Origin of the sequence: Parabacteroides sp. AF19-14, assembly GCF_003635485.1 — a bacterium.
GTDB lineage: Bacteria > Bacteroidota > Bacteroidia > Bacteroidales > Tannerellaceae > Parabacteroides > Parabacteroides distasonis.
In genome coordinates, this window is sequence record NZ_QTMJ01000020.1 from 37,607 (window position 1) to 95,277 (window position 57,671).

Genomic DNA, 57,671 nt, shown 5'->3' on the forward strand with positions numbered 1-57,671 from the left:
CATCCCACTTTCGACACATAATTATAGACACAACCAAAGCAAGTGCTATTCACCTCTGTCATTTTTTCTAAAGAGAAACTTCTCAGATAAATCTGGGTGGTCTTGATAGACTTATGCCCCAATAATTCACTGATCATTTCTATAGGGACATTTTGCTCTTTCAATGCCATGGCAAAGGAATGGCGGATCGTATAAGAAGTAACATCCGATGCTATTCCAGCGGCCTTTTTCAACGCCTTCAAATTTCGATTGAATCGGGATAGGGCCGCATTGTATTCGAGATATGCCTCATAGCCCGTCTTCGTTCCACTCAAAAAAGGGAATAAATAGCCTGAGGCCGGCTTCTTGTCACCCATTAATTCCTTGCGCATCAATTCTGCCGTATCCAAGATTTCCAGTCTCATCGGTGTGCCTGTCTTCTGCCGATTATAGTCCAATATCCCGTTTTTGATATTCCTTTCTTTTAGGTGGGCGAAGTCCACGAACGACATTCCTGCATACTGAAACAACAAACAAACGACCAGTTGTGTCTCCCTTAGCACCTCACTCTCTACCTTCACCGTCATCAACTTATGTTGGTTCTCTAAGGATAGGGATTTCTTGCGCTTACTCTCCACTCCCGTAAAAACTCCTTGGAACAAACCGGGGATATATTCCGCATCACCATCTTCGATCGCCTTGTTATAGACGCAACGGATACGACGCATATAAGTGGAAACCGTGTTGCACATGCAGCCTTTCTCCAACAAATAAGCCTCATATCGGTGAAGATTGGCCTTATTGATATCCGAATAGGAAATGTTCTCTGTTCCACTATACTTTATAAAGGAGTTCAACGCATCCTGATAACTTTTGGCGGAGGAATAACGCTTTTCCTCTCGTAACTGGGACATATACCTTCTCACCCCTTCCACGAATCCTTTCTCATCCATATCTCTCTGTTTTTAAATAATATTTGAAATGAATTGACAAATGTAACTCATACTATCTGAATGCAAAAAGAATTACCGAAACACTATCATAATGTTTACTTTCTAAACATATTTTAAACACATACTTTTTCAAAACAGTTACGTTTAAACCAATATTATGGAACTTTAGTACCCAAAATAGCACATTTTTTAGGATATATCCTGAACTTGTATGTATCTAGTCGGCTTATAATTTCTATTTCCCGGCAGATAACCGACATCTACCCGGCATCTAGTTCGGATTATCCGGCACTTGCTCTAATTTAGCTGGGGTCTACTCCTAATCTCAATCTTTTGTACACTGAAAAACGAGACTATATAGAGCCTTTGCGCTCTAGAACGGCAAAAAAGTCGACTGATTTTCAAATATCATTCAGGAGGCATTTATTAGTTTTCTGAAACAAGAGATATAATAATTCGGCGGATATTGATAAAAAGAAGGCAAACTGCAAGTATTTTCCTTCATACACATTCTATTCGTCAGGGCTTAACTACCAGAGAATCGCATATAATACACACACACCCTATCCTATCTCAAATACAAGAAGCAGAAGGAGAGAGAAATGACAAATTGACATAATTAAGCCGTATTAATGACTTCTATCGATTGAATACACAATATTAAATTAGCAGAGACTTGCTTGCAGGTGTCGTTTTTTTTCACGAATATTGCAAATCAAACAACCAAATAAACATATTTAGTTTACTAAAGTTAATCTTAAAGAAAGGAGAGCCTATGAAACAGGAACCATCATGAACCATATCTAACAGGGAAACTGGCTGGAAGATATGGCAACATAACCCAGCCAAACAAGTTTCTAAGCGCCTTTAAATCAAATAATACTAACACTAAAACATTACAAATGTATGAATGAAAATTATAAGGGGAATCCTAAACCCCGATTAAACACAAAAACTAAATTGGGCAGAGTCATGAAATTAACCTCAATCCCGCTATTTATTTTTACCACAGGGGTATACGCTTCCGTACACTCCCCAAACATGCGCATTAAAAGCGACATCAAGATTATAGAGAAACCATCAATCGTATCCACCCCGCAACAAAACACCCGTCAGATCACCGGAACCGTGATTGATGCTACCGGTATGCCGATAATTGGCGCCAATGTGATGGTAAAAGGGACAACAAACGGGACAATAACGGATATAGATGGAAAATTCACGTTGGAAGTAGCCAAAGACGCTATTTTGCAAGTGTCCTATATCGGTTATATGAACCAGGAGATTTCGGTAGGCAATAAATCGGTTTTAAGCATCTCCTTGCAAGAGGACACACAAAAGTTGGATGAGGTGGTAGTGATTGGTTACGGTACGATGAAGAAAAGTGATATCACGGGGGCTATCTCGTCCGTGAGCGAGGAGAAAATCGCTCGCCAAGCAGTGGCCAATGTTTCTACCGCATTGCAAGGCTTGGCTACCGGTGTATCCGTCACTTCCAGTTCCGGATCTCCGGGTTCCGCCGCCACGATCCGTATCAGAGGTGTCGGTACGGTAAACGACGCGGAGCCATTGTTCGTCGTGGATGGGATGCCCGTGACGGATATAAACTACCTGAACACATCGGATATACAGTCTATGGAGGTGCTTAAAGACGCTTCCGCTTCCGCTATCTACGGTTCCCGTGGCGCGAACGGCGTAATCCTTATCACTACGAAAAAAGGCGCCGCTGGAAAAACCACCGTTACGCTCGACGCATATTGGGGTATGAACAAAATATTGAATAATCTCGATTTGATGTCAGGTCCGGAATGGTACGACTATCAAGAACAGTTGAACACAGTGAGGAGCGTTCCCATCAACTTGGCCCTTGTCAATCGTAATGTTTCCACCAATTGGATGGACGAGATTACGCATACGGCCTTTATGCATAACTACAGTGTCGGCATAAGCGGTGGTAAAGAGAACGACTATAAATTCAATCTGGGCTTGAACTATATCAACCAAGATGGAACGATCAAGAAATCCAACTACGAACGGTTCAGTGTCCGTCAAAGCACGGAAAAAACGGTGCTCAAAGATCATTTGGTAGTGGGTACCAACGCGTCGATCGCAAGATCTACCGACGCAAGTATTAGCGAGCGCAACAGTAGTAATGTGTACGACTCCGACTATGGTGTCGTAAGTAACGCAATCCGTTTGGATCCGGTAACTCCCGCCCAAAACGCAGACGGTTCATATGGTTACTCTCCTTATATTGACTACTATAACCCATTGGCAAGTATCATGTATCGGGATAATCAACGGGAGAAACTTGCTTTCATCGGCAATATGTATGGGGAATGGCAGATTATAAAAGGATTGAAGTTCAAGAGTAGCTTCGGAGCGGAAATCAGAAGGGTAGACAATAAAACCTTCTCGCCTGTCTATGAGGTATCCTCAAGCCAAAGAAATTTAGAGAGTAGTTTATCGAAGTCGCAGACCAAAGGGCATTACTATACGTTCGAGAATACCCTTTCGTATGAGAAAACGTTTGCCGAGAAGCACTCCATATCCGCTCTCGTAGGTTATACCAATGAATGGGGTAAGCAGGAAACCTTGAGCGTAAATGCGAGAGATCTTATCGGAGAGTCGGATAACCTGCATTATATAGACGCTACGCTGGACAAGAACAAGACCACGGCCAGCAATAGCGCTACGGAATATGGTTTGATGTCTTATCTGGGCCGCCTACACTACGATTACAATAACAAATACCTTATTACAGCCACTTTCCGGCGAGACGGCTCCTCTAAATTCTCTTCCAAGAATCGCTGGGGTAACTTCCCCTCGTTCGCTCTAGGTTGGAGAATCGACAACGAACCGTTCTTCCAGAAATTGAACGCCGAATGGGTTTCCTCCTTGAAACTCCGCGGGGGTTGGGGACAGATCGGAAATCAGAATATCACCAATTATGTGGATCGTAGTTTGCTGTCATTGAGTACGCAATACGGTGCTTTATTCGGAGCGAGAGAGAATGAGACCTTGTATCAAGGTATTGCCGTGAGCAGATTGGGCAATCCGGATATTAAATGGGAGACCACGGAATCTCTGAATATCGGTCTTGACGCAAGCTTCTTTAACACCCGCATGGTCTTCAGCTTCGAGTATTATTACAAGACAACGAAGGACATGCTGCTGGCCGCTCCTATGCCTATCTATATGGGATATGCCAGCAACACCTACACCAATATCGGCGAGGCGAACAACCGCGGTATCGAGATGAATCTCGAGTGGAGAGACAAGACCGAAAGCGGTTTCGAATACAACGTGGGAGTAAATATGTCGACCATCCGTAACCGCATGACGAAATTGAATGGTGGCACACCAATCTCCGATGGACCATTCCGAAACGGAAGCATGTACCTCACCTATACGAATGAAGGTATGCCTATCGGCGCGTTCTGGGGCTATAAGACAGACGGGCTTATCCAAACACAGGAACAGTTGAATGCCGTTAAGCGGGCGGATTTCCAACCTAATGCCGAATTGGGCGATGTATTGTTCGTAGATACGAATGGCGATGGCAAGTTAGACTCAAGTGATAGATGCATGATCGGTAATCCTATTCCGGATATCATATACGGTATCAACATGGGTATGGCGTGGAAAGGCTTCGACCTCAATTTGCAGTTTGGTGGAACAATCGGTAATCAGATATTCAACGCGATGCGTTATTACACCTACTTCCCGAACGATATAACGAACAAGGATAGAGCGTTAATGAACTATTGGACGCCAAATAATACAAATACGGACATCCCTCGCCTGACGGCTACGGACGTAAACGACAATGACCGCTTCTCGGACATGTACGTAGAAAACGGGACTTATTTCCGCTTGAGAAACGCCCAGCTAGGTTATACCCTGCCCGCTTCTCTCACGCAGAGGATAAAACTACAAAAAGTACGTTTTTATGTAAGCGGCCAGAACTTGTTTACGATATCCAGTTACTCGGGTATGGATCCGGAAGTGGGTCAGTCCAGCTCTTTGTCTAGAGGCATAGATTACGGTATCTATCCTCAGAACATTTCATTCACCGGAGGTATTAATGTTACTTTTTAAAATTTATAATGTCATGTTTAAAAACAAATATATCATAGGAATCGTACTAGCGATTTTAACAGGATTCAGCAGTTGTGCAGATTTGGATTTAGCTCCGTTAGGAAGTCCGGAGGCTGGAGAGATATCAGAGGAAAGACAAGCTTTCTTGCGTCTGACCGCTGTCTATTCCGTCATGAAGGACTTCCGTTACACATGGTCAATGCAATGTTTCGGCGACGTGTTGTCGAATGACGCGACCTACAGCGGTTCTTCGAACGACGCACAAACCTTCACGTTGCTGGAGAATTATCAGTATCAAGCGGATCATACCGAGATCTTGAACAAATATCGGTATTCTTACCAATGTATTAATAAGGCCAATTTGTTTATACGGGATATGGAAATGGCAGACGATGCCCTATTCTCGAAATATAACAGGGAACAGATGATCGGTGAGGCCAAGTTTATTCGCGCCTATACTTATTTCGAGCTTGTGAAAACCTTTGGTGGTGTTCCTTGCTATACGGGAGTCTTGGATCTCGATCATGAGAGACTCGGACGTGCGTCTGTCGAAGAGATATACTCGGTTATCGAGCAAGACCTAAACGATGCGGTTAGCGTATTACCTAAGAAAAGTGAGGTGGCTAACTACGAGTCAAGCTATGCGGGAAGGATTACCAAAGGCGCGGCCATCGCCATGCAAACACGTATTTATCTGTATGAGAAAAAATACGATGAGGTAAAAAAGGCATTCGAGAAATTCCAGAATGAGTGCGGGGGTGAGTATAGCTTGGTCGCTCCGGAGGATTACGCTTGGCAATTCTCACTGGACGGCGAGCACTGCTCTTCTTCAATCCTTGAAGTAAATATGTATACCTCCACAACCCAAAGCGGGTATGGCGTTAATAACGGCAACCGTCACGTGCTGATGTCTATGCCCCGAAACATGACGATCGGCTTCGGTTGCGCACAACCTACACAGGCCTTGGCAGACGCTTATGATGCCGAGGGGGATATCATACGAAAGAAGACCACTCTCCTCTCCACGGAAGAGGCCATAGAGATCGAGACCGCGGCCAAAGGCGATGTGGCACCCGTTACGGACGACCGAACCGGTTGGTACAATCGCAAACTATATCTCGCGCCCGGGCAAAGAGAGGAGAATCGGGGAAATAATCAACCCACGAACCTCAGGCTTATCCGCCTCGCGGAGGTATATTTGAACTATGCCGAGGCTTGCTATTTCAGCGGCGATATCGCTAATGCGCAAAAGTATCTGAATGAGGTAAGAAGCCATGTCAACTTGGCTCCTAAAAACCATACAGGAAGCCAATTGTTTGAAGACATCATGAACGAGCGTCATCTGGAGTTTGGAATGGAAGGTTTCCGGTTCTTTGACGTGGTACGTGTAGGATGGGGCGAGAAAGTATTTAACGGAACCAAGAAGGCGGAATTTGGAGCTAAGACTCCTTTCAGCGCCGGTGCGGAAGTATTGCCTATACCTCAAACCGAGATTGATATTAGTGACGGTTTAATAACTAATTAATAAGGAAATAACAATTCGCAAAAATCATAATAGTATGAATAGGAATTTAGTATTGCTCGGAATCTGTCTCTTGGCCGTATCGTTCGTTGGAGAGGTCTTTGGACAGAAGAAAAAACCTCGTATCGGTATTGCCGGTATACAGATAGAAAACAGCGTGTTCGTCCCGAATAGGCAGCCGCTCGTAGGACACCCCGTAAGAATGCCGGACTATCTCAGCCCAGACTCCGCAATGGGACAGGCGGCCACTTGGCTTCCCACGCAGATTGGCTATGGCGGTGGAAGAGGCCCCGTGACAAAAGAATCGTACGACGCATTTGTGGAAAAAACATTGGAGATGATCAAGGCCAATATGCCCTATGACGCTTTCTGGTTTTATAACCACGGAGCTTGTAGCGTGGAAGGCGTAGCCGATCCCGAGGGCGAATTCATGGAGAAGGTGCGTAGCTTGATCGGAAACGATGTCTTGACTACCACCACGATGGACCTTCACGGAAATACGTCTTGGTTGGTAGCTCTCAACTCCGATTTGATTACGACTTATCGTCAAGCACCGCATGCGGATTCTCGCGAATCACATCGGCGAGGGGTCGTCAATTTGTTGGAACGTCTTGAGTCGGGGAAAGGACGTCCGGCATACAAGGCATGGGTTGCTGTTCCTGTCCTAGTTTCCGGCGAATGGTCGAGTACCCGTGTCGAGCCTGCGAAATCGCTGTACGCATTGGTTCCCGAGGTTGAAGCCATGCCCGGAGTGATAGACGCAGGGATCTGGATCGGTTATGTTTGGGGAGACAACCCACGGAACCAAGGAACCGTGATGGTTTACGGTGACGATGAGGAACAGGTAAAAGCCGGGGCGAAGAAACTCGCCCAGAAATTCTGGGATGTCCGTAAGCAGTTCTCGCTGGAAGCTCCGGGATATTCGCTCGAGAAATGTATCGATTTGGCAATAGCAAGCAAAAAGAAGCCTTTCTTTATCAGTGATATGGGAGATAATCCCGGCGGAGGCGGCTCAGGCGAGGTCACTTGGACTTTGGCGAGACTCTTGAAGCGTCCGGAATTCCAGACTGATAAGGGAAAGAGCGTTCTTTATTGCTCCATCCCGGGAGAAGAAGTGGTTAAGCAGGCACGTAAGGTCGGCGTAGGCGGACACGTAGAAGGCATGGTAGGTGCCATGGTCGATAATTCCTACGAAGGTCCCGTGAAATTGTCGGGTACCGTGGTTTATGTCAGTCCGGAAGAAGACAAGAACGCGGAATCATGGAGACGGAAAAGAGATATCGCTATCGTAAAGACCGGAAGCGTTTATGTGGTAGTAGGCACATCGTCTCCCACTCCAAACCTAGAGGGTTCAGGAATTGACCCGAAGGAAATGGATATCGTAATGGTTAAACAGGGTTACCTTGTAACCCAATGGTACAATATACAAGCGGATTGGGTGATGGCTTTTACAAGGGGAGGCGTGGATCAGGACTTCAAGAAGCTTCCCTATAAGAATATCGTGAGACCGATGTTCCCGATCGATCCAGACATGGCTGATCCGGAATTGAACGTTATCATGGTTCCTTCCGCCAAGCATTACTATGGCAGATAGATCGTATTGATCGATTTTTTACTGCAATGCCTATGCAGTGTTACTGCAATAGGTGTTGCAGTATTACTGCACAGGCATTGCAGCATCACTGCAACCCGGGTTGCAGTGATGCTACTAAATTATCCTATATTCCTACTCAATAACTTTCGGACTTGCTCCTCCGTTAAATTCCGGCGGCTCGCATAATCTCTCATCTGCTCCTCATCGATAGAACCGATCATGAAATATTGAGAAGAGGGATGGGCAATATAAATCCCACTAACCGAAGCCGTAGGATACATGGCACCATTCTCGGTTAACGAAACACCAATTCGCGACATATCGAGCAATCCATCCAATGTGAAATTCAATAATTGATCCGGTAGAGAAGGGTAACCGATAGCCGGACGGATTCCTTGGTATTTCACCTTGTAAAGATCCGGGATAGACAAGGATTCGTCTTTAGCATATCCCCAATATTCTTTACGTACTTTCTCATGAAGATATTCGGCTGTAGCTTCCGCTAGGCGATCGGTCAAGGTTTGCAGCAACATTGAATTATAGGTATCGCCTTCTTCCTCAAATTTATCCTTCAAACAATCAGCGCCAGCTCCAGCGGTAACGACAAACGCCCCTACATAATCAGTTCGCTCCTCGGAAACCGGTATTACATAATCGGAAAGACATTTATAAATATTTTCCTCTTTTTTTACTTGCTGACGTAATAAAGGCAGCGCTATATCACCCATTCGGATCGTATCCCCTTCACTATTCGCTGAGAAAAATCCGTAAATCGCTTTACAATATTCAACCTTCATATTGACCAGCCGATCCAATAACCTAACAGCATCCTTGTATAATTGCATCGCCTCGGTAGCCTTCGCACGATCTTTTTCCGGGAATCCGGCCAACCAAGAGGCACGACAAGAATCGCAACCATGTATCTGGGAGATTTCCGAGAAACGGCCATTCAATTTCCATGCGCTAAAAAAGAAGGTCCAGTGGATATAAGGAATCACTTCTTCCAAGGGGATATAAGGGATAACATGTACCCCCATCCGGGCCGGAACAACCGGTGTATACCCGGTCCAATCTATTTCTATCGGATGCTTACGAGCCTCTGAAAGAGAAGCCAAGGTCTCTTTCTTCTGCCCTAAAGAGGCACGCAAGGCTTCTTGTTCTTGTTCCAACTCCCTGATATAAGCGTCACGGGTATCTGGATTCAATAGTTTGGCGGCGATCAACGGATTCTGTGAGGCATCCAGCACATGAATCACCGGATAATCATAATGCGGAGCGATCTTCACTGCCGTATGCAATTTGGAGGTCGTAGCGCCACCCACCATCATAGGAATCGTAAGTCCCGCTTTCTGCATCTCGTCCGCGACATGCGCCATCTCTTCTAAAGAAGGGGTTATCAGGCCGGATAAGCAAACCAGATCCGGTTTCTCCTCGATCGCTTTCTTTATGATCACATCTGCGGGAACCATTACCCCTAAATCAATCACCTCGTAGTTATTACAAGACAATACGATAGAGACGATATTCTTACCTATATCATGTACATCCCCTTTTACCGTAGCGAAAATCACTTTACCGGCCTTTGCGGAGCCGGAAGCTTTCTTTTCAGACTCAATGGCCGGTTGTAAAATAGCCACGGCCTTTTTCATCGTACGTGCGGTCTTCACGACTTGAGGGAGAAACATCTTTCCGGCACCGAATAACTCGCCGACCTTATTCATTCCGCTCATTAACGGACCGTCAATTATATCCACGGCATGCGGATAAATCCGCAAGGCTTCTTGTAAATCGTCCTCCAAATAGTCTCCGATCCCTTTGATTAAGGCATGTTCCAAACGCTCCTTCAATGAAAGCTCACGCCAAGCCTCATGCTTCTCCGGAGTTTCTCCGGAAGCTTGAACATGTAAATTTTGAGCATAAGTAATTAATTCCTCGGCAGCTTCCGGACGGCGTGCCAAGATCACGTCTTCCAACAAGGTACGGAACTCCGGCTCTATATCCTCATAAAGTACGGAGGTAGACGGATTCACGATACCCATATCCATCCCCTTCCCGATCGCATGATATAGAAATACGGAATGCATAGCCTCGCGTACATGATTGTTCCCCCGGAAAGAGAAAGATAAATTACTTACACCACCACTCACCTTCGCGCCCGGCAAGTTCTTCTTGATCCATTCAACGGCACGGATAAACGCCAGACCATAGCCATTATGTTCCTCCATACCGGTAGCGATCGCCAATACATTCGGGTCAAAAATAATATCTTGGGGATTGAAATCGATCTTTTCAGTCAATAGGCGATAGGCCCGTTCACAAATCTCAATCTTTCTTTCATAGGTATCCGCCTGCCCCTTCTCATCGAAAGCCATCACGACCGCAGCCGCACCCAGTTGCTTAATACGGGCGGCATGTTTAAGGAAGACCTCCTCTCCTTCTTTCAAGGAGATGGAATTCACGATGCTCTTTCCTTGCACGCACATCAAGCCTTCCTCGATCACTTCCCATTTAGAAGAATCGATCATGACGGGTACACGGGCAATATCCGGTTCGGAGGCGATCAAGTTTAAGAATGTCTTCATTTCTTTCACGGCATCCAACATACCATCGTCCATATTGATATCGATCACTTGGGCGCCATCCTCCACTTGCTTACGAGCGATCGTCAACGCTTCCTCATAACTGCCTTCTTTTATCAAGCGTAAGAATTTCCGAGAACCGGCCACATTACAACGCTCTCCCACGTTCACGAAATTATTCTCCGGTTTCACCTCCAGCAGTTCCAAGCCCGACAGCCACAGGCAATCCGGTTTCAAAGCCGGGATATGCGGTTTAGCTCCTTTCACCAACTCCGGATACCGGAAGATATGCGCCGGAGTCGTTCCGCAACAGCCTCCGATAATGTTCACTAATCCCTCTTCCACAAAAGGCTTCACATGTTGGGCCATTTTATCCGGCGTCTCGTCATAGGTACCAAAACTATTCGGCAATCCAGCGTTCGGATAAGCGCTGATATAATAGGGGGCATACTTCGCCAACTCTTGTAAATAGGGCTTCATATCCGCCGCTCCGAAAGAGCAGTTTAAGCCAACCGAAACAATATGTGTATGCTGTATGGAAGCCAAGAAGGCCAATAAAGTCTGTCCGGAAAATGTTCGTCCACCTTGCGCAGACAAAGTCAAAGACAACATAATAGGCAGGTCTTTTTCTTTCTCTTTCAACACGACCTCAGCCGCTTCCAATCCCGCTTTTACGTTCAACGTATCGAAAGTAGTCTCGAAAAGGATGATATCCACCCCGCCGTCAACAAGTCCCTCGACTTGCTCCTTGTAGGCATTATACAAATCTTTATAAGTGACGGCACGATAAGCGGGATCGCTTACATCTGGACTCATGGAAGCTGTCTTATTGGTAGGACCGATCGATCCGGCCACGAAGATCGTACGATCCGGATGCTCTGCCATATAGGTATCCGCCACTTCCCTCGACAATCGGCCGGCGGCCAGATTTATCTCACGTACATAGGCCTCCATCGCATAATCTGCCATGGAAATAGCATTCGCGTTAAACGTATTCGTAGCGAAGATATCCGCTCCCGCATCCAAATACTGACGATGAATAGACTGGATTACATCCGGGCGGGTGATACACAATAAATCATTGTTCCCCTTCAATTGTCCCGGAAAATCGGCGAAACGTTCGCCTCGGTAATCTTGTTCGTTTAGTTTGAAACTTTGGATCATGGTACCCATACCACCATCCAAGATCAAAATGCGCTCATTCAAGAGTCGCAGAAATCGTTCCTTATTCATAAATATGTTTTACCTTTCTTGCGTACATATAACTATATCCCCGGAGGATCCATACCACAACGATGGCGAAAAACAGACGGGTAGGCACCACCCAAAGAACGGGTACCCCTATCGCGGCAAAGATGATCGTATCTTCCAACAGGGAATGGCACACGGCCAAATGATGGTTCAGCAAGTTGCCGTCACCGTAAGACAACTTCCTCTGCTCCATTTGCTCTACCATAATAGCCCCGCCATAAGCCAGTCCAACCACATTACCTACCAACCACAAAAAAGCGGCATCTTGAGGCAAGCCAAATAATCGCATCAGTGGAGAAAAGACCGAGGACAATCCTTTCATTAGATTAAACTCTTCCAATATATAATGAAGGATCATTAAAGCCGTAACAATTATCAAAATAGAAATCACCACCTTCATCGAGCTGGTAAACCAAAGTACGAATACTTCCAACCAATTATCGCATACAGCCGCGCTTTGAGCGATCCCGACCTGTCCCCATCCTTCATGGGGCATTACCCAATTCAAAGAAAAGGCGATCACGAAACTCATGATCAAACGGAGCAGCGTCATCTCCCAGAAAGAAGACCCAGTCTTTGCCTGTACGGAGGATTCTACCATTAGATTATGGGAAGTAAGGCACATCAATGCTAATATCGTAGCTTCACGGACTCCTAAAGACATCGAGGTGATCAAAGCGATCGGAGCATATAATGGGGAGAATATACTGGTTATAAAAACAATGGCTGTCTCCCCCGGCAGACCCACCAACGAGAACACGGGCACTAACCAATCCGAGATCTGACCTAATATTCCGGAATATTGCAATATACGGACCAATAAAGAAATAGGCAAAATAATCTTTAGCAGCCATAAACACGTCTTGCCTGCTTTAGGCAGAGCTTTCAGGATACATCCCCAAACCCTACCGATCACGCCTTGCCCTGTTTCCATCTCGACTTATCGTTTGAAAGCCCGATCCATCTCCCGTCGGTCGTCACGTTCCCGGATGGAGTCTCGCTTATCATATTCCTTTTTACCTCGTGCGATCGCGACGACTACTTTCGCCAATCCTTTCTCATTGATAAACAAACGAGTGGGAACGATCGTAAAACCACTAGCACGAACCGCACCCTCGATCTTTCGTAATTCCTTTTTGGTAAGAAGTAATTTCCGGTCCCGCCGTGCGTTGTGATTATTGTACGTACCGTAAAAATATTCGGCGATGTACATATTCTTCACCCACAGTTCCCCTTTTTCCACGATACAAAACGTATCTACCAAACTCGCCTTCCCTAAACGGATCGATTTAATCTCCGTTCCGGTCAGTACGATCCCGGCCGTAAAAGTGTCGAGCAACTCGTAGTCGAACGTCGCCCGCTTATTCTTTATCTGTATGTTATTACTAATCTTCTCCTTCATCTTGTGTTATTCTGTCAAAAACTCAAACCGGGCATCAGCATCGATAACAAAATCTCGATAACTGCCGGAGTCAGTAATATAATGGCGGTTGTAAATCCTACGAACTTCAAGCGGATCTTCTCCTCGACTCCCATATACGGACCAGCGCCTTCCCAAACAATATAGAATGTATAAAGGATAAATATCCGCAAGAAGAAAAACTCGGGAAGCAACATCAATACGATATTCAAAGCGAACATCAACGACGAGGAATACCCGACGAAGCGCAACCACAGTTTCAAATCCTTCTCCCGTTTAAATATACCTTGCCATATCTCGTTCATCAGATAAGCCCCGAGGTAAAAACCACCGAACGAGGACACCAATGTCCGGATAGACGACTTCAAGGCCAGCTCTAAATCAAACTCCTTCCGCGTAAACAATACGCCCAGAAAAGCCGCAACAGTAACGAAGCCGATCAAAGGATACACGAATCGGGATAAGAACTCCTCCTGCTTCTCTCCTTTTTTCGCTAACAAGACCCACGCCTTCGCTGGCTGTGAGATGATAGCGATTACCCACCTAAATATCTCCTTATACATCTCTGTTTACTTTTAAATAGCAAAAGTATATATTTAATTCGTAAAACGCAACGTAAATACGTCGGTAGCCCCCCAAACACATGCGGTTGTATCCGCATTATAGCGTTCGGCATAATTTATTTTAAAATTTATCACATTTTGCCCCTCACTACTCTCTATCGCTTTGGCTTGGTCCAAAAACTTATCGATTGTAAAAGCGGTCGTATTGATCCATTTAGTGGAATCGCCGGTACCCCCCTCTTGGGTTACCCGGAGATATAGGTTATAGATCCGTTGTCCGTCATCATCTTTTTCCACCTCCTGATCAGGGTTATAGGATAAATTGAAAATATCCTTTTGGTCTACCTGATGATTTATATGTTGGGTTTGCAAGAAGAAACGTCCTTCCAAATAAATACTTTTCTTAAAGTCCAGCGTAACCAGACGCTCCTTGTCCAATACGACCGTAGTATCAGTCAATGTCTCATGCAAAGGCCATACAGCGACCGAATCATACTTATAAATCTCAGCGTTGTAAACACCATTGCCCAATTCCTCGCTAAAATTCGTCTTGAAATCAACCACACAACAATCGCCATCTTTCAAATCCGTCCGATTCTCAAACTCAGAGGAAGAGACGATAAAGATCTCCCCTTGATCATCCGCCGTGTAGATACATCGCATAGGATTCTCACGTATCACTCCTACTCGATGATAATTGATGGAATTACTTCCATCCCCCATACAAGAGGTCATTAAGAAAAACAAGGATAAAAATAAGCCGTATAAAATTCGCTTTCTCATCTTTTTTAGTTTATAAGTAAAGGATCTGTTACTCCCCATGTAAACTGGGTACTATCTTTCGGATTAATTTGATCGATATAATGAATCCGAACATACATATCCGCATCACGTCCACCTTGTTCTCGCATATCTTTGATAAAGTTCCCCAGATTAAAGGCATTGATAACCGCGATAGCCTCTTCTGCCTTGTCCTCCGGCTTTCCGGTCGTAGCGGCAGCCCGTAAATATAAGGAATAAATTGATTTCCGATTTTCAACAACTGGTTGTTGAGTCGGATCATAAGTCAGTTGCCAATTTAAAGCCCGGTCTTTTGTTGTCCAACAGGCGGAAGGCAAAAACAAATAATCTTCCAATTTGACGTACAGAACAGAGTCGTTCGGATTAACCGCAAGTATCGGTTGCTCATTTGTCAATAGTTTATGCGTATCCGTAAGAGGACTCTCAGCGTTTTGCTGGTTAACGGCGGTTTCCCCTTGTATCGTCACCGTATAATACCCTTTTTGTTCCGCACCCGTATTTTCCGGCAAGCTAGGATCATAATCAAAACTCACCAACAAGCATTTACCCTCTGAGTATGAGCTCAGCTTCGTCGAATAGATCCAACCGAACCGGGTATTAGCCATCATCAACGCGCTATCTCCATGTTGACGAACCACAGCGGCGGTCGTTCCCGGATTATAGACGTTATTTATGTCTTTTAGGCAAGAAGTAAACAGACCCATGATAACCGCCACCCAGACAAAACCTATTAAATTCTTGTATCTCATTTCACAATACTCCTCTTAAAGTACGCAAAGATACGATCTTTACCCATATACATAAAAAAAACGGCAAAAAAATAGGGCGTATCGATAATCTTCTTATCGGTACGCCCTCAACTTCTATACTAATTTCTTTATGAGTTTTTCACGACTTGGAATAGAACGGTATAAGAAGCCCATTTCAAATCCGTACTATCTTTTTCATTAATCGTATTTAGATAATTGACCTTAAGATTAAAAGACTTTGAATCTTTATTAGCCTCAGCGCTATTCACAGACTCCAATACAGACTTAACATTAAACGCACGGACTTCTCCTATGGATGATGCAGCAGAACCTGTTCCGTCCGCTACTTTAGCGACACGCAAGAACAAGTCATATGTCGGGACATTATCCACCATAGTAGGCTCCTTTGAACGATCCCAATATAAAGTATAAGAATTTTTCTGATCCTTAAACATATCCATTGTTATAAAGAAGAATAAATAACCGTCTACATACACCCCATAGTCGCCATTGCTAAATAGGTTTTTTACAGGTATCTCATTCTGAAGTAAGCTGGCCGAATCTGGCACATTATAAAAGACTGGCTGTCCTTTTGTTATCTCATCTGCCACAGAGATTGTCGCTGTTAAATAACCATTTGTCGCCGCATTCGCATTCTCCGGAGAATTTAGGTCTAATTCATAGTTGATCAAGTAACAAGCTCCGTCAACTACTTGTGCCGATAAAGACGGAGAGTATAATGCTCCCATATTTGTATTCAGTACCGTTTTATATGTCTTTTCAGAAAGACCTGCGACACCAAAGCCGGCACGAGTCACCGTATTATTCGATTCTCCAAGACAAGAGGTCAACAACAATAATGACGCAGCCGCCGCTGCTCCAATTAATTTAAATGCTTTCATAATTCAATTTTTCTATTTTTAAGTATTTGTATTTACACTGTTAATCTATCGAGTATTAAAAACCAAAACGAAATCCAAACTGAAGGCTCATGTTAAACGGCTTCTCCGAATGGATGGTTTCGATCTCGCTACCATTATCAAAATAATAGCTGGCTCCCACCTCAGCGAAAGCGCTTACAAAACGGATAATCGGATAACTTACACCCGCACGGGCATTTACAGACCATAGCCATTCTTTCATTCGAATATGTTCGCTTTGCTTTGCGATCTCTACCTCATCCGAGAATAATTTCATTCTACGTTTGCCAGCGACATTCACTTCCGCCATACCTCCGGCTGAGGCGTAAAACATAAAACGATTCCATTCCGCGATCTTATAAGTCAATGATAATGGAATTCCTATAAAATGCAATCGCTGATCATTCTCTATATGATACGTATTATTCGTACTCCACTCCGATCTTAAGTAAGAATAAGTTAATCCAGTCTGCAAAGAAAAACGATTATTCAAATAACGACTAATTGAGATCCCCACCCCAATAGGCGTCTTATGATGAATATCCGTCTTAGCAGGATCTTTCTTCTCCGCATCGAACGAATTTAAGCTCATCAGATTCTCACTCTTAAGCACGCTGCTATTCGTCACATACTGAGGGACCAGATTATCAGCGCCCATAGAAAGACCTCCACCTCCCATACCGAACCCCCATTTCCGGGACGCGGTCTTCTCCGGCTTCTTTTTAGCAACAGGAGTAGCATCCGCGACAAGTACATCATTCTTGAGAACAACTATCTCATCATTATTCCTTTCAACCTCCGGTTCAACGGTATCTTTCTCATTCGCCGATCTATCAGCAGACATTACCTCCGACTCAGAAATAGGCCGATCCTCTGCACTCTCTACATTTTGCCGGAACGCTGCCATCCTAGCCTTAGCTCCCACTTTAACCGCTCCAGATGCCGCTTTTGCCTTCACGACCGCAGCAGCAGGAATAGTCGCTAATACGGGCGCTTGCTCCATTGTTTTCTCTATCGGAACAACCGGGGTATCCACAGATGTCGACTCTTGTGAAGACTGTATTTCTTGGGCTATAGGTAGATCTTCCATCTCCCTGTCATATAAATAGATACCACCCGATACGACCAATAAGGAGATCACGGCGGCGGCAACCCAGTAGCGAAGCGTACGACGCAAAGGAACCGGAGCCTTTCCGGGCAATCGATCGGCTATAGCCTCCCAGTCGCCGGGTAGCGTATCCATCTCGAAATCCTCTAGCTTCGATCGGATCGCGTCATCCCATATATCTCTTTCCTTTTTACTCATCTTATCTCAATACAATGCGTTAATTCTACGTTGTAATAACTGCTTGGCACGGGTATATTGGGAACGGGAAGTACTCTCTGTAATGTTCAACATCTCACTGATCTCCTTATGAGAATATCCCTCTATCGCGAACATATTGAATACGGTACGGAAGCCAACCGGCAACTCCTTCACTAGATTCATCAACTCAGCCGCCGACATGTCCGAGATAGCCGAACTATCGGGTTGAATCAGTTCCGCCGTATTGTCAAGATCGGTCGCTTCACGCAACACATCCGACTTTCGCAGATATTCCAACGCACAATTAACAAAGATCTTCCGCATCCACCCCTCAAATGAACCACTCCCTGTATAGGAATCCATACTGGTAAAGATTTTCACGAAGCCATCCTGCAACAAATCACGAGCCGTTTCCCTGTCGTTCACATAACGAAGGCAAACTCCCATCATTTTTCGGGAATACGCATCATAAAGCTCTTTTTGAGCTCGTCTCTCCCCCTTCCGACAACCCTCTATCAGTTGTAGCTCATTCATTCAGTCGTGCCTTGAACGTCTCCCTTCTGGAGACTGTACAATATTAGGATGTAAATAATTAAACAAACGCTGCATTCCGTAGAAAAATTATTTCATAAACAGGGCGGACACTCCGGCCCGCCCTCACGGAACATCTGCAAAGATAAGATGTTCTTATGAATTTCCATGTTAATGAGCGTGAGTATGCTCACTTTTTTTCGCCGGAGGTACCGGACAGCCGGCGCCATTATCTACCGGAACCGCTTCCATACCGATCTTTTTGAAGGCCGCGGTCAAGCGGGTCTTCGAAGTCTTATCCGTCTTGTAAGTCACAATGGCCGTACGGGTGCTCAGATCACATTTCAAGTCGGTCACTCCTTTCTCGAAAGCGATATTTTTCTCGATCTTCTTGATACAGTGATCACAATCCATCGCTTCGATAAAGAATGTCACAGAGTCCTTCTTCTTTTTCGCTTCTTGGGCGAATGTCATCGATACCGTACATACGGCACAAAATAGCAACATAATTAATCGTCTCATAATCAATTGTTTTTTAATATTAACAGTTCTAATTATCCATTCATATCTACCAAAAGAAAAGCACCACTATAGGCATCGGGCTACACGTATATAGGCGTAGGGGCACACCAGTATACGCATAGGCCTACACGTATATACGTACGGGCTTATACGTATATACGTGTCAATCCCTGCTTATATTAAAGCGGATACCCGCATAAATTTTCCGTCCATGCACCGGTCCCCACACCATAGATCCATCGAAGTTATCCCCTCTGGGATTGCTGGCATCGATAATCGGATTCGGTTGTTTGTAATTAAACAGGTTCTCCGCTCCCACGTAAATAGACCATTGACGGAAATATTTCGTAATCTGCGCATTCACTACCGTATAAGCCTTAAAATTCGGCTCCCATAACGGATTAGACGCATCCGGTATCGGCATACGACCGCCTCCATTAAACTGGCCGGTCAAATCAAACTGCCATTTTTTCAACGGGGTTTGATAAGAAGCGGTCAATAAACCTTTATAATCACTAACCAACGGCTTTTTCAATCGATGCGCCACACCCTCCTCATTCCGGTAATCGGTCTTCGCGTCCGTATAACGATAAGCGGCCGTTAACGTAAATCCCCGGAAAAAAGGATAGGAAGCCTCCACTTGGAAGCTATTCGAATAGGAACGCCCATCCAGATTGTAGAAACGAACCGCATGAGGATCACTATCCATATCCACCACGATTTGCTTCAAGAAATCGGTATAATACCATTCCCCGCTCAAGCTCAGTTCCTTCCCGAACAAAGGTATATAAAATGACAGATTCAGACCGGTATTCCACGCTTCTTCTTGATCCAGATTGTCGGCGATATACATTTTTCGACTACTGGATAACAAAAAGTTGTTCTCTGCCAGCACATTCGCTGTCCGGAATCCTTTACCTGCCGAAGCCCGGATATGGAACCAGTCAAAAGGATTATATTTAATATGTACACGAGGGGTTACAAAGAAATCATACAACGTACTATAATCCGCACGTACACCCGCCAATAAGATCAGTTTATCATTCAGATTGAACGTATATTGGGCATAAGCTCCCGGCACGACTTCCGTACGGTCATAGGCATGACGGACCGACTCTCCTCCCGCATATTGAACCAGATTCTCGTCGAAACCATCATAGTTCATACTTAATCCGGTACTCAAGCTATGCATCGGCGTAAACTCCTTTTCATACAGCAAACTGGCATATACATTATTCTGATATACATTATAGGGCGTACGGTCATATCTTGATTTTTGCTCATGATAAGAACCGGAAAGTATCAATGCCACGCTCTCTACCTTTTCCTTATCGATAATATAGGCCTGCTTCGTAAATAATTCGGCCCGGTTCGTATTTAAATGAATCCGATACGGGTCGGTGAAATCATGGTGTTTCGTATCCTGCCCACCGGTACGGCTCTCATGCAGATAGCGAACTCCGTATTGAGCCACGTATTTATCCAATTTATGATACCAACGGTTCATTACGTTCACCTGTTCCCTTAGCGGCGTATCGAGAAAACCATCGTCATTACCGTCATGTTGCATTTTATCATTCGAGTAGTGTACCAATAAACCGGAAGAGAGCTTGTCGTTGATATGCCAAGAAGCATCCGCATTCCCTTCATAACGTCCGGCATCACTAGCGAACACATTAGCAGAGAAAATATCCGCCGTAGGGGGCTTCTTGAATTCCACGTTGATTTGTCCGGCCAACGCCTCATACCCATTCTTAACCGAAGAGGTTCCTTTAGACACCTGAATACTTTCCATCCAAGCTCCCGGAACATAATCCAGCCCATATAAGGAAGCGGCCCCCCGGAAATTCGGGTAATTCTCGGTCAACATTTGTACGTAGGTTCCCGCCAATCCCAACAGCTTAATTTGCCGGGCACCTGTAGCCGCATCCGAGTACGATACATCGACAGACGGATTTGTCTCAAAGCTCTCCGCCAGATTACAGCAGGCCGCACGGCAAATCTCATCGTACGTAATTTTCTGAGTTTGCAATACGCTCGTACGGGAAGCGATGGTTCCCATCTTGCGCTCACTAACCACGACCTCATCCAAGGCGATCTCACCTTTTAAGATAATCTGCATAGCATCGTCCTTCTCATCCACAGGGGTGACCTCAGTCATATAACCGATATAGCTAACCACCAGATTCTTGGAGTCACCTTTTCGTTCTAACTCGAAATTTCCATCCACATCGGACGTGGTTCCATTTTGGGTTCCTTCCCAATATACATTTGCACCGATAATAGGTTGTTTGTTTTCATCACATACACGTCCTTTCACTTTCTTGCCGGAATCCTCGGCCCAAGTCAAAGTAAAAGTCAAACAGGACAATAAAAATATCAGATATAATTGTCTTAACATGATAGTTGTTATTTGATTGAATCGTTAAATACATGCTTCCGCAGGGATAGAGCATCCCCTACCTTAAAAACCAAAGGGTATTCAGCGAGCAGCTTCCACCCTCACGAATACAATCAAATCAAAAGCGTAGTCAATAAAGAAAGGTACACACGAGGACAGGCTACGGGAGGACCTGTCACCCTAATCTCATAGGAATCAGCAAATAAGGAAGCGATTTGTAAACTCTCGAAAATAGAGGAAAAGAGCAAATCATGTACGACTGGTTGCAGATCCGGCACTTGTATATTTACAGAATTCCAATCAAAATCAACCCGTTCAATGCCACAGCCGTTCATGCCACAACACTCCACCGTATTATTCGCAAGATTATCACGACTATGATCATGTCCATGAATCTCACAGCACTTAGCTTCCAATAAAGCCTCCACTCCCTCTTTCTCGCAAACGCCACAACAATAAGATACGAAATTAACCCCCGCTCCCCCATAAAAGATTAAGGAAGCAAGAATTACAAGAAACAAGGATGTGGCAAATCGTCTCATATGCCGCAAAAATAAGCAAAAAAACTCGAAATCAAAATACCCCCTTTACTTGATAAATTTAGACAGGTAATAATAGGTATCCGGAGAAGGTTCACTCTCTATCCGGTAACGGGTGGAAGCCGTTACAGAAAATGTATACCCACGTTCAGACTCTACATCGATAGGAAGAAAAAGCTCGTTGCCATAAATATTTGTAGCTAATATGGATTTTGCCGAAGCCGTATCGATCGAATCTGTCAATGAATAATAAACGGTATAAGTTAAGTCCTGCTTTTCCGACACAGGTTTCTCCCAAGTTAAGTGCAACTCATCGTCCAAACGTTCCACTTTGATCCCCTCCGGTGCGGCAGGTACCGAATCATTCAGCCAAGTCAATGGAGGCAATTGGGCCGGATATTTATAGTAATTGTCTCTCAACTCTTTATAAAGTCCCTTGTCATTATACAGGACATTTCCACAACGAAAGAACGCACAGCCGGCTCCTCCGTAATAACGGCTATAATCGATCTGGTCCGTTATATCATTCACGGCCCAGTCCGCCTCACTCTTGTCCATCCGATAAGCTCCCAAGCCGGGTACGACCAAACGCCCGTTACAATTATCCACCCAATTATCCACGAAAGGAAAGAAATTCTTATGCAGGTAATACATCATCGGAACAATCATATCTTGTTTACCTTGTTGCATCCACATCTTCGGGTCTTGGAAGACACTTTCGTAAGCGGTCCAACCCGCGTTAGGTACCCGTTCAATACGATTATATTTCCCGAGTGGCGAACTGCTCACCTGCACCCAAGGTTTCGTTTGCTTTACCCAATCGTAAATACGGTAAACCATCCGGTTGATATTCTCCCTACGCCAGTCTGCCAGAGACTTTTTCTTACCGGATCTATTATACAACGCTTTATCCGGGAATGTTTTCGCCTCTTCGGGATAGCGGATATAATCAAAATGGATGCCATCTATATCGTAGCCATTCACGATCTCCTTGACTAAGGATAAGATATAATCAGCGGTCTCCGGTACGCCGGGGTCCAAATACCACTCCCCATTATGCCGTTTGCAGAGTTTTGGTTTCTTTTTAACCACGGAAAGCTTTCCTTGCTCCTTCACGCTTTTTTCCGTTCCTAGCGGGAAAGTTACGAACCACGCATGACATTCCATTCCACGCTTATGGCATTCATCCACGACAAAAGCGAGCGGATCATATCCCGGTAATTCTCCATACTTACCGGAGAATGTCTTACTGACTGGTTCGATAGCCGAACGATACATCACGTCTCCCCTCAAGCGAGCCTGAATGAAGACCATATTAAAATTCGCTTCTTGAAGCCGGTCCAAGATATCAAGCAATGCCTGTTGCTGGGCTTTTCGTCCCGCCTCGGTAGTAGCCGGTTTATGAGGCCAATCCAGACCATAAACCGTAGTCAACCAAACCGCACGAATTTCCTTTTTGGGAGGCTCTACCGCTTGTAACAGACAAAAAACGGGTAAAGCCAGCGACAGGATAAGCAACAGACAAAACTTTCTCATCTTTATAATGCCTTATTGAGCCCGCGAATGTAGTATTTTTTGAGTCTCTTCCGGTAAATCAGTCGTAATAAAATCGACTCCCATATCGATCATCTCTTCCATTAATTTAGGGTCATCTACGGTCCAGACATTCGAAGTCATGCCTAGGACTTTACAATCCTTCACCCAATCCGGATGAGATTGCAAGACTTTATAATGGTAGTCTAATCCTGTAAAACCAAGCTCTTTCAATTCCATCGGGGATAATTCTCCATTCAGATAAGAAACCTCAGATTTCGGACATAGACGGATAAATTCTTTACAAGCATCCATATTAAAAGATATGTAATCCGTACGTTTCGCTAATTTCATACGCTTCACCATATCTACAACAGCTTTAACAGCCTCACGGTTGCGTTCCGGGGTCTCATGAGCTTTCAGTTCTAAAATTAACCGGACATTCTTCAATTTCTTCGCACGTTTCAAATATTGCTCTAAAGTAGGGAGCTTTTCGCCGTTGCTCAATTGCAAATCTTTCAATTCATCATAAGTACAGGATTGAATATGTTTTCCTTGGATATCATTATCATGGAATATTACCAGCACATTGTCCGCCGTAAGATGTACGTCGAATTCCGAGCCATAGGCACCAATCTCGCTGGCACGTTCCAAAGAACGGATAGAGTTCTGAGCAGAGCCCTCCGTTTTCCAATACCCCCGATGGGCGATCACTTTCGTGTTATCCTTTGCCGCTACCATTCCTGCCATCATCAGGCAAAGTAGCAAAAGAAGAGTAGATTTTAAATTCATGGAAATTAAATTAGTTGACAAATGACAAGTGACAGTTGATAGTTGACAAGTGAAAGTTGACAGTTAAATACCGCTTGTCGCAACTGTCAACTATCAATTGTCAACTGCCAACTATTTTCCGATCTCTGATAAATAACGTTCAGCCTCGATAGCAGCCTTACAACCACTTCCCGCAGCGGTAATAGCTTGACGATAATGGGGATCAGCGACATCTCCAGCAGCAAACACACCCGGAACTTTCGTTCGGGGAGTTCCCGGAACTGTCTCGATATAACCGATCTCGTCCGTATCTATCCATGGCTTGAAGATATCCGAATTAGGTTTATGGCCAATCGCCAAGAAGAAACCATCGATAGCGATATCCACTTTCTCCTCATCCGGCTCTCCCATACGTTTTACCAAATGAGCACCTTCCACGCCATTCTCTCCAAATAAACCCAGGGTGTTATGTTCGAAAAGCACCGTGATATTCGGAGTCTTGAAGACACGTTCTTGCATTACTTTTGAAGCACGCAAATAGGGTTTACGCACGATCAAGTAAACCTGCTTCGCCAAACCTGCCAAGTAAATCGCTTCCTCACAGGCCGTATCCCCACCACCTACTACCGCTACCGTCTTTTTACGATAGAAGAAACCATCGCAAGTAGCGCAAGCGGATACACCCATACCCGCATATTTATGCTCATCCGGAAGACCCAGATACTTCGCGGAAGCACCCGTAGCGATAATCAAAGTCTCCGTCTCGATCACTTTCTCACCATCAATCGTAATTTTATAAGGAGCCTCGCCCAAATCAGCGGCGGTAGCGATACCGAAACGGATATCCGCACCAAAACGGACGGCTTGTTTTTTTAAATCTTCCATTAACTCAGGACCGGTTATACCGTCCGGATATCCCGGGAAATTCTCCACCTCCGTAGTTGTCGTTAATTGTCCCCCCGGCTGTATTCCTTCATAAAGCACCGGAGATAAATTCGCACGGGAAGCATAAATCGCTGCCGTATAACCTGCTGGACCCGAGCCTATAATAAGGCAACGTACTTTCTCATTCACTGAATCGCTCATAGTATCTAAGTATTAATTATCAATTTTCAATTCTCTATTATCGAAGGTCTATCACCTCTACGTCCGGATAATCCCCTTCGTTAAAAACAAAAAAACGATCCGGTTGGTTTATACCTGTTTTCAATTGGCTGATCTGGATCGTACTGCTAACGCCGTTTTTAGAAGTAACCGTGATACGAGCCGGGAAATTTGAATATTTCTCGATTTGCAACTCCACTTTCACGATATCCCCTTTTTTCTTCGGTGTCAATTCCACATCGTAAGCGGCTTTTCCGTTCGGTGCCGTACTCTCGCCTTTATAAGCCGCCGTGAATCCCTTCTTATAACTATTTAATAAAAGAGCGGGATTTGTAAATTGCAACTCTTCTCCCGTAGGATTCGTCACGTTCACCTCATCGTTCCGTTCCACATACGTCCATTGCGTCGTACCATTAAACCAAATAAGCGCATCCGGCGTGACTAATGTAAACTTATCACCTTTCATCTGGATGGTTCCCTCAAAACTCTCTCCCGCATTCTGACCGGCAGAACGGGTAAACATCGTAAAAGAAGCGCTTATCCCGTTCGAATTCTCATAAGCAGCGGCCGCCTTCCCCAAGATATCATTCGCATTCTGGGCATGCGCCCCCACTCCTAGTCCCAACAGGAAACACAAGAATAATCCGACAAACGCGATACACCGCCACACTCTTATTTTATGTTCTCTTCTCATATTTATTTCAAAGCATTTAATACTTGCTCCAACGAATACTCATCTTGCACCAATACTTGACGGGCCTTACTTCCCTCAAACGGGCCAACAATACCGGCAGCCTCCAATTGATCCATCAAACGTCCGGCACGATTATAACCGATAGCGAATTTACGCTGGATCAAAGAAGTAGAACCTTGTTGCTGAATCACGATCAAACGAGCCGCCTCGTCAAATAAGGGATCTCGATCTGATAAATCGACTGCTCCCGAAGTTGATGCCTCCCCACCTTCCGGCACATAGTCCGGAAGCAAATAAGCGGTTTGGAAACCAGTCTGCTCACCGATATAATCCACGATATCCTCCACCTCGGGCGTATCTACGAAAGCGCACTGCACACGAACCGGCTCTTGTCCCGCCACGACAATCAACATATCGCCCCGTCCGATCAAACGGTTAGCGCCCGGAGCATCCAGAATCGTACGTGAATCGATCATAGAAGCAACCTTAAAGGCAATACGGCTCGGAAAGTTACTCTTGATCGTACCGGTAATCACCTTTGTATCCGGGCGTTGCGTAGCCAAGATCATATGGATACCTACCGCACGGGCCTTCGCCGCAATACGAGAGATAGGCAACTCGATCTCACGTCCGGCCACTGCGATCAAGTCGGCAAACTCATCCACTACCGCCACGATATAGGGTAAGAAGCGATGTCCCTTCTGCGGGTTCAACCGCCGTTCGATAAACTTAGCGTTGTATTCCTTTATATTACGAACATTCGCGTTCACCAGTAAACGGTACCGGTCTTCCATCTCGATCACCAACGAGTTCAATGTAGCGACAGCGTCAGCTGGCTCCGTAACGATCGGCTTCTCCGCATTCGGAAGTTTCGCCAGATAATGACGTTCTATCTTGGAATAGATACTAAACTCAACCATTTTCGGGTCTACCATCACGAATTTCAACTCCGATGGATGCTTCTTATATAATAAGGAAGTGATGATCGCATTTAGACCGACAGACTTACCTTGTCCCGTAGCACCGGCTACCAATAGATGCGGTGTCTTACAAAGATCGAACATGAACACCTCGTTCGTAATCGTCTTACCCATCGCCACAGGCAACTCATACTTACCCTCAATGAATCGGCGTGAAGCGATAACAGATTGCATCGATACCGTCTGAGGATTCTTATTCGGCACCTCGATACCGATCGTTCCCTTTCCGGGCATCGGGGCGATAATACGGATCTGCAAAGCGGATAAACTCAAGGCGATATCATCCTCCAAGTTCTTGATCTTAGAAATACGGACACCCGCCTCGGGTACAATCTCATAAAGCGTAACCGTAGGTCCGACTGTCGCTTTGATCGAAGCGATCTTTATATTGAAATCTTCCAAGGCTTGCTTGATCAAGCGTTGGTTTTCCGCCAATTCGTCCCGATTGATCTCCATGCTCCCACTATCATACGCTTTCAGCAAGTCCAAGGTAGGGAATACATAACGGGAAAGATCCAAACGGGGATCATACGTACCCAAGGCCGAGGCATCGTAGGTCTCATCATTACCAGCGGCAACTTCCACCGTGAATCCGGCATCCTCCTCATCCCCTAATTCCGGGGTATTTATCTCCTCTGTCTTTTCGTTTATCGGATCATCGTCACCTTTTGCGATCGTAACGACTAAATCATCAGCAGCAGCGACCTCTTCCTCCTCATATTCTGGTACTGTTTTACGGTTTTCTTTCGCTTCGGCCTTCAACAATTCAGCCTCCGTATCAAACTCTTCGTAATCATCCATTTCCGGTTGTTCATCCGGTTGCTCTACGACAGGCTTAGAGCGAGGAATTACAATATCCTCTTTTTCCGTCTGATCCACTTCAACCTCATCTTCTCGGCCTTCACGTTTCAAACGATTTTTCACCCAACCTAAAGAGAACATACGCTGCAAGAACGGAATAGTCTTCTTACTGGTAAAAATAGCGATGATTAAGAATGAGCCTAATAAAAGCAAGATCGTTCCGGGAATTCCGATATTGGTAATAAACATCTCCGAGATGTAATATCCGTGTTGACCGCCTAGATAAATAAACGTATCCTCATATCCCTTGATAAATATGAAAGCAAAAAACACAGATCCCCAGATCAACGCCGAAGCACTGAACAAGAAACGTCTCAACAAGGATACTTTATTTAAATTCATGAGTTTCGCCCCAACCGATCCCAAGAAAAAGAGGATCATAAAAGAAGAGATGCCAAACCAACGGTTCATCAACAGATCAGACAAATACGCCCCGCGTACGCCCGTCCAATTCTCTACCGATCCTCGATTGGTCAACAAATCCCCTAAAGGAACATTCTCTATTTTACTTTGATCGGCGGCTCCTGTAAAGAAAAACGAAATCAAGGCAAGCCCTACGTAAATGGTTAGTATAGAGATAATCAAACCTGTAATGAAACGGGTCCGTTCATTTGTAAAAAAAGTCTTCAAGGCTGCGAACCAGCTCGGCTCTGTATGATTTTGCTTCGTTGTTGTTGTCTTCTTTGCCATAAATAGTTTCTCAATAATTCTTTTATAACACGCAAATGTACATAGAAAAATCGAGTCTGACGAACCTTTGAAAAAAAGACGTACGTGTTTTCTGAAAAACATGTACATGTTTTCGCAGAAACACGTACATGTTTTTAGGGATAGATTTTAACGGCATTAAATAGATCTGTGCATCTCATGCCCTTCCACATAGATCGCGCTATAAGGACGAGACGGACAAAGATGCTCGCAAGCACCACAACCAATACAAGTTTCCGTATTGATCACCGGGATCTTTAACGACTTTGGATCTGCCGGATCTTTCGCCACCATCTGGATCGATTTTGTCGGGCAATGGCGTTCACAATTACCACAACTCATACCGTCCGTATTGACAATACAAAGATCTCTTACCCATACGGCATGACCGATCTGTATAGCAGATTTGTCTTCTTTCGTAATAGGTTTGATCGCTCCCGTCGGGCAAACCTCCGAACATTTCACACATTCCGGACGGCAATACCCTCTATCGAATGCCATCTTCGGCTGCATCAGTTTCATCAGATCCGTAGACGGGCGCAGGACATGATTCTCGCAGACAGATACACAAAGCTGACACCCCGTGCAATGTTGCGCCAGATTCCCGATACTCAAAGCTCCGGGAGGAACCAATGGCGCCAAACGATTCGGCTCTTTACGTTCTTTAATCGGCGCAAAGCCTCCGTCTTTCTTCATCTCCACATAATCCTCCAGTTTTTTCTGCTGAGCATGCAAAACGGAAGACATGGCTACCAATGCCGTAGCCGACAAGGCTCGACGGCGGGAAACATCCGTAGTGTCCTTCGTTAAGGATTCTTTTACCGAAGTAGCTTTATCAGCCTTGCGTGCCCTCGTATACGAAATCGCGCCTTGACGGCAATTATCCAAGCAGTCCATACAAGTCACGCAACGGCTATAATCGATCGCATGATTCTTAGAATCGATACAGGAAGCCTTGCATTTACGTGCGCATAATCCGCAACCATTACATTTATCGGTATCAATGCGAGGTTTAAGTAAAGCATACTTCGACAAAAAACCGAGAACCGTACCTACCGGACAGATCGTATTACAATACGTACGTCCATTTCTCCAAGCTAAAATCGCCAATATGACAAAGCTCAGAATAGCGATTCCCATCGTAGCCAGACTACGCACCCATACGTCCACCGAATAGAAAGCGTAACTATCCATACGTTCCGCGAAATAGGCCAATAGATTGTTGCCCTCTTGATAGATTGGCGCAAATAAATTAGAAGCGATACGCCCATAAGCGCTATAAGGCGAAATCAACGCTACCAAGGAACCGACACCAGCAATACAAGCCACTATAAAAACAACCAAGGTACCATAACGTACCCACTTCAATGCGGGAGAATAGGAAAAGCGGTATTTCTTCCGTTTACAAGCAAACCACGAAATAATATCTTGCAATACCCCTAAAGGGCAGATAACGGAGCAATATACACGCCCCAATAAAAGAGTCAAGATTACCAACCCTACCACAACACCGACATTCAAAGCCAACAACGCAGGCCAAAACTGTATCTTTGCCAACCATCCGAACCAAGTGTGAATCGTACCCGTGAAATCAAGAAATAACAGGGTTATCAGCACAAAGCAAAAGGTGGCGGCGAATATTCTTATTTTTCGTAACATAATTTTCCGTTTGTTTAAAGGTTAACCATTCACTTTCAACTCTTCCACGAATTTATCGATACGCTGCATCTCTTTGGGGATATCGATACCCTGCGGACAATGAGGATTACATTGCTCACACCCTGTACAATGGTTCGCTTGACGCAACTTTGGGACACTCCGGTCATAACCGACTAAGAAGGCACGACGAGCTTTCGCGTAATTTTCGTCTTGCGCACTTTTCGGAACATTTCCTTCGTTCACACATTTATTATAATGTAAAAGAATGCCCGGAATATCCAACGCATATGGACAAGGCATACAATATTTGCAATCATTGCAAGGTATTGTCGGATATTTCATCATAAGCTGGGCCGTCTCTTCCAAAAAGTCTTTCTCCTCGTCCGTTACCGGAATAAGCGGGGAATAGGTACGGATATTATCTTGCAAATGCTCCATATACGTCATGCCGCTTAACACCGTCAAGACCCCATCCGGAGAGCCGGCGAAACGAAAAGCCCATGAAGCCACGCTATTCTCAGGCCGTTGCTGTTTCAAACGAGCAACGATATGATCCGGAACATTCGATAAGCGACCTCCTAATAGCGGTTCCATGATAACCGCCGGAATACCTCGCTTCTCTAATTCGCCATACAGATAATCAGCGTTTACGTTACGCCCCGAGGCATGTTTCCAGTCCAGATAATTCAGCTGGATCTGAACGAAATCCCATTTCACGCCCATATCCAACACATAATCAAACACTTTTACATCCCCATGAAAAGACCAACCTAGGTTACGGATACGTCCCGCTTCCCGTTCTTTCACCAAGAAATCAAGCATTCCATTATTTATATAGCGGTCATTGAAAAGCTCGATACCATTCCCCCCACCGATAGAGTGAAGCAAATAATAATCCAGATAATCGGTTTGCAAATCACGGAACGACTGCCGATACATCGCCAACGAGTTTTCTCTCGTATAGTTCTGGAAGTTTGACAGTTTAGTGGCCAAATAATAGGAGTTCCTAGGATGGCGTGCCAATGCGATACCGGTCGCTTTCTCGGACATACCTTGTACATAAACAGGAGAAGTATCAAAGTAATTCACCCCATGTTCTATCGCATAATCCACTAAACGATTCACGGCTTCTTGATCAATCTGGTCTTTACCGTCCGATCCTTGTTTCAAGGGCCAACGCATACAACCATATCCTAAAATAGAAACCTTATCGCCATTCGTAGGATGTTGGCGATAGGTCATTTTATCGGTAGGAACCTCACCTAACGCCACAGCCGCCCCCGGCTCATTCTTGGGAGCGCAACCGTAAAGCGCCGCCGAAGAGGCGACAGCCCCACCCCCAAATACCTTCAAGAATTTACGGCGATTCATCTCTTGAGGGTTCTCATTCTTTCCACATGAACTCATAACTCGATCGGTTTTTTTATCCTAATTAGTATATCCAACATTAGTCTATCATTAACATTCCTTCTATTAATTGCACAAAAATAATAAAACAGGAAATATATAGGAGAGCAATCCCCGACTAAAAAGAATATTCGGGACTTTATCACGAAAAAAACGGATTTTTGTTGTATTTTTGCGAATTGTTATCAAGAATGATTAGACGAACAGGCACATGGAAAAAGAAGAAAATCCGATATACGAGCGCAACACGCTAGAATTTGTTACGGTAGCACTGGAATATTGTACCTTTGTTGAGACCGCCGGAAATACCGGGCTTTTCGACTTCGTAGATAAGGCGACAAAACTCCTGCCTCTATTATACTTAAAGGCCAGCCTGTTGCCCGAAGTGGAATCTGAAGAGGAAACCGAACTCGAGCTTTCCGTTTCAGAAGACATGTACGAGTCGGTTCGTTCACGGATAGCCGGTTTGCTTGGCGAACGAGATTCCTATCTGGAAACATTTCATGCGGATATGCGGTATAGCGATACTCCTATCGCAGCATTTATTTCCGAGAACTTGGCTGATGTCTATCAAGATACAGGAAATTTCGTATCTTTATTCCGTCAAGGAAACGAGGAAGTTATGCAAGAGGCTATCGCTTTGTGCCGCACGAACTTCCAAGAATACTGGGGACAGCAATTATTGAATGCCTTGAAAGCGTTGCACGCTGTGCGTTACAGTGGTGATGAGGATTTGGAAAAGAATGAAGAGGAAGAATGATACAACAATTTATACATACAATTGCTAAAGAGGAAATAGCGAAACTTACCGTAGAGGAATTCAAGGGACGTATCATTACGATCCTTAGTAAAGAGGAGGCAGACAAGGCCGTAGAGTACTTGCTGCGTTTTCCGATCGTCGGTTTTGACACGGAGACCCGTCCCAGCTTTAAGAAGGGACAGCGTTACAAGATCTCATTGATGCAGATATCAACGGATGATACTTGTTTCTTGTTCCGCTTGAATCATATCGGTATACCGGAATCTCTGGAGAAATTCCTGAAAAGCAGTTCGACCTTAAAGATCGGGTTATCTTTACGGGATGATTTCGGGGCGATACGGAAGCGTTCGGATATAGAACCCGCCAATTTCCTTGATTTACAGAATTACGTAGGCCAGTTCGGCATCGAGGATGCCAGCCTGCAAAAGATATATGCGATACTTTTCCAAAAAAAGATATCAAAAGGACAACGCCTCACGAATTGGGAGGCGGATGTATTGACAGACTCACAAAAGAAATATGCGGCCCTCGATGCTTGGGCCTGCCTAAGAATATATAATTTATTGAATCAAGCATAAATGGAGTATTGTAAAGTTTTTCTCAAGCCTAAGAAAGAAGAATCGCTATTGCGTTTCCATCCATGGGTATTTTCCGGAGCGATCCAATCTGTTGAAGGCGATCCGGAAGAGGGTGACTTGGTAGAGGTATACGGAGCGAACCAGCGTTTTTTGGCGATCGGCCATTACCAAATCGGCAGTATCGCCGTACGTGTGTTATCTTTCACCCCAATCGCCATCGACGATGCTTTTTGGGTTGAACGTATCCGTATCGCTTACGAACTCAGAAAGACCTTGCGGCTGGCTGGGGTAGAAAATAATAATACGTTCCGCCTGATTCACGGCGAAGGCGATAACTTACCGGGATTGGTGATCGATATGTATGCGCATACGGCGGTTATGCAAGCACATTCGGTAGGAATGCATTATGCCCGTCATCAGATCGCGGAGGCTTTGAAAGCGGTATTGGGCGATACTTTACAAAACATCTACTATAAATCGGAAGCGACTTTACCTTATAAAGCGAATTTAGGTAGCGAAGATGGTTACTTATTCGGAGGCGAAGTGGAAGATATCGCTATAGAAAACGGACTGAAATTCTGTGTAGACTGGCAGAAAGGCCAAAAGACAGGTTTCTTCGTGGATCAACGGGAGAATCGCTCTTTGTTGGAGTATTACGCAAAAGATCGCTCCGTATTGAATATGTTCTGTTATACGGGCGGTTTCTCTTTCTATGCGATGAGAGGAGGCGCTAAGGTGGTTCATTCCGTAGATAGTTCGGCGAAAGCGATTTCTTTGACGAAAAAGAATGTCGAGTTGAATTTCCCGGGAGATCCCCGTCATGAGGCATATGCGGAAGACGCGTTTAAGTATTTGGAAAAAATGGGAAGTAATTATGATTTAATCATATTGGACCCTCCTGCGTTCGCTAAACATAAGAATGTACTACGTAACGCCTTACAAGGGTATCGCAAATTAAACGCGATCGCTTTCGAGAAGATCAAGCCGGGAGGAATCTTGTTTACCTTCTCCTGCTCACAGGTTGTCAGCAAGGAAAACTTCCGTTTAGCTGTATTTAGCGCCGCCGCCCAATCCGGCCGTAGCGTTCGTATCTTGCATCAATTAACCCAACCCGCAGACCATCCGGTGAATATCTACCATCCGGAAGGTGAATATTTAAAGGGATTGGTATTGTATATAGAGTAAAATAGATATTAAGGGTGAGAAATTGAATATTATTTTCACCCTTAATTTATTGTCTCTAAATCCATTTTCATTTGCTGAATTATTTTCAAAAGAGAAATTAAGTCTTTATTCACAACCGCAAAGATCTCTTCCTCATCAATACGATGATACTCATGAGCTATAATATCCCTTAATCCCATAATAGCAGTCCAAGGTATATCTGTATATTTTATTAAATAACTATGATTAGTTTTATTATCAATAGTCTTGACACTTTCTCCAATAAAAACCAACTGCATACAGATGCCACTTAAAATGAACATACCATCTTGACTCAAAAGGAAATCATCCGGACAATTTATCTCCCCCGATTTACTCTGTATTAAGAGAATCGAATTTTCTATTCGATCTAACAATGAGCCAATCCGTACCTTATCAAACATAAATCAAATCATTTTCGATATTTTGTCCAAATACACTATCAACAAGTTGTTTGCGAAGACGAATGATATCGACTCTACATCCAAACAAAGACTCTAACTCTTGTTTCATTCGGCTACGTAATAATAGATTAGCTTCCCCTTCGTAAGCAATATCTACGTCACTCTCCTCTGTTTGTTCATTTCGCACGACTGAACCAAAAAGGGCCATACGAACAATGCCATAATCTTTAGCCTTATTTTGAAAATAGCCACGTAGCAATTCTATACACTCTTTTTGCGATCTCATAGACAAACGTTTTACTTTTTACACAAAGAAAAATAAAATCTTCCTATATTCCAAATTATTACATAATTGATAAATACAATCCAAATCTACTAATATCCCGGATTCTGTATCAAATTAGGATTCAAGGAACGGACTTTATCGGGAATTGGGAAAACGGTGGTATAGCCATTCGATTCATGGGGCAATTGAGGGCGATCCGTATAAGGGCGGGTAAACTTTCCAAAACGTACCAAATCCTGCCTCCTCCAGCCTTCCCAAGCCAATTCCAGTTGACGCTCAGCCAAAATATTTTCTAATGTCGCCTTACGAGGTAACATTCCCACACGGAAACGAACGGCATTCAACTCTTCATCCCCATTCTCTCCATTACGAACTTTCGCTTCCGATCTCATTAACAAGACATCCGCATAACGGAATAATACGATATCATTATCCGATAGCTTTCCATCTTTCGTCCCCATCTTATCGATCTCGTATTTCTTCATGCGGGCACCCGCCGTTTTCTCGGCAGGCAACCTAGACAAATCCAACCTAACCTCTAGAGGTAAATATACCAAAGGAGTCCCATTATCTAACCGAATCGTATCACCATTGAGGTCAAACATCGTATCGGCGTAATAATTCTCATAAAACCGGGTATCGACCGAGTCCGTCCCATACGCAAATACCCGAAGGGCCTCTATCGTAGCGCAAGAGCCGTTCTCTCCCCCCAATCCATATGCTTTGGCATGATTATAGTGACGGGAGCGGAAAAGATATTGCATTTGGCTCGTATATAAGTTCTTATCCATCGGAATCGTGAAAATATTCTCTCCGGACGATTCATTAAATACAGAAAAATTATCCGCATAGTTCGGAGATAAGCTATAGTTTAAGTCCGTTATTGAATCACAGTACGCCACAACCGTTTGCCAAGCGTTCAACTTCCTCTCGCCTACCCTAAAATAGATTTCCCGTCCATTCGGACGCAGACCATCCGTCCAGTCGTTATCCGTAAACACTTCTGCGTTTAAGGCCAACTTCGCCAATAAGAAATAAACAACCGGTCTCGTAATCCTTCCATAATAATCGCCGGGCGAATTACTATGCGCCGTACTCAATAACAAAAGGGATTCTTGTAATTCTTTTACAACAAAATCAAAGACCTCTTTCCGGTCACTCTGCCGCACGTCTTTCACCGGAATGGAAGAAGAAACGATAAGAGGGACACGGCCAAACATATCGACTAAATAATAATAATACATCGCACGCAAGGCACGAACCTCCGCCTCATACCGATCTAAATCGTTATAATCCTTTTTTTGCCGCAACTCGCCTAATATCTCTAAAGATTGATTGCTTAATACGATTACTTTATACAGATATTCCCAAGTAGCTTGGATAGCGTCACTATTCGTTCCCCACTTATGCAAGAAGAGACCTTGCCAGAAACCACCGTCATACCAGTCGCCGCCACGAGTCGGGAGCATGGCCTCGTCAGTCGTAAAGGTATTCAAGTCGTAGACACCCCGGTACGTTCCTTGCAATCCTTGGCTATCGCTATAACCTCCGATATAATTATATAAGGAAGCAACCGTATTCAGATAGACATTCTGAGGGGTATCGTACGCATCCTCCGGATAAAGCTGATCACGAGGGTCCTCTTTCAGATAGCCATCGCACGACGATAACATCAAACCCGCAAATATATAGGATAAAATAGAAAGCTTTCTCATACGAACACCTTTTTAAAAATTAAAACTCAACCCCATCGTATAGGAACGAACCACCGGATAAGATCGCTTATCGTCTATACCTAACGTATTATTTACGATAGAGCTATTTATCATCGGAGTCAATCCCGAATAACCTGTAATTGTCGCCAAATTATTTACGGAAACCGAAAGCCGTACGTTTCTTACATATTTCCTTAAATTACCCAGAGGCACGTTCCAACCCAACGTCAAATAATCAAAATTGATATAATCCCCTTTCTCCAACCAATAATCCGTAGCCGTCTGATCTTGAATATTCAGGGATGGAGCTTCTCGCAACACGTTATAATCCGGGAATATATCCATATTCATATAAGTTAGCGATGTTCCATTATAAATCTTATGCCCAAAGGCTCCGTTAATCTGTACTGATAGATCGAATTGTTTATATCGGAAACTGATATTAGAGCCTAAAAGTGTTTTCGGCATGGCTTGTCCCGCAATATAACGATCCTCACCATCCTCCAAACTCACCCCGTTCCCGTTCAAGTCCTCAATCTCATACTTATAGCCGCCATTCCCGTCGGAAACCAAACCTGTACATTTCGGTAAATAAAAAACCCCCAAAGGCTGTCCGACCATTTGATAAACGATATGATTATACCCTCCATGGAAACCAGCCCCATTTAAATCCGAGATGCTGGTATATTCCGGGGCGGACATATATTCCCCTTTATAGTAACCGCTCAAGGAGAGCAATTTATTCCGTTGGAAAGTTACGTTTACGTTTATATTCAATTCCATATCTTTCGTACGCAAGGGCGTGACGCCAATACCCAATTCCACGCCACTATTTCGCATCGATCCCAGATTCGCCAACATTTTATTATAAGCGAAAGGCGGAACGCTTACATCGTATAAATACAACATATCATCCGTCTTGGAATTATAATAATCTACGGCGAGAATAAAACGATTGTCGAAAAACCCGGCATCGATACCGGCATTGAACGTACGTTTTACCTCCCATTTCAAGTCCGGATTCGCATTACGGATCGTACCCAAGGTAACGGTGGGTGCACCATTTACGGAAACAACCCCATTAGGCTTCATCAATCGCAAAGAATTGTAAGAATCGATCGCGTCTTGATTACCGGATAGGCCATATCCCGAACGAATCTTTAAATTCCTTACCCACGAGACACCTTCCATAAACTCCTCTTCGGTCAACACCCAAGCGACAGAAGCCGAAGGGAAAAATCCCCATTTATTATTTGCCCCCACTTTCGAAGAGGCATCCGCTCGGGCATTCACGGTAGCGATATACTTTCCATCATAAATATAATTCACACGTCCAAGGAAAGAAGCCAGATGAGGAGCCTCATAGTAAGAACCGGTCCCCTCCCATAAACGTACCGCACCTGCCTGTAAATTATCATAACCAAAACGATCGCTACTGAAATTCGTCGCAGTCGTATAAAAACCTCTCGTTATCATTTTCTGAGCTTCCGCCAATCCCAATACATTTAGTTGATGCAAACCAAAGTCTTTTTTATAGGCCAACATGAAATCTCCCAATAAAGATTCTGTTTTCCGCTCCCCCCGATAAGCCTGCCCATGTGCCCAAACCGAAGTAGGGAGGTATTGGGCGTTATCTATTACATTATAGGTATACGAACCGAAAGCCGTAAACATTAAATGCTTACTCAAGTTAAAAACCAGTTTTAAGTGCGTATTTATATGAGCATTCGAATCATCATCCTTCACCTCCAACCAAGCCAAAGGATTCGTGATCTGGCTAGCGTTAGTTATTTGATCCCAGCTACCCGTCTCCATATTCTTATGATTCGGAAATGTCGGGTTGAAAGTAGCGGCGGAATAGAACATCTTCTGTACGTCATTTAAATAAGCATTTTTCAGCAAGGAACCAAATATGCCTAAATCAAAGACCAGAAGATCATTGAACGCATGCTGCGTAATATTCAACTTGGTCGTAAAATTACGTGAGTTCGTATTTCGGATAACCCCTTCCCTTTCCACAAATCCCAAGGAGGCACGATAACTGGAAGTCTCCGAACCACCCCCAAAAGCGATATGATGATTCTGCACCAACCCCAACCGGGTGACCTCATCCTGAAAGTCCGTATTATTCCCTAAATCTAAAATACCGATATTACGTTCCTCCGCCAGTTTCCGGGAACCATTCGCCGATAACATATCCAAACTTTTATAAGCCGCCTCCACACCGAAACTCCCATCATAACTGATACTAAAAGCTCCCTGCCGCCCTTTCTTTGTCGTTACCTCGATAACACCGGAAGCACCACGAGAACCATATTGAGCAGTCTCAGAGGCATCTTTCAAGATCGTGAAGTTCTCGATATCCGCCGGATAGATCGAGCTAAGCAAATTAAGATCGGCAAAAACCCCATCAATAATCACCAACGGATCATTACCTCCCGTCAAGGAAGTTGTACCCCGGACCCGGACGGCAGCCAAGGCAGCGGCGCTATTTCCTCCAACCGGGATACTAACGCCGGACACCCTTCCCCGAAGAGCGTCCAAGGGTGTAGAGATCAGTCCCTCATTCATCCCCCCTTCATTCACCCGGTTTACGGAACCGGATAAAGTACTACGATTGCCCGTAGCATATCCGACAGTGATCAACTCATCTATCAAATTGGAATCCGACAAGAGAGGCTTGATCGTATCCGGCAGAAGCGGCAGCTCCTGACCGTAGCCATAAGAGAAAGACAAGGCCCCGCAGAGAAACAAAAACAGGACTTTTCGGATATATATAAGAACTTTCATAAGTACGTTGGATTTAAGATTAATAACCCATGTAAATAAAACTTCCCTCGGTTAAGTTTTGTTCGCACCCAAGATACAACATTTCCTCAAGATCTTAAAAATAAAAGCGTACCAAGTTGTCAAGAAGCCTTGACAAGGCTTTAGCGATATTTAATAATGTCCCTCAAAAATATATACGGAAATATTTCTTTATTCCGTAATAGATTGTACCTTTGCCATCGTTAAAAAACATAGCGTATTATTAAGTAATAACATACTAAAACTTATTTATTATGTCAAAAGTAACAGTTGTTGGTGCCGGAAATGTAGGCGCTACTTGCGCAAATGTTCTTGCCTTCAATGAAGTGGCAGACGAAGTTGTAATGCTAGACGTAAAGGAAGGCGTATCCGAAGGTAAAGCGATGGATATGATGCAGACCGCTCAATTGCTAGGTTTCGATACTAAGGTTGTAGGTTGCACAAACGATTATGAGAAGACAGCTAACTCTGACGTTGTAGTTATCACTTCTGGTATTCCTCGTAAACCGGGTATGACTCGCGAAGAACTGATCGGTGTTAACGCTGGTATCGTTAAGAGCGTAGCTCAAAACATCTTGAAATACTCTCCGAACGCAATCTTGGTAGTTATCTCTAACCCGATGGATACAATGACTTATTTGTCATTGAAGTCTTTAGGCTTGCCGAAGAACCGTATCATCGGTATGGGTGGTGCTTTGGATAGCTCTCGTTTCAAATATTTCTTATCTCAGGCTCTAGGCTGTAACGCTAACGAGGTTGAGGGTATGGTAATCGGTGGTCACGGTGACACTACAATGATTCCGTTGGCTCGCTTGGCTACTTACAAAGGTATCCCTGTTAGCAAATTGTTAAGCGCAGAAAAATTGCAAGAGGTTGTTGCTTCCACAATGGTTGGTGGCGCTACATTAACTAAATTGTTAGGTACTTCTGCTTGGTATGCACCGGGTGCTGCTGGAGCATTTGTTGTTGAGTCTATCATTCACAACCAAGGTAAGATGGTTCCTTGCTCTGTTTACTTGGAAGGTGAGTACGGTGAATCTGATCTTTGCATCGGTGTTCCTGTTATCCTTGGCAAGAACGGTATCGAGAAGATCGTTGAGTTGGAATTGACAGCTGAAGAGAAAGAGTTGTTCGCTAAGAGCGCTGCCGCTGTTCATAAGACTAACGAGGCTTTGAAAGAAGTGGGTGCACTTTAATTTGAATTTCTATTAAAGCGATAAAAGAGGCTGATCCTTCGGGGTTGGCCTCTTTCTTTTTATGTGGATACGGACAGTTACGACGGAACGAAGATAATATTCGTGTTTTTCAATCTCTGAAGATACATACGTATCTCCATTGATTTATTTCAAAAGATCACGGTAAAGCATTTATGACAAAAGTACAGTTTTTGTTTGAATATGAAAAGCCTTCACTAGTTCAATACGAGCTTCACTAAGTTTATTCGTTTCATCCAAAACCGGTAATTACTGCTTCAACTTTCCAGCCTCATTCAATACTTTCAGGAAGTTGCTCCAAGCTTTCTCTATCTTTTGCATGTTTTCGTCCCTTTCCTCTTGGTTCCTTACCTCATTTTGTAGAACATCTACAACAGGATATCCATCATATAAATAATATCTCTGATAATCCCCTAATAAGACTGGGGCATTATAGATAACGGAACTTATCGAAGAGATACTGCCTACCGTGAAGTGACCGTTTCCAGCTATCCGGAATTCAACCTTCTCATTGCCTAGCACGTCTTGCTTGATAGAAATATTCTTCTCGAAAACGATTTCTTTTGTAACTGAATTAAAAGATTTGATATCATCCGGGACTTTGATCACTTGTCCGGTAGTAGCCGTATCAAAATTTTCCTCATCATTATCGCAAGCGCAATAACCGATGAGAAATACAGACATGATAAGATATAATAAAAATGACTTTTTCATATTAAACCTCCTTTATTGGATTTCATTGCGTGTTGTCTTATTAGTAAGACACTTAAAAAGAGACAAATGCTGCACGTTTACCATTATTTAACAAACATTATTAACCAAACCGTCCTTCCATTATATAAAAAAAGCCGGAGGAAATGATTTCCTTCGGCTTTTACCTATCGTTTGTTATTGGTATTTATTTGACAATACCTAATTTAGACTCACCAACGAAATCTATAATATGTTGGATCTCCTTACTCATCGGAACCTGATCCTTTATCATTAACAAGGCATCCGTAAGGCTGCTGTTTCCTTGGAAGATGATCCGGTACGCATGACTGATGTGCTTGATAACCTTTTCACTGAATCCCTCATGAGACATGATGAAAGAGTTCACGCCATAATACGTGGTAGGCTCTTGAGCCGCTACGATAAAAGGAGGTATATCCTTACGGAAACGACAGCCGGTTTGAATCATCGCCCAAGCCCCAACCCGGGATCCTTGGCTCATCAATACATTGCCTCCAAAGATCACATAATCTTCCAAGATACAATTTCCGGAAATCTTACTACCATAGCCGAATACACTACGGTTTCCGATCTGCGTATCATGAGAAACATGTACCCCCTCATGCAAGAAATTACCATTACCGATACTAGTACGTCCTTCCGCTGTCGAGGAACGGTTAATCACCACATTCTCACGAATCACGTTGTCATCTCCGATTACGGCAATCGTATCACCTCCCTTATAAAAGAAATCCTGAGGCTCAGCAGCGATAACAGCTCCGTTAAATACACGGTTGCGATTTCCCATGCGTGTACCGCTCATCAAGCTGGCATGAGGCATGATCTCGCAATCATCCCCGATCTCCACGTTCTTATCAATGTACGCAAAAGGATGAATCGTAACGTTCTTCCCGATCTTTGCGCTTGAATCTACATATGCTAATGGACTAATCATAACTTTACTACATTTAAAGGTTATTATTCTCTACCACCACCGATGGCACTGTATAAACTGACAACCGCTTGCATACGTTGCACATTGTCGGACACTTCCGTCAACTGAGCACTCAAAAGGCTCTGCTGTGCGGAAAGGATTTCCAAATAAGTAGATTGAGCCGACTGGAACAAGGCGCTGGTATAAGCCACCGCTTTCTCTAGCTGCTCGATCTGCGCTCTATCTTGGACAAGCTTCTTGCTCGTGGCATCATACTGATGTAAAGCATCACTCACCTCCTTACCTGCTTCCAGAATTGTCTGCTGATAATTCATTTGAGCGATCTTCTCTTCTGCCTTCGATACCTTCAAGTTAGCGACCAACTTACCATTGTTGAAGATCGGTTGGGCCAACGAAGCCAAAGCTTGAAACATAAATTGGCCCGGATTGGCGACAGAGATGCCTGAACCATTCGTCCAGCCTGCTGTCGCCGTGATATTCAATCCCGGATAAAAAGCGGCACGGGCTTTGTTCGTCGTATAATAGGCACTAGCAAGTGTCATCTCTGCGATCTTCACGTCCGGACGATTCTCCAACAATTGCAAAGGCACACCCACCATGATATCCTCCGGCATTACTTGTTCCTCCAAAGTACCCCGATCAATCTGTTGAGGGGCCTTAGCCAATAACACGGACAATGAGTTTTCCACGCTACGCACCTGACTCTCCAACTCGATCAACGAGCCGGAAACCTGATGGTAAGCCGCACGCATTTGCGTCACGGCAGCCTCGGTAGCCATACCCGCTATCTTCATAGCCTCCATGACACGAACATTCTCTTTATAGATATCAACCGTCTTAGCGGTAATTTCCACCTGCCGATCAAGCATCAACAAGGTATAATAAGTATTCGCTATACCACCGATCAATTGAGAGCGCACGACCTGTCTTGAATACTGGCTCTGTAAGTAGGAGGCTTTTTGGCCACGGCTCGCGTTCAAGAGCTTTCCGAATAGGTCAACCTCCCAGCTAGCGGCCAAAGGCGTTGAGTAAGCCTTTACGTATTCGCTATTTCCAATCGATGTAATCGTCCCTTGGGGAGCGAAATTAATAGAAGGCAAGAAAGACAGACGGGCGGAAGTCAACAATACTTTCGCTTCCTCTACCCGAAGAACGGCTGCCTGCATATCTACATTATTGGCTAATCCCTCCTCAATTAACGCCTGTAACTTCGGATCACGAAAAACTTCCTTCCAAGGAAGGTTTCCCATATTGGTCGTATCCGCGGAGGCTAATGTATCAGTCTCGGAAACCGGATCACGATAAATTCCCGTCGCATCGATGGAATCCGGACGCTCGTATGCCTTATAGATATGGCAACTGCTTAACAAAGCAGTCGCACATACCATATATATAATTTGTTTCTTCATTGTCATCTCTTATTTTATTTTAGCGTACTGTTCTATTTCCGTACTCATATCGCTGTTATCCAAATCTTCCCATTCGATCGGCTTGAATTTCTCCTGTAAGTACTGGAATACCACGAACAAAACCGGAACAATAAAGATCTGGAAGATCATACCGATGAACATACCGCCGATAGCCGCTGTACCCAATGTACGGTTACCGTGCGCTCCTACTCCGAACGCGAACATCATAGGCAACAATCCGACCACCATCGCCAATGAGGTCATCAAGATCGGACGCAAACGGGCGGCGGCTCCTAATACGGCAGCCCATGTGATACTCATACCCATACGACGACGTTCCAAAGCGAACTCTACGATCAAGATAGCGTTCTTCGCCAACAAACCTACCAACATGATCAAGGCGATCTGCATATAGATATTGTTAGACATGGTTCCTACGATCATCTTCAACGCCGGGATATTTCCCAAAGCGGCCCAACCTTGGACGAACAAAAAGCTACCCATCAAACCGAACGGCACGGAGAGCAATACGGACAAAGGAAGGATGTAACTCTCATACTGCGCGCTCAACAGCAAGTAAACGAATACGAAACACAACAAGAAGATCAAAGCCGTCGTGCTGCCACTCGTACTTGCCTCCTCACGTGCCATACCACCTAACTCATAGTCGAAACCTGCCGGAAGCGTTGTCTTAGCCACCTCGTCAATCGCTTTCAACGCCTGACCACTGGTATAACCATCCGCCGGGGCAACCATGACCTTGATGGCGGTATACATATTGAAACGGCTGATGATATCCGGGCCATATACCTTCTTCATCGTAATGAACTGGGAAATCGGAGCCATTTCGTTTCCACTCTTCACCTTGATGTTCTTCATGGACTCCATATTCTTACGCAAATCAGGATCCGCTTGCACCATTACACGGTACATCTTACCGAAACGGTTGAAGTTAGAGGCATATAAACCACCATAATATCCCTGCAAGGTAGACAGGATATCCTTCGGACTGATACCGGCTTTCTTACAAGCGGCAGCGTCGATATCGATCTCATATTGCGGGAAGTTCGGGTTAAACGTAGTTTGAGCGGACTTGATCTCCGGACGTGCCGTCAAAGCAGCCATATATTCCTTGGAGATATCAAAGAAACGATCCAAATTACCTCCGGTCTTATCCTGCATATTCAACTCAATATCACTGGACGCAGAGTAACCCGGGATCATAGGCGGCGTAAAGAACAATACCTGAGCGTCTTTCACGATCTTTTGGGCACGCATGAACAAACTACCATATACGATATCCGAGTTCTGCATCATAGAACGGTCTTCCCAGTCTTTCAACTTGATGATAAATGAGCCGTAAGAAGGTCCTTGACCACCGATAAAACTGAAACCAACAACCGCCGTACGCGACTCTACCGCCGGATCCGCAGCGATCAAACTATCGACCTTATTCATCACCTCATAGGTACGCTCCTGGGAAGTTCCCGGTGGTAACGTAACGGCACCCATGATCGTACCCGTATCCTCGTTCGGCACCATACCGGTAGGCGTAACCTGCATCAAGAATACCAATACGGCGATACAACCGGCGACAATACCGAATGAAAGCCATTTCTTCTGGATAAAAAACACGACCTGCTTCTTATACTTAGCTAGCAAAGAATCGTAAGCCGCATTGAATGAGGTATGGAAACGGGAAATAAATGTCGTTTTCTTTTCTTTATGCTCCTCATCATGCGGTTTCAGGAATATCGCACACAAGGCGGGACTCAATGTCAAGGCGTTCAAAGCGGACAAACCGATAGCGATCGCCATCGTCAGACCGAACTGGCGATAGAACGTACCGGCCGTACCTCCCATGAAACTTACGGGAATAAACACGGACATCATGACCAACGTAATGGAAACAATAGCGCCACCCAACTCGCTCATGGCATCGATAGAAGCTAGTTTCGCCGACTTGTATCCTTGGTCCAACTTGGCATGGACACCCTCGACGACGACGATCGCATCATCGACCACAATCGCGATGGCAAGCACCATAGCACAAAGAGTCAACAAGTTGATACTAAATCCGATCAAGGATAACATAAAGAAGGTACCGATCAAGGCAACCGGGATAGCGATAGCCGGAATCAACGTAGAACGCAAATCCTGCAAGAACACATATACCACGATAAACACCAATACGAACGCCTCCAACAAAGTCTTGATTACCTCATGAATAGAAGCGAACAAGAAGTCATTGGCATTCATGGAAATATTCACCTTCATTCCGGGAGGCATTGTCAACTGAGTTTCCTCCAGCAAGGTTTCAATGTTACTAATTGTTTCCGTAGCGTTGGTTCCCGGCATCTGGTAAACGATACAGGTAACGGCGTCGTGACCATTTACACGGTTGATAAAGTTGTAAGTCAAACGCCCCAACTCGATATCAGCGATATCTTTCAAACGCAAGACCTCACCATCCGGCAAAGCCTTTACAACAATCTGCTCAAACTCATTAGCCTCTTGCAAACGTCCTTTATAGCGGATCGTATATTGGAAAGACTGATTTCCTTGTTCGCCGAACGAACCCGGAGCGGCCTCTACGTTCTGTTCAGACAAGGCAACGGTTACGTCGCTCGGACTTAATTTATATTGGGCCATCACATCCGGCTTCAACCAAATACGCATGGAGTAGTCCGTACCCAACACGTTGGCATCACCGACACCCGGCACACGCTGGACTTCCGGGATCAAGTTAATCTTCGCGTAATTCTCAAGAAACTCTGAGTCATAACGATCATCTTCCGCATATACGGAGAAAACCAACAACATAGAGTTCTGACGTTTCTGGGTCGTCACACCAATCTGCGTTACCTCGGCAGGCAACAAACCTTGTGCCATAGATACACGGTTCTGCACATTGACAGCCGCCATATCCGGGTCCGTTCCTTGCTTAAAATAAATGGAGATATCCGCGGAACCATTATTAGAGGCATTGGAACTCATATACATCATGTTCTCAACACCATTGATCTGGTCTTCCAAAGGCGCGATCACACTATTCAATACCGTTTGCGCATTGGCACCCGTATAAGTTGCCCTTACCGAAACGGTTGGAGGGGCGATATCCGGATATTGGGTAACCGGCAAGGAAATCAAGCCTAGGAAACCCAAGATGACAATCAAGATGGAAATCACCGTGGAGAGCACCGGGCGGTTTATAAATCTATCTAATTTCATATCTTTCGTTTTTACTCGACAAAAGCGAATATTTGTCTTATTCTATATACCTATTAATTAAAAGCAGTCTGCAAATTACCGTCATGCTGGTCTTTCAAGGCCTGATCGTACTTTGCCTTTTGCTGCTCACGAGTAATCGGCTGGATTTCCTGGCCGTCTTTCAAGATCTGTACGCCTTCCACGACAATCTTATCACCGGACTTCAAACCTCCCGTCACTAAATAATTTTTGCCATCATTCAAATTGGAAACCTTGATCTCGGTATTCTTCACGGTATTATCAGGCTGCAATACAAATACGAATTTCTTATCCTGAATCTCCACGGTAGCCGATTGAGGGATCGTAATGATATCGTTCATCGTATATGGGAAGATGATATTACCAGTACCACCGCTTCGCAAGACATTTCCCTCGTTAGAGAAAATAGCACGCATGCTTACAGAGCCGGTAGATTGATCGATAACACCGCTCACGGCATCAATCTTACCCTCATGATGGTACGTAGAGCCATCCGCCAATTGCAGTCTTACGGCCGGCATCTTCTCTAATTGCTCTTTCAAGGTACCACCGGCTTTCGTCAATGCCAATAACTCCTTTTCCGTCATAGAGAAATACACATACATATCACCGATCTCAGATACGGTAGTCAACGGTTGAGCGATCGAAGCGCTTACCAAGCTACCTACACGATACGGGAATGTACCGACAACACCGTTCGAGGGACTTGTAACCGTACAGAAAGACAAGTTCTGGTTAGCGCTAACCAATTGAGCCTCCGCCTGCGCCAAGCTCGCTTTTGCCGACATCAGCTGGTTCACGGCAGTCTGATACTCGAAATCACTGATGATTTTCTGATCAAACAAAGTTTTCTTATTCTTCTCGGTCAATGTTAAAGTGCTTACGTTTGCCTTCGCCATCTCTACCGCGGCCTTAGCCTGACCTACCGCAGCAGCGTACTGCGTAGGATCAATTTGGAACAACGCCTGTCCTTTACGAACCGTAGCTCCCTCATCCACACATAATTTCACGATAAATCCAGAAACTTGAGGACGGACTTCGATATCCTGCGTACCTTTGATGGTAGCCGGATAGGATGTTGTTTGGTCGCTAGTCGTTGAATTGACCGCCATCACAGCGAACTCAGCATCCCCTAATTTCATACCACTCTGACTGTTTCCACAGGCAGTTAATAAAGACATACCAACCGCAAACAATGCGATCTGCCTTAACTGAGTAATCGTAATTTTCAGCATTCGTTTATCCATATTTGTATATAATTATATATTCAAGGCTGTTTTTCAGTTACCTTTTCTTTCTAACCCAAGTGGAGATCTTTCACATCTATTCACACAATAGGGTCTTTACTCGTCGTTTCATCCTACAAATGTAAAAACTTTTTACACGATTTCTGTTTCCTACTTATCTTTTTCACCTAAATTAATAGCACTTAAAAGGAAGCGCCTGTTGAAATACATCTCTTTTGGATTCAAACGAAAATAAAATTGTTTTTTTCAACAATATATTTTACATTTGTGTCCACACACAATAAACAAATATTATATATTATGGAGCCTAAATTTATAATATCAGAAGTATTCAGTACCGCATGGAAGGGAACGAAGTCGCAGCTATGGATATTAGCCGGATTATTAATCGGATATTGTATCTTGTCTTTCACGCTGACAGCGTTCGCGATGCCCATGCAAAGTTCTATTATCGGTAAAATCATCGTAAACGTGATCAGCGCGTTATTCTCCATTATTTTCTCCTTAGGATATATGAAAAATATATTTCAGGCGTTGGATGGGGAAGAACCTCAGTTTTCCGCATATGGACAACAGACAAAGAATATCATCACCTACTTTCTAGCGAGTCTTATCACGGGATTTGTCGTATTGGCGGGTTTCTTATTTTTTATCATCCCCGGTATTTATCTGGCATTGCGCCTTCAGTTCTTCCAAGCCTTTATTATCGAGGAAAACGCCGGGATTATCGAGTCTTTGCATAAAAGCTGGGAGATAACGAAAGGACAAGTATTGCCTCTGTTCATTCTGGCGTTGGTTATGATCGGGATCCTGATATTAGGATGTATTTTATTCGGTATCGGAATTTTCGTCGCCGTTCCTCTTATCTATATGATGTATGGCTACGTTTTCCGTAAATTGAATACTCCTCTTCAAATACTCGAATAAGCAGAGAGGACGAATACACACTACAATCTATACCATGAATAAAAATTACAGGATAAAAGATATCGCCGAATTATCCGGCGTATCAACCGGTACGGTAGACCGCATTTTACATGAGCGGGGAAAGGTATCGGAGGACGCACGGAAAAAGGTAGAGAAAGTCTTAAAAGAAATTGACTATCAACCAAATCTGATAGCCCGTTCTTTAGCGTTGAAGAAAAAATATCATTTCATCGCTTTGATCCCTTCTTTCCATGAAGGGGAATACTGGGCGAAACTAAGCCAAGGGATAGAGAAAGCGGAACGGGAATTGTTTAGCTATAATATAGACGTCGAGCAAATCTATTTTGACCAATACGATAGCAACAGTTTCGACGAATTAATCCCGAAGATTGAGACCGCGGATTGTCAAGGGGTTATCATCGCTACATTATTCAAGCAAAGTGTCTTGACCTTGACCCAGCGGCTAGACCAGAAAGGTATTCCTTATATATTAATCGATTCTTTTATCGACCACACGAATTGTATCTCTTACTACGGAACGCATTCATATGATTCGGGGTATATAGCGGGACGCCTTTTATTCGAGCAAATCCGTGAAGAGGACGATCTAGTGATTTTCCGTTTCACCCGTAAGGGGGATTCATGTTCTACGCAAGTGCAGAAGCGAGAGGAAGGATTCCGGGATTATCTCGCCAATACCTCATTCAAGGGAAAGATTCATTTGCTGCATGTGCACGCGGATGACCGAGAAGAGAATACGAGACTACTGAATACTTTCTTCGACAAATATCCTCAAGTAAGAATCGGTATCATCTTTAATTCGAGGGCCCATTTCCTTGGAGATTATCTAAGTAGCGAACGGCCGGACTATCCTTTCAAGCTTCTTGGCTACGATGTGATAGAACCGAATGTCCGTTATCTGGAAAACGGCTTGATCACGCATTTGATCGCCCAGCGACCGGAGGTACAAGGATATCATTGTATCAAGGCACTTTTTAGGCATTTGATCCTTAAAGAGAAAATTGAGCCTGTCAATTATATGCCGATCGATATCTTGGTAAAGGAAAATATACAATACTACAATAATTATATCTGATGAACTCCTTATTTAGCGTAAAAGAGAAAGTGATTTTGTTGACCGGAGGCTATGGTATATTAGGAGCCTGCATGGCCAAGCACTTGGCGAGAGAAGGCGCGTACGTCGTAATCCTCGGACGAAACGAGCAAAAAGGATCTGCCTTGGTTGGTGAGATTAAAGCGGAAGGGGGCGAGGCCTTATTCTTGGTTTCAAACGTACTGGATAAAGCCTTGCTGGAGCAAAACAAGCAAGAGATATTGAAAGCATATGGGAAGATTGATGTTTTAGTCAATTTGGCGGGTGGCAACCAAGCCGGAGCGACGATTCCTCCCGACAAGACGATCTTTGATCTGGATATCGATGCTTTCCGGACGGTCGTGGACCTGAACTTATTCGGGACCGTACTGCCGACAATGGTCTTCGCCGAGGTCATGGTGGGACAAGGGAAAGGAAGCATTATTAACATCTCGTCCGAATCGTCCCTACGCCCATTGACTCGTGTGGTTGGCTATGGATGCGCGAAAGCCGCTATCAACAATTTCACGCAATACATGGCCGGGGAGCTGGCGATTAAATTCGGAGAGGGCCTGCGAGTGAACGCCATGGCACCGGGATTCTTCCTTACCGAGCAGAACCGGGCATTGATGAGCAATCCGGATGGATCACCCAGTGATCGTTGCAACACGATCGTCGCGCACACGCCGTTCCGCCGCTTAGGAAAACCGGAGGAGTTACTCGGTACTTTACAATGGCTGGCGAGCGACGCCTCCGCATTCGTAACCGGTACCGTGATCCCCATAGACGGAGGTTTCGACGCTTTCTCCATCTAAATAATGTGCCAATGTGCCAACCAGCCATGCATCAAACCGCATTGGTATATTGGCACATTGATAAATTTAAAAATTATTCATTATGTATCTATGTGAGCAAACTTGGCGTTGGTACGGACCGAATGATCCTGTCAGCCTTTGGGACATCCGTCAGGCGGGTGCCACCGGTATCGTAAATGCGTTGCACCATATCCCGAACGGGGAAGTTTGGACTACGGAAGAGATTCAAAAGCGGAAAGCCTTGATCGAATCCGCCGGATTACGGTGGAGTGTAGTTGAGAGTGTGCCCGTACACGAGCATATCAAGACGCAAACCGGGGATTTTCAAACCTATATAGAGAACTACAAACAAAGCATCCGTAATCTGGGAGCTTGCGATATCCGGGTAGTTACTTACAACTTCATGCCGGTATTGGACTGGACTCGTACCGATTTGGCTTATACGATGCCGGATGGTTCCAAAGCCTTGCGCTTTGAACGCGCGGCTTTTATGGCGTTCGACTTATTTATATTGAAACGACCGGCGGCGGAAGCCGAATATACGGAGGCGGACAAGGCGAAAGCCAAGGCACGCTATGACGCTATGAGCGAGGAAGACCGCCAGCTGTTGGTTCGCAATATGATCGCCGGACTACCCGGCTCGGAAGAGACTTTTACGATCGAGCAGTTTAGGGAAGCGTTAGACCGTTATAAAGATATCGACGCGGAGAGACTTCGCTCGAACCTGATCTATTTCTTACGGGAAATAGCTCCCGTGGCGGACGAGGCCGGTGTCAAGCTCGTTATCCATCCGGATGATCCCCCCTATTCCATTCTCGGGCTTCCCCGTATCTTGAGCACGGAAGATGATTTCCGGAAGTTAATAGAGGCCGTGCCGAATCCTAGCAACGGGCTTTGCCTATGCACAGGTTCTTTCGGTGTCAGAAGTGATAACGACTTGGCCGGGATCATGGAACGTTACGGGGATCGGATCGATTTCGTTCATTTCCGCAGCACGCAACGAGACTCGGAGGGTAATTTCTTCGAGGCGAACCATCTGGAGGGCGATGTGGATATGTACGGTGTCATGAAAGCCTTACTGGAATTGCAGCAACGCCGCCAATGCTCCATCGCCATGCGACCGGATCATGGACATCAAATGATAGACGACCTAAAGAAGAAAACCAACCCGGGCTACTCCTGCATCGGACGTTTACGGGGTCTGGCCGAGCTACGGGGATTGGAGATGGGTATCGCCTTATCCCTGTTCAAAGGACATTAAAAAGACAGCGTCTTACAGTTAGCACAGTACTGTGTACGAAGTACCGCAGTACTGTGGCTAAAGTACTACAGTACTCTGTACGAAGTATTGCGGTACTCAGCACGTAAGTACTGGAATACTTCGTACAGAGTACTGCCCTATTTATAGCACAAGGCTACCTCGCCCCTATGGGGGAACATCACAAACCGAACAACCGGGGAATCAATAAACTTAAATCCGGCAAGAAGGCCACCAAGAACAAGACAATAACCATCGCCGCAAACATCGGCAGCAACGGACGGATCACCTGATCGATCTTTGTCCCCGCTACGCTACATCCGATAAACAATACCGAACCCACCGGTGGCGTACATAATCCCACACAAAGGTTCAATACCATCATGATCCCGAAATGTACCGGGTCCATCCCCAATTGCCCCGTCGCTATCGGCAGGAAGATCGGGGTAAAGATCAAGACAGCGGGCGTCATGTCCATAAAGATCCCGACAATCAATAGGATCACGTTTATAAGTATCAAGATGACCACCGGATTGTCGCTTATACTTAGCAAAGCGGCACTTACCGTCTGAGGAATATTCTCATAACTCATGATCCAAGACAAACCCGTACAAGTCGCCACCAAAAGAAGGACGATAGCCGTAGTCTTGGCCGATCGCAATAACACTTGCGGCAATTTAGCCCAAGTAAGTTCTTTATAGATAAAAGAGAGGATTAACGCATACAGTACAGCGATCGCCGAAGCCTCGGTAGCCGTAAACAATCCCGCCAAGATTCCTCCGATCACGATCACCAATAGCATCAAACTAGGGATCGCCCTGAAAAATACCCTTGTCGCCTCCGAGAACGGAACACGTACGCCAACCGGATACCCCTTTCGTGCGGCAAACATAGCGGCTACGATCATGATCGCCACTCCCGTAAGAATTCCCGGTAGATAACCAGCCATGAACAAAGCGGATACAGAGACTCCGCCACTCGCCAAGGAGTAAACGATCAAGACATTACTCGGAGGTATCGTCATGCCGGTAGTAGCGGAAGAGATATTTACGGCGGCACTGAAATTCGGATCGTAACCGGCCTTTTTCATCTCCGGTGTCATAATACTCCCGATAGCAGAGGCAGCGGCGGCGGCAGAGCCACTGATCGCCCCGAATAACATATTCGCCACGACATTGACTACCGCCAGTCCTCCGGGCAACCGTCCGACCAGCACTTTAGCGAAATCGATCAAGCGCAAGGCGATACCTCCGCTATTCATGATATTCCCCGCCAATATAAAAAACGGGATCGCCAGCAGAGCGAAACTGTCCAGGCCCGAAGCCATACGCATCGCATAAGTCGTAAGGGCGGGAAGCGAGTCTATATTCACGAGCATCGTCAATATACCCGCCACACCGATGCTATACGCTACCGGAACCCCGACTACCAGCAGGAAAAAGAAACTTATCACTAATACGAGTATACCTATAATATCCATATCATCAGCCTTTTAAGAATTAGAGGAACGAAATAAGGCGATTGCGTTATCTATCGCATAATAAGCGGTAAGCAATCCCCCTAGCGGCAATGCCAAATACACATATCCTAAATTAATCTCTAAGGAAGCCGAAGTAACTCCCAAATGAAAACGAGTGTATACCAGCCAAGCCCCTCCTACGATCAATACAAATACAGCGAATAAAAATACGATCAAGAAAATAAACAATCGCAAGAGCTTCCTGCGGGAAGGACGCATATGTTGAAGCAATAAATCGATCGCTAGATGCTCATTTTTACCGGATACATAAGCGGCCCCCAGCAATCCCACCCAGATCAATAAATATCCGGCCAATTCATCCGTCACGGAACTCGGGGAAACCAGAATATACCGGCTTAATACCTGCCATAGCACATCCACGACCAAGAAAGCCATCAAGAAAATCAACGATAGCTCCAATCCTTTATCAATTATCTTTCTCATGGGTATTCTGTATTTGATCTATTAAATCATGAAAAACCGGATCATTCTTAAACCGCTCGATCATCGGGGCGGCGGCATCCATAAACGGCTGCTTATCCGGGTAAATAATTTCCACTCCGTGCGCTTCCATCTCCTCTAGCGATTGCTTCTCTTGCTCCGCCCAAAGTTTCCGTTGATAAATAGCGGCGGCGTCAGCGGCCTGTCGCAGCCAATTACGTTCTTGTTCCGTCAGCTTCTGCCAAGTAGCCAAGCTAATGATGATCACGTCCGGACACATCGTGTGCTCATTGACTGAATAGTATTTTACCACCTCATGATGGAACGCTGTTGTCACGGAAGGCGTATTATTCTCGGCTCCATCCACGACATTACTTTGTAAGGCCGTATACAATTCACCCCAATCCACGGGAGTAGCCGAACCACCGAATGTCTTCATCATCTCCACGGCTATCGGGCTCTTTTGCACACGGATCTTCAGTCCTTTCAGATCCTCGGGAGTACGAATCTGCTTGTTTACCGTATAAAAGCTACGGGCCCCCGAGTCAAAATAAGCGAGTCCCCTAAACCAATAAGGTTCCGTTGATCCCAATATCTGTTTACCTACCGAACCATCCAACACCTCGAAAAACTGCTCACGGGAACGGAATAGATAAGGTATGCCAAATACCTTAAACGGATCGGCAAATCCTTCCAATGCGGCGGAGGAAACTTTCGTGATATCGAGACTTCCTATTTGAAGCAACTCTATACATTGATTTTCGGACCCCAATTGAGCGGAAGAATAAATATCCATGCTCATCTTTCCTCCGGACAACTCTTTCAGACGCTCGTTCATATAGAGCAATCCTAAATGGACGGAATGGCTGGGGGGCAATCCGTGCGCCAGTTTCAGCACCCTTACTTCCTTTACCCCTTCCTTACAGGAGAAGGAGAAAGATACGCACATCAGGAATAGCAGGGCGGTCTTTAGAACTTTCATATTAGAAATGTTAACAATTCGTTGTTTATCGACAAATATAAAGGAAATAATCGAATTGTGCACGTACACAGAAGAAAAAAGTGGCCGCTTTCTTCCTGCCTATATTCACATACGGAACAAGAAGAGCACGGCCTTGATTTAACCTATTTCTCTAATGTTATGATGAAACATCGAGACGGTCAAATGTAGAAACAATCAAAGTGACCGGTCTTATATCGACCGTGATCTTATTTCACGAAAGCGTGAAACTTATTCACGCCTTTTCTCTAACAGCCATTTACGGATCTCCTCTATATCTTCCTTGTCCGCTTCTATAGTGATTGAATATCGCCGGGGTTCGTCCGCTAAATACACCTCCCGCAAGAAATCATAGGCTAAGACTTCCGATATACGCAGTAACAAATCAACATCAATACTGCTTCGCTTAAATATCTTATAAATATTGGTACGTTCATAATGCAACGCATGGGCAAAATCGGAAACCGAAAGTCCCCGCTCTTCCATTTTCTCTTTTATTAACGAACCGATATGTATCTCCTTTTGTTCTTTCATATACAAAAGCCGTTTTTAAGGTAATCTTATCTCATAAATAAACCCACATCTGAGAAAAGGTGTGTTACACTTTACCTTAAACCCGTCAAACTGCGGCACGACCAAATGCCTTGTACACAACAGAAATAAGGCAAAGGAACACACCAAATACAGGTGTATTCGCATTGTCTATTTCTCTGTGTACTTTAAATTGGTCGTTTTCAGTTTAGAGAAATGCCAGCAAATACAATATCGTCATCCTCCCTGACCAAAGAGACAAACTAGTCCCCTCAATCATCGTATAATATCTCCATTTTACCTTTACAAAGGTAGGCAAATTCAACTATCAGAAAAAACACAAAGAATAAAAAGAAGTATAAACATATCGGAAATATAGGCCATTGAAAGAGGCTTTTTTATACTTTTGTGGTAAAACAATATCTAATGGCATCTAAAATACACAATGGAATACTCATTCTTACGCTAATTTTATTTGCGTCTTGCCGTACGCAAAAGCCTGCTCCACGCCCGGCCCCTCCCGAAACTGTGGATTTCCCTACGGCAAATATTCCTCTTCCCGTCGTGGATTTCAATTTCATGTTGCCGGAAGCTCCGGAGCTAGCGGTTTGTCATTCTCCTAGAAAAGATATCACGGAAGCCTTTACGCCCCGTGATAAAAGCCAGATAGCGATCAAGGACCCCAAGCTATTCGATGAGAATAACACGGAAATTATTGATTTATCCTTGATCCCCGCCGGGGAATACGCATTTCCCCTTCCTAATGGAAACGTGATCTCTCCTTATGGGGGAAGGAGAAGACATCATTCCGGAGTAGATATCAAAACTTGTGCCAACGATACGATCGTGTCTGCTTTCGATGGTATTGTCAGGATGGCGAAACCATTCGCCGCCTATGGCAACGTTATCGTTGTTCGCCATTATAATGGACTGGAAACGATCTATAGCCACAACTCCAAGAACTTGGTTAAACCCGGAGATCGTGTTCTCGCCGGACAACCGATCGCCTTAACCGGACGTACCGGCAGGGCTACTACCGAGCATTTACATTTTGAGACTCGTATAAACGGAGTTCATTTCAATCCGAATATCGTCTTCAACATGGCTAAAAGGAAATTACGTTCAAAATGTCTGGTTTGTACCCAGAAAGGTAATAACGTAATCGTCAAATCGGTTGATATATTACCCCATCAAAAGGCTGGTCCATACGTACCGCCACCTCCTTATAAATGGGTTTACAATGAATGAAAAAAGGCCTTACGGACAATCCGTAAGACCTTTTTTCATTCCGTGGAGATGGAGAGATTCGAACTCTCGTCCAAACGAGGAATTAATTTGCTTTCTACATGTTTATCTTCGCCTTCATTGTCGGGGAAGAGCAAGACCGAAGCCACCCACTCATCCCTTATCCTCTAAAGTTTCGCCTGAGACCCGAGGCTTATCTCAAACTATCTCCGATATTGCTGCACCACCTGATCGGAACGCTTCGGAGCCACAGCATCCGGGTGATGTCACGTCCCCGCAACTTTTGCAGGGATTAAGCTTGAATCTACTATACTTCGATTAAGCAGCGAGAGCGTAATTATTTTCGCCAGTTAATTGTTCGTTGTCTGAGATTTAAGTGCAAGCCAACCACGCACTACATGCTTACAAACCACTTCTACCCGCTGTCAAAACCGGTCATCCCCATGGTTTTGTAATATTTCTTTTGGCAAAGATACATATAATTTCGAATTTAGCAAAGACCCATAACTGATTCCTTCCGATTAGGATTATTTTAATGTAAACGAAGCTGTTTTCACCTCTTTACTATTTCCACCGATCATTACCTGAAACTCACCCGGCCCAGCGACATAATCTAAGGTTGAATCGTAGAATTTCAACATATCCACATCAATATCAAAGGTTACTTTCTTGCTTTCTCCCGCTTTTAACGCAACTCGCTTGAATCCTTTCAATTCTTGGACCGGAGGGGTTATGCTGCGTACGATATCACGTAAATAAAGCTGTACGATTTCCTCTCCATCCTGAGCCCCGGTATTGGTAACAATCACGGATACTTGAATTTTTCCATTTGCATCCATTGAATTCATATTCAAA

At 44.6% G+C, this 57,671-nt stretch carries 46 protein-coding genes and 1 other RNA gene (1 of these 47 cut by a window edge); 12 read left to right on the plus strand and 35 right to left on the minus strand.

The window, feature by feature from the left end:
• Positions 1-932: site-specific integrase (locus tag DWX33_RS17285; protein WP_048927729.1), on the minus strand; the 932-nt coding region annotated here is incomplete at its 3' end.
• Positions 933-1,838: 906 nt separating this feature from the next.
• Between DWX33_RS17285 and DWX33_RS17295 the strand changes: the two genes are divergently transcribed.
• From DWX33_RS17295 to DWX33_RS17305, 3 genes are read left to right on the plus strand one after another with little or no spacing between them, the layout of a single operon-like run.
• Positions 1,839-5,033 (plus strand): TonB-dependent receptor, encoded by a 3,195-nt coding sequence (locus DWX33_RS17295; RefSeq protein WP_181987541.1) that lies wholly within the window; start codon positions 1,839-1,841, stop codon positions 5,031-5,033.
• A 13-nt stretch (positions 5,034-5,046) separates the two neighbouring features.
• The gene (locus DWX33_RS17300) at positions 5,047-6,558 is read left to right on the plus strand and encodes a RagB/SusD family nutrient uptake outer membrane protein (RefSeq protein ID WP_005865202.1); all 1,512 of its coding nucleotides are present in this window, start codon (positions 5,047-5,049) and stop codon (positions 6,556-6,558) included.
• A 34-nt stretch (positions 6,559-6,592) separates the two neighbouring features.
• Positions 6,593-8,149, plus strand: a complete 1,557-nt coding sequence (locus DWX33_RS17305) for a M81 family metallopeptidase (RefSeq protein ID WP_005865200.1) — start codon at positions 6,593-6,595, stop codon at positions 8,147-8,149.
• A gap of 119 nt (positions 8,150-8,268) precedes the next feature.
• Here DWX33_RS17305 and metH read toward each other — a convergent pair whose 3' ends face one another.
• The 19 genes from metH to DWX33_RS17400 form a co-directional block, all read right to left on the minus strand.
• On the minus strand, positions 8,269-11,961 hold the full coding sequence (gene metH, locus DWX33_RS17310; protein ID WP_122380749.1) for a methionine synthase: 3,693 nt from the start codon (positions 11,959-11,961) through the stop codon (positions 8,269-8,271).
• Positions 11,954-12,913: a nucleoside recognition domain-containing protein gene (locus tag DWX33_RS17315; protein WP_005865195.1), complete on the minus strand. Its 960-nt coding sequence runs from the start codon at positions 12,911-12,913 to the stop codon at positions 11,954-11,956. Before DWX33_RS17315 ends, metH begins: the two co-directional genes overlap by 8 nt.
• Before the next feature lie 6 nt (positions 12,914-12,919).
• Complete coding sequence (smpB, locus tag DWX33_RS17320; protein WP_005855460.1) at positions 12,920-13,381, minus strand: SsrA-binding protein SmpB; 462 nt, start codon at positions 13,379-13,381, stop codon at positions 12,920-12,922.
• 14 nt (positions 13,382-13,395) lie between these two features.
• A complete protein-coding gene (locus DWX33_RS17325; protein WP_005865193.1) occupies positions 13,396-13,962 on the minus strand; it encodes a YIP1 family protein in 567 nt (188 codons plus the stop codon).
• A gap of 33 nt (positions 13,963-13,995) precedes the next feature.
• Positions 13,996-14,745, minus strand: a complete 750-nt coding sequence (locus DWX33_RS17330) for a hypothetical protein (protein ID WP_122380750.1) — start codon at positions 14,743-14,745, stop codon at positions 13,996-13,998.
• Between the two features lie 5 nt (positions 14,746-14,750).
• Positions 14,751-15,512, minus strand: a complete 762-nt coding sequence (locus DWX33_RS17335) for a hypothetical protein (protein ID WP_005865189.1) — start codon at positions 15,510-15,512, stop codon at positions 14,751-14,753.
• A gap of 128 nt (positions 15,513-15,640) precedes the next feature.
• Positions 15,641-16,414, minus strand: a complete 774-nt coding sequence (locus DWX33_RS17340; RefSeq protein ID WP_005865187.1) for a hypothetical protein — start codon at positions 16,412-16,414, stop codon at positions 15,641-15,643.
• Between the two features lie 55 nt (positions 16,415-16,469).
• A complete protein-coding gene (locus DWX33_RS17345; RefSeq protein ID WP_122380751.1) occupies positions 16,470-17,738 on the minus strand; it encodes a porin family protein in 1,269 nt (422 codons plus the stop codon).
• A gap of 6 nt (positions 17,739-17,744) precedes the next feature.
• Complete coding sequence (locus DWX33_RS17350; protein ID WP_005865183.1) at positions 17,745-18,272, minus strand: RNA polymerase sigma factor; 528 nt, start codon at positions 18,270-18,272, stop codon at positions 17,745-17,747.
• Between the two features lie 168 nt (positions 18,273-18,440).
• Positions 18,441-18,791 (minus strand): cation transporter, encoded by a 351-nt coding sequence (locus DWX33_RS17355; protein ID WP_122380752.1) that lies wholly within the window; start codon positions 18,789-18,791, stop codon positions 18,441-18,443.
• A 163-nt stretch (positions 18,792-18,954) separates the two neighbouring features.
• Positions 18,955-21,192: a TonB-dependent siderophore receptor gene (locus DWX33_RS17360; protein ID WP_122380753.1), complete on the minus strand. Its 2,238-nt coding sequence runs from the start codon at positions 21,190-21,192 to the stop codon at positions 18,955-18,957.
• A 113-nt stretch (positions 21,193-21,305) separates the two neighbouring features.
• Positions 21,306-21,734, minus strand: a complete 429-nt coding sequence (locus DWX33_RS17365; protein WP_008771636.1) for a hypothetical protein — start codon at positions 21,732-21,734, stop codon at positions 21,306-21,308.
• A gap of 45 nt (positions 21,735-21,779) precedes the next feature.
• Positions 21,780-23,267, minus strand: coding sequence for a glycoside hydrolase family 10 protein (locus DWX33_RS17370; RefSeq protein ID WP_087346683.1), 1,488 nt, complete (start codon positions 23,265-23,267; stop codon positions 21,780-21,782).
• Between the two features lie 12 nt (positions 23,268-23,279).
• The gene (locus DWX33_RS17375; protein ID WP_122380754.1) at positions 23,280-24,056 is read right to left on the minus strand and encodes a glycerophosphodiester phosphodiesterase family protein; all 777 of its coding nucleotides are present in this window, start codon (positions 24,054-24,056) and stop codon (positions 23,280-23,282) included.
• A 111-nt stretch (positions 24,057-24,167) separates the two neighbouring features.
• Positions 24,168-25,121, minus strand: coding sequence for a thioredoxin-disulfide reductase (gene trxB / locus DWX33_RS17380; RefSeq protein ID WP_005865171.1), 954 nt, complete (start codon positions 25,119-25,121; stop codon positions 24,168-24,170).
• Between the two features lie 37 nt (positions 25,122-25,158).
• Positions 25,159-25,833: a LolA-like putative outer membrane lipoprotein chaperone gene (locus tag DWX33_RS17385; RefSeq protein WP_022193093.1), complete on the minus strand. Its 675-nt coding sequence runs from the start codon at positions 25,831-25,833 to the stop codon at positions 25,159-25,161.
• Between the two features lie 2 nt (positions 25,834-25,835).
• A complete protein-coding gene (locus DWX33_RS17390) occupies positions 25,836-28,364 on the minus strand; it encodes a DNA translocase FtsK (RefSeq protein WP_022193092.1) in 2,529 nt (842 codons plus the stop codon).
• 156 nt (positions 28,365-28,520) lie between these two features.
• Positions 28,521-30,041, minus strand: coding sequence for a 4Fe-4S binding protein (locus DWX33_RS17395; protein ID WP_022193091.1), 1,521 nt, complete (start codon positions 30,039-30,041; stop codon positions 28,521-28,523).
• A 21-nt stretch (positions 30,042-30,062) separates the two neighbouring features.
• Positions 30,063-31,448, minus strand: coding sequence for an aldo/keto reductase (locus DWX33_RS17400; RefSeq protein WP_005865158.1), 1,386 nt, complete (start codon positions 31,446-31,448; stop codon positions 30,063-30,065).
• A gap of 211 nt (positions 31,449-31,659) precedes the next feature.
• On the opposite strand from DWX33_RS17400, the gene DWX33_RS17405 reads away from it, so the two are divergent.
• From DWX33_RS17405 to DWX33_RS17415, 3 genes are read left to right on the plus strand one after another with little or no spacing between them, the layout of a single operon-like run.
• Positions 31,660-32,208, plus strand: a complete 549-nt coding sequence (locus DWX33_RS17405) for a DUF5063 domain-containing protein (RefSeq protein WP_005865156.1) — start codon at positions 31,660-31,662, stop codon at positions 32,206-32,208.
• Positions 32,205-32,786 carry a 3'-5' exonuclease gene (locus DWX33_RS17410; RefSeq protein ID WP_005855416.1) on the plus strand — a complete coding sequence of 194 codons (582 nt, stop codon included), beginning with the start codon at positions 32,205-32,207 and terminating at the stop codon, positions 32,784-32,786. Before DWX33_RS17405 ends, DWX33_RS17410 begins: the two co-directional genes overlap by 4 nt.
• Positions 32,787-33,971: a class I SAM-dependent rRNA methyltransferase gene (locus DWX33_RS17415; protein WP_005865154.1), complete on the plus strand. Its 1,185-nt coding sequence runs from the start codon at positions 32,787-32,789 to the stop codon at positions 33,969-33,971. It abuts the gene before it with no gap.
• Positions 33,972-34,012: 41 nt separating this feature from the next.
• On the opposite strand, the gene DWX33_RS17420 is transcribed toward DWX33_RS17415, so the two are convergent.
• The 4 genes from DWX33_RS17420 to DWX33_RS17435 form a co-directional block, all read right to left on the minus strand.
• A complete protein-coding gene (locus tag DWX33_RS17420) occupies positions 34,013-34,393 on the minus strand; it encodes a DUF86 domain-containing protein (protein WP_005865152.1) in 381 nt (126 codons plus the stop codon).
• Positions 34,386-34,679 carry a nucleotidyltransferase family protein gene (locus tag DWX33_RS17425; protein WP_048927716.1) on the minus strand — a complete coding sequence of 98 codons (294 nt, stop codon included), beginning with the start codon at positions 34,677-34,679 and terminating at the stop codon, positions 34,386-34,388. The genes DWX33_RS17420 and DWX33_RS17425 overlap by 8 nt, the downstream gene beginning before the upstream one ends.
• Positions 34,680-34,768: 89 nt before the next feature.
• Complete coding sequence (locus DWX33_RS17430; RefSeq protein ID WP_122144899.1) at positions 34,769-36,394, minus strand: RagB/SusD family nutrient uptake outer membrane protein; 1,626 nt, start codon at positions 36,392-36,394, stop codon at positions 34,769-34,771.
• A gap of 12 nt (positions 36,395-36,406) precedes the next feature.
• A complete protein-coding gene (locus DWX33_RS17435; protein WP_122144900.1) occupies positions 36,407-39,184 on the minus strand; it encodes a SusC/RagA family TonB-linked outer membrane protein in 2,778 nt (925 codons plus the stop codon).
• A 272-nt stretch (positions 39,185-39,456) separates the two neighbouring features.
• On the opposite strand from DWX33_RS17435, the gene mdh reads away from it, so the two are divergent.
• Entirely contained in the window at positions 39,457-40,398 is a 942-nt protein-coding gene (gene mdh / locus DWX33_RS17440; RefSeq protein WP_005855409.1) for a malate dehydrogenase, read from the plus strand.
• 267 nt (positions 40,399-40,665) lie between these two features.
• Here the strand turns inward: mdh and DWX33_RS17445 are convergent, their stop codons facing one another.
• The 5 genes from DWX33_RS17445 to DWX33_RS17465 form a co-directional block, all read right to left on the minus strand.
• Positions 40,666-41,130, minus strand: a complete 465-nt coding sequence (locus tag DWX33_RS17445; RefSeq protein WP_008771626.1) for a hypothetical protein — start codon at positions 41,128-41,130, stop codon at positions 40,666-40,668.
• A 184-nt stretch (positions 41,131-41,314) separates the two neighbouring features.
• Complete coding sequence (gene lpxA, locus DWX33_RS17450; RefSeq protein ID WP_008771625.1) at positions 41,315-42,082, minus strand: acyl-ACP--UDP-N-acetylglucosamine O-acyltransferase; 768 nt, start codon at positions 42,080-42,082, stop codon at positions 41,315-41,317.
• A gap of 23 nt (positions 42,083-42,105) precedes the next feature.
• Positions 42,106-43,497: a TolC family protein gene (locus DWX33_RS17455; protein ID WP_181987542.1), complete on the minus strand. Its 1,392-nt coding sequence runs from the start codon at positions 43,495-43,497 to the stop codon at positions 42,106-42,108.
• 3 nt (positions 43,498-43,500) lie between these two features.
• On the minus strand, positions 43,501-46,722 hold the full coding sequence (locus DWX33_RS17460; protein WP_122144902.1) for an efflux RND transporter permease subunit: 3,222 nt from the start codon (positions 46,720-46,722) through the stop codon (positions 43,501-43,503).
• A 53-nt stretch (positions 46,723-46,775) separates the two neighbouring features.
• Positions 46,776-47,987, minus strand: coding sequence for an efflux RND transporter periplasmic adaptor subunit (locus tag DWX33_RS17465; protein ID WP_008771622.1), 1,212 nt, complete (start codon positions 47,985-47,987; stop codon positions 46,776-46,778).
• A gap of 300 nt (positions 47,988-48,287) precedes the next feature.
• Here DWX33_RS17465 and DWX33_RS17470 point away from each other — a divergent pair, with 300 nt between their 5' ends.
• The 4 genes from DWX33_RS17470 to uxuA all read left to right on the plus strand — a co-directional run bounded on the left by DWX33_RS17470 (position 48,288) and on the right by uxuA (position 52,083).
• Positions 48,288-48,914, plus strand: coding sequence for a hypothetical protein (locus DWX33_RS17470; RefSeq protein ID WP_008780866.1), 627 nt, complete (start codon positions 48,288-48,290; stop codon positions 48,912-48,914).
• Positions 48,915-48,948: 34 nt separating this feature from the next.
• Complete coding sequence (locus DWX33_RS17475; protein ID WP_008771620.1) at positions 48,949-50,010, plus strand: LacI family DNA-binding transcriptional regulator; 1,062 nt, start codon at positions 48,949-48,951, stop codon at positions 50,008-50,010.
• The gene (locus DWX33_RS17480; protein WP_005865131.1) at positions 50,010-50,822 is read left to right on the plus strand and encodes an SDR family oxidoreductase; all 813 of its coding nucleotides are present in this window, start codon (positions 50,010-50,012) and stop codon (positions 50,820-50,822) included. Before DWX33_RS17475 ends, DWX33_RS17480 begins: the two co-directional genes overlap by 1 nt.
• Before the next feature lie 82 nt (positions 50,823-50,904).
• The gene (gene uxuA, locus DWX33_RS17485; RefSeq protein WP_005855384.1) at positions 50,905-52,083 is read left to right on the plus strand and encodes a mannonate dehydratase; all 1,179 of its coding nucleotides are present in this window, start codon (positions 50,905-50,907) and stop codon (positions 52,081-52,083) included.
• A 178-nt stretch (positions 52,084-52,261) separates the two neighbouring features.
• Here uxuA and DWX33_RS17490 read toward each other — a convergent pair whose 3' ends face one another.
• The 4 genes from DWX33_RS17490 to DWX33_RS17505 form a co-directional block, all read right to left on the minus strand.
• Positions 52,262-53,560, minus strand: a complete 1,299-nt coding sequence (locus tag DWX33_RS17490) for a TRAP transporter large permease (protein ID WP_008780864.1) — start codon at positions 53,558-53,560, stop codon at positions 52,262-52,264.
• A gap of 12 nt (positions 53,561-53,572) precedes the next feature.
• Complete coding sequence (locus DWX33_RS17495; RefSeq protein WP_008780863.1) at positions 53,573-54,043, minus strand: TRAP transporter small permease; 471 nt, start codon at positions 54,041-54,043, stop codon at positions 53,573-53,575.
• The gene (locus DWX33_RS17500) at positions 54,027-55,022 is read right to left on the minus strand and encodes a TRAP transporter substrate-binding protein (RefSeq protein ID WP_005855377.1); all 996 of its coding nucleotides are present in this window, start codon (positions 55,020-55,022) and stop codon (positions 54,027-54,029) included. The genes DWX33_RS17495 and DWX33_RS17500 overlap by 17 nt, the downstream gene beginning before the upstream one ends.
• Positions 55,023-55,271: 249 nt before the next feature.
• Entirely contained in the window at positions 55,272-55,574 is a 303-nt protein-coding gene (locus DWX33_RS17505) for a helix-turn-helix domain-containing protein (RefSeq protein ID WP_005865121.1), read from the minus strand.
• 423 nt (positions 55,575-55,997) lie between these two features.
• Here DWX33_RS17505 and DWX33_RS17510 point away from each other — a divergent pair, with 423 nt between their 5' ends.
• A complete protein-coding gene (locus DWX33_RS17510; protein WP_008771615.1) occupies positions 55,998-56,819 on the plus strand; it encodes a M23 family metallopeptidase in 822 nt (273 codons plus the stop codon).
• A gap of 40 nt (positions 56,820-56,859) precedes the next feature.
• Here the strand turns inward: DWX33_RS17510 and ssrA are convergent.
• Together ssrA and bglX are read right to left on the minus strand one after the other, a co-directional pair.
• Positions 56,860-57,259: a transfer-messenger RNA gene (gene ssrA / locus DWX33_RS17515) on the minus strand.
• An 84-nt stretch (positions 57,260-57,343) separates the two neighbouring features.
• Positions 57,344-57,671, minus strand: partial view of a beta-glucosidase BglX gene (gene bglX, locus DWX33_RS17520; RefSeq protein WP_122144904.1) — the final stretch only. The gene runs 1,985 nt beyond the window's last position; 328 of the gene's 2,313 nt are visible here — the last part of the coding sequence; its start codon lies off the right edge, out of view; the stop codon is at positions 57,344-57,346.

Excerpts from the sequence above, each read along its gene's own strand:
- DWX33_RS17400 (WP_005865158.1), bottom strand. The coding sequence starts at position 31,448 with ATGAGTTCATGTGGAAAGAATGAGAACCCTCAAGAGATGAATCGCCGT.
- DWX33_RS17370 (WP_087346683.1), bottom strand. The coding sequence starts at position 23,267 with ATGAGAAAGTTTTGTCTGTTGCTTATCCTGTCGCTGGCTTTACCCGTT.
- DWX33_RS17410 (WP_005855416.1), top strand. The coding sequence starts at position 32,205 with ATGATACAACAATTTATACATACAATTGCTAAAGAGGAAATAGCGAAA.
- DWX33_RS17445 (WP_008771626.1), bottom strand. The coding sequence starts at position 41,130 with ATGAAAAAGTCATTTTTATTATATCTTATCATGTCTGTATTTCTCATC.
- DWX33_RS17340 (WP_005865187.1), bottom strand. The coding sequence starts at position 16,414 with ATGAAAGCATTTAAATTAATTGGAGCAGCGGCGGCTGCGTCATTATTG.
- DWX33_RS17505 (WP_005865121.1), bottom strand. The coding sequence starts at position 55,574 with ATGAAAGAACAAAAGGAGATACATATCGGTTCGTTAATAAAAGAGAAA.
- uxuA (WP_005855384.1), top strand. The coding sequence starts at position 50,905 with ATGTATCTATGTGAGCAAACTTGGCGTTGGTACGGACCGAATGATCCT.
- DWX33_RS17295 (WP_181987541.1), top strand. The coding sequence starts at position 1,839 with ATGAATGAAAATTATAAGGGGAATCCTAAACCCCGATTAAACACAAAA.
- DWX33_RS17420 (WP_005865152.1), bottom strand. The coding sequence starts at position 34,393 with ATGTTTGATAAGGTACGGATTGGCTCATTGTTAGATCGAATAGAAAAT.
- DWX33_RS17455 (WP_181987542.1), bottom strand. The coding sequence starts at position 43,497 with ATGACAATGAAGAAACAAATTATATATATGGTATGTGCGACTGCTTTG.
- DWX33_RS17465 (WP_008771622.1), bottom strand. The coding sequence starts at position 47,987 with ATGGATAAACGAATGCTGAAAATTACGATTACTCAGTTAAGGCAGATC.
- smpB (WP_005855460.1), bottom strand. The coding sequence starts at position 13,381 with ATGAAGGAGAAGATTAGTAATAACATACAGATAAAGAATAAGCGGGCG.
- DWX33_RS17300 (WP_005865202.1), top strand. The coding sequence starts at position 5,047 with ATGTTTAAAAACAAATATATCATAGGAATCGTACTAGCGATTTTAACA.
- lpxA (WP_008771625.1), bottom strand. The coding sequence starts at position 42,082 with ATGATTAGTCCATTAGCATATGTAGATTCAAGCGCAAAGATCGGGAAG.
- DWX33_RS17495 (WP_008780863.1), bottom strand. The coding sequence starts at position 54,043 with ATGAGAAAGATAATTGATAAAGGATTGGAGCTATCGTTGATTTTCTTG.
- DWX33_RS17305 (WP_005865200.1), top strand. The coding sequence starts at position 6,593 with ATGAATAGGAATTTAGTATTGCTCGGAATCTGTCTCTTGGCCGTATCG.
- DWX33_RS17345 (WP_122380751.1), bottom strand. The coding sequence starts at position 17,738 with ATGAGTAAAAAGGAAAGAGATATATGGGATGACGCGATCCGATCGAAG.
- DWX33_RS17325 (WP_005865193.1), bottom strand. The coding sequence starts at position 13,962 with ATGTATAAGGAGATATTTAGGTGGGTAATCGCTATCATCTCACAGCCA.
- DWX33_RS17425 (WP_048927716.1), bottom strand. The coding sequence starts at position 34,679 with ATGAGATCGCAAAAAGAGTGTATAGAATTGCTACGTGGCTATTTTCAA.
- DWX33_RS17335 (WP_005865189.1), bottom strand. The coding sequence starts at position 15,512 with ATGAGATACAAGAATTTAATAGGTTTTGTCTGGGTGGCGGTTATCATG.
- trxB (WP_005865171.1), bottom strand. The coding sequence starts at position 25,121 with ATGAGCGATTCAGTGAATGAGAAAGTACGTTGCCTTATTATAGGCTCG.
- DWX33_RS17405 (WP_005865156.1), top strand. The coding sequence starts at position 31,660 with ATGGAAAAAGAAGAAAATCCGATATACGAGCGCAACACGCTAGAATTT.
- DWX33_RS17475 (WP_008771620.1), top strand. The coding sequence starts at position 48,949 with ATGAATAAAAATTACAGGATAAAAGATATCGCCGAATTATCCGGCGTA.
- DWX33_RS17510 (WP_008771615.1), top strand. The coding sequence starts at position 55,998 with ATGGCATCTAAAATACACAATGGAATACTCATTCTTACGCTAATTTTA.
- DWX33_RS17360 (WP_122380753.1), bottom strand. The coding sequence starts at position 21,192 with ATGTTAAGACAATTATATCTGATATTTTTATTGTCCTGTTTGACTTTT.
- DWX33_RS17385 (WP_022193093.1), bottom strand. The coding sequence starts at position 25,833 with ATGAGAAGAGAACATAAAATAAGAGTGTGGCGGTGTATCGCGTTTGTC.
- DWX33_RS17480 (WP_005865131.1), top strand. The coding sequence starts at position 50,010 with ATGAACTCCTTATTTAGCGTAAAAGAGAAAGTGATTTTGTTGACCGGA.
- DWX33_RS17430 (WP_122144899.1), bottom strand. The coding sequence starts at position 36,394 with ATGAGAAAGCTTTCTATTTTATCCTATATATTTGCGGGTTTGATGTTA.
- DWX33_RS17415 (WP_005865154.1), top strand. The coding sequence starts at position 32,787 with ATGGAGTATTGTAAAGTTTTTCTCAAGCCTAAGAAAGAAGAATCGCTA.
- DWX33_RS17375 (WP_122380754.1), bottom strand. The coding sequence starts at position 24,056 with ATGAATTTAAAATCTACTCTTCTTTTGCTACTTTGCCTGATGATGGCA.
- DWX33_RS17350 (WP_005865183.1), bottom strand. The coding sequence starts at position 18,272 with ATGAATGAGCTACAACTGATAGAGGGTTGTCGGAAGGGGGAGAGACGA.
- DWX33_RS17315 (WP_005865195.1), bottom strand. The coding sequence starts at position 12,913 with ATGGAAACAGGGCAAGGCGTGATCGGTAGGGTTTGGGGATGTATCCTG.
- DWX33_RS17330 (WP_122380750.1), bottom strand. The coding sequence starts at position 14,745 with ATGAGAAAGCGAATTTTATACGGCTTATTTTTATCCTTGTTTTTCTTA.
- DWX33_RS17390 (WP_022193092.1), bottom strand. The coding sequence starts at position 28,364 with ATGGCAAAGAAGACAACAACAACGAAGCAAAATCATACAGAGCCGAGC.
- DWX33_RS17500 (WP_005855377.1), bottom strand. The coding sequence starts at position 55,022 with ATGAAAGTTCTAAAGACCGCCCTGCTATTCCTGATGTGCGTATCTTTC.
- DWX33_RS17460 (WP_122144902.1), bottom strand. The coding sequence starts at position 46,722 with ATGAAATTAGATAGATTTATAAACCGCCCGGTGCTCTCCACGGTGATT.
- DWX33_RS17490 (WP_008780864.1), bottom strand. The coding sequence starts at position 53,560 with ATGGATATTATAGGTATACTCGTATTAGTGATAAGTTTCTTTTTCCTG.
- DWX33_RS17435 (WP_122144900.1), bottom strand. The coding sequence starts at position 39,184 with ATGAAAGTTCTTATATATATCCGAAAAGTCCTGTTTTTGTTTCTCTGC.
- mdh (WP_005855409.1), top strand. The coding sequence starts at position 39,457 with ATGTCAAAAGTAACAGTTGTTGGTGCCGGAAATGTAGGCGCTACTTGC.
- DWX33_RS17365 (WP_008771636.1), bottom strand. The coding sequence starts at position 21,734 with ATGAGACGATTTGCCACATCCTTGTTTCTTGTAATTCTTGCTTCCTTA.
- DWX33_RS17470 (WP_008780866.1), top strand. The coding sequence starts at position 48,288 with ATGGAGCCTAAATTTATAATATCAGAAGTATTCAGTACCGCATGGAAG.
- DWX33_RS17395 (WP_022193091.1), bottom strand. The coding sequence starts at position 30,041 with ATGTTACGAAAAATAAGAATATTCGCCGCCACCTTTTGCTTTGTGCTG.
- DWX33_RS17355 (WP_122380752.1), bottom strand. The coding sequence starts at position 18,791 with ATGAGACGATTAATTATGTTGCTATTTTGTGCCGTATGTACGGTATCG.
- metH (WP_122380749.1), bottom strand. The coding sequence starts at position 11,961 with ATGAATAAGGAACGATTTCTGCGACTCTTGAATGAGCGCATTTTGATC.